Genomic DNA, 57,671 nt, shown 5'->3' with positions numbered 1-57,671 from the left:
TCGTACCAGTATATTTTTTGAATCCAATGTATTGAATTTCGATCGTATAACTTTTTAAAGCTAAGTTTTTAATGGTAAAACCTCCATTGTCGTCTGTATTAACTCCTGTAACTGCTTTTCCGTTGTCTTTGATCGAGACTGTTGCGTAAGAGATAGGTGCGTTATTCGATTTTTCGGTAATTTTTCCGGAAACTGATCCGGTGTTCTGGGCCTGAGCTGTTGCAAATACCCCCAGTAATGCGAACAGAAAAAATTTTAATTTCATAATGTTAGTATCGATTATTTTGATTTGATTGATGATGATTGTTTTTTTTTTTGTTAGTTTCTTTTTTTTCTTCAAACGAATTCAAAGTTCTTATTAAGACTCTTTTATCACCGATATGTTACAGAAAAAAACAAAAAAGATTATGTTTTTTTTAAGAGAGTCTGTTTTTTAATAGATTAGCGTTTTAATTTTTTGATAATTTTAACATTCAAAAGAAAATACTTTTTACAGATATTGAAGAGTTTTGTTGTATTTTATATGTTTTTCATTTTCTGTAATTGCTGAATAAGCAGTATCTTTGCTCACTTTAAAAATAAGTTTACATGTCATTATCACAAATTCTTACTCCTTCTATACAAAAAGCAATACAAGCATTATTTGATGTTACTGTTGATAAAATCGAATTTCAAACTACTCGAAAAGAGTTTGAAGGCGATATTACTATGGTTATTTTTCCTTTACTAAAAGTGATCAAAAGCAATCCCGTAGAATTAGGAAATAAAATAGGAAATTATTTAGTAGAGAATCTTCCTGAGGTATCACGTTTCAATGTTGTTTCGGGTTTTTTGAATATTGTAATTGCCGATAGTTATTATTTGAGTTTCTTTAATGAAATAAGAGAAAATCAAAAATTTGGATATTTTACTCCAAATCCTGATGAGAAAGCTATTATGGTCGAATACTCTTCGCCAAATACCAATAAACCTTTACACTTAGGTCACGTTCGTAACAATTTATTAGGGTATTCTGTTGCTGAGATTATTAAAGCTTCAGGAAAAAAAGTATACAAAACACAGATTATCAACGACCGTGGAATTCATATTTGTAAATCGATGCTGGCTTGGCAGAAATTTGGAAATGGTGAAACTCCGGAAAGCTCAGGTCTAAAAGGAGATAAACTGGTTGGTAAATATTATGTTGAGTTTGATAAAGCTTATAAAGCTGAAATTTCTCAATTGATGGAAGCTGGAAAAACCGAAGAAGAAGCTAAGAAGCAAGCCCCAATTATTATTGAAGCACAAGAAATGCTTAAAAAATGGGAAGCCGGTGATGAAGAAGTTATTTCTCTATGGAAAAAAATGAACCAATGGGTTTACGATGGTTTTGCAATAACATACAAAAATTTAGGAGTTAATTTTGATAAATACTATTACGAAAGTAATACCTACTTATTAGGAAAAGATGTTGTACAGATAGGTCTGGATAGTGGTGTTTTCGAAAAAGATCCTGACGGTTCAGTTTGGATTGATTTAACAGATGAAGGCCTGGATCGTAAAATTGTATTGCGTTCAGACGGAACTGCTGTTTATATGACACAAGATATAGGAACTGCAATTCAGCGTGTAAAAGATATGCCTGATGTTGGCGGAATGGTTTATACAGTAGGTAACGAACAAGATTATCACTTTAAAGTATTGTTCCTGATCCTGAAAAAATTAGGTTTTGACTGGGCTTCAAGTTTGTATCATTTGTCATACGGAATGGTTGATTTACCATCAGGAAAAATGAAAAGCCGTGAAGGTACTGTTGTAGATGCTGATGATTTAATGCAGGATATGACAGATACTGCACAACAAATCTCAGAAGATCTGGGGAAACTAGATAGTTATTCTGCAGAGGAAAAAGCTAAATTGTATAAAACAATTGGTCTGGGAGCTTTAAAATATTACATTTTAAAAGTAGATCCTAAAAAACGTATTTTGTTTAATCCGGAAGAATCTGTTGATTTTGCAGGAAATACAGGTCCGTTTATTCAATATACTTACGCGAGAATTCAGTCAATTATCCGTAAAGCCGATTTCGATTTTTCGGCACAAACCAATACGGAAGAATTGCATGAAAAAGAAAAAGAATTGGTAAAACAAATCGAACTTTTTCCGGAAGTAATTCAAAATGCTGCTCAAAATCATAGTCCTGCGTTAATTGCCAACTATACGTATGATTTGGTAAAAGAATATAACTCTTTCTATCAGTCAGTTCATATATTAGGAGAAGTAGATCAAACAAAGAAAATATTCAGAGTACAGCTTTCTCAAAAAGTGGCTGAGGTAATAAAGAGTGCTTTTACTTTACTAGGAATCGAAGTTCCCGAGAGAATGTAAGTGTAATAAATAAAAAATAAAGTCTTAAAAATTTAGGAGTCGATGATTGTAAAATTATCGGCTCTTTTTTTTTTGAAAAAAGTTTATAATTTACGATTAGTGAGTTCCTGAAAAATGAAATAATTATTATGAAATGGTTAACGATTTTGCTTGAAAATTTTCTTGTAAAAAAAATAAATTAACATTTGCAAATGTCGTTTTTATAGCTAAGTTTACGGTAAGAAAATGATTTATAAAAATAGCCTAAAAAGCCAGTAAATATAGGAGATGAGCTAATTTTTTTTCTCTTTTAAGATAAGCGAGGAAGCTGAAAATCGTAAGAGTAAGCAAAACTAAAAACCCAAAACAATGATTAAAAACCCTTTTTTATTACTAGCACTTCTTCTAGTATGTTGTACAATTAATGCACAAGATTTAATTTCGCCTTCTTATGGATTTTCTCATAGTAAAACGGCTTACATTACTTTAGCTGACGGAACTGAAATCAACGGAACTATCAAAGATATTGATAGAGACAAAGGATTAATTGAGTACATTAAATTACAAGACGGAGCTGGAAAAAAACACAAACTAAAACCAGAAGATATTAAATTTATGTACTTACCTCCAAGTGGACTTGACAACTTAGGTAAGAAGCTTAATTTCCTTGAAGACTTTAAAAAATGGAATGACACTAAGTTAAACCAGGATTTTTTAAATCAAGGTTATGCTTATTTCGAAACAGCTGATGTAAAAATCAAAAAGAAAAACAGCAAATTATTAATGCAATTGCTTAATCCTTCATTCAGTAAAGATTTTAAAGTTTATTGTGATCCTTATGCAAAAGAAACTACTTCATTAGGAGTTGGTGGCGTTAAATTTATTGGTGGAGATGCAAAATCTTACTACGTAGCTAAAAAAGATTCACCAGCATTCTTGTTAAAGAAAAAAGATTACAAAAAAGAGTTTGCTCCATTATGGGGAAGCTGTGAAAAAGTAATTTCTGGAAATCCTGAGCCTAAATGGACAGATTTAACAAAACATATTGTTGCTTATTCTGAGTGTGTAGATCCAAGCTAATACGTAACAAGATAGTCTATATTTGATCTTGATATTCTTTAATAGATTTTCAGCTTAATATAGCAAACAAAAAAAGCCGATAGTTCCAGAACTATCGGCTTTTTTAATAACTAACACAAATATTTTTATTTTACAAATTTGTCTATAATTGCATCTGATTCTGCTTTTGTAGCAGTTGGTTTTAAATCAAATAAAAGAGAATAAAGCGCTTTTCTGTCTACTTTAGCTTCCAGGTTTAAATCTTTGTGTCTGTCGAACAATGTTTGCCATTTGTCACGAACATTTTTCCAAAGAGCATTGTTTTCTTTCCACCATTTTTGCCCGGCGATACATTTAATGTCTGCAACTTTAGTATAAATATCCATACCTTTTTCCTGAGCTAATAATACATCTTTTCCGCTTTCGTCACGAATCAATTTGTCATTGTCTTGTTCATGATTCCATCCTGTAGCAGTAATTTCGTGAATGTTTCTTCTTTTCAAAACATTGTAGTCATTACGTTTAGTTTGCTCTCTTCTTGGTAGAGGAGCATCAGCAATGTTTGCCCAGTAATCTTGTCCGTCTACATGTACCCAGGTTGATGATCCTTCGTATCTTGGACTATCATCTACCTGATATACTTTTTGGGTCCATTGTCCTTTTACGGCTTTTTTGTCTAATTTTTTATATTTCCATGAAGACCCTTTGTCAAATGAATACAAATCAGTGTTTTCGTATAGCCAATCTTGTCTCCAGTGTTTGATGATCATATCGTCACTTACTATTAATAAGTGTTGCATTACAATTTTGTTAGGAGTGTCTTCTAGTAACTCTACCCATTCTAATGCAGATTCGTGTTTCGTTTCAGAAGGTTTGTAAGTAAGAGAATCTTTAGGATACTGAAAAGTTTCAGCAAAATTAAACTTCACTTCATAGCAACCACACATTGATTTGATTGATTTAATGTCTTGTTGCTTTTTATCCTGACTGAAACCAAGGCTACAAGTCAAAGCCATAACGGCTGAAAAATAGAGGCTTTTTGAAATCATAATTTATTATTTTGTTTTTATATTTTTTTGCAAATATATAATTTTATTTAGAACAAATAAAAATAGTTTATATATTTGCGCCATTATTAAGACTTAATAAAAATAATGAAAATAAAATTTATCCTTTTTGCAGCTTTTCTTTTTTGTCAAATTTCTTTTGCACAAGTAAAGGATACTACGGCTGTAAATAAGCTTTCTGAAGTGGTTGTGACGGGACAGTTTGAGCCACAATCTATTAAGAAATCTGTTTTTAATGTTCGTGTGATCTCAAGCGAGGACATTCAAAATTTAGCGGCAAATAATTTGTCCGATGTTTTAAATCAATACTTAAATATTACAGTTCGACCAAGTGGAACAAGTGGGCGATCTACAGTTTCCTTATTTGGATTGGATGCTCAGTATTTCAAAATTTTGGTAGACAATGTCCCTTTAGTTAATGAAGCAGGCTTTGGTAATAATACAGATCTGTCACAAATTAATCTTAATGACGTTGATCACATCGAAATTGTCGAAGGTTCAATGGGAGTTAGTTATGGTGCAAATGCGGTTAGTGGTGTTCTGAATATAATTACAAAAAAATCTTCGCAATATAAATGGGGTATTACGGCATCAGTTCAGGAAGAAACAGTGAATAATGAATATTCACTTTTTGATCAGGGACGCCATATTCAGTCGTTAAAAGTTTCTCATACATTCAATAAAAATTGGTTTGTTTCAATTGGAGCCAATCGCAATGATTTTCAGGGATATTTAAGTGATAAAAATGGGGTCGATTATGCTGAAAATGATGGTACACGTGGTTATCGATGGTTACCAAAAGACCAGTTAAACGGCACGGCTTTAATAGCGTATCACAAGGATAATTTTCGTTTTTTCTATAAATTCGAATATTTAGATGAAAACGTAGATTATTATAATAGTACAGTACAATCAGGATTTAATGATGTTTTAGGGTCGTACCGCTATGCAAGTGACAAAAGATATTTAACCAGCAGGTATTTTCATAACTTAAATGCTACTGGAAAACTATTCTCTCAGTTGAATTATAATATTTCTCTTTCGCACCAGAAGCAGGCGAGAGATGTAGAAGATTTTAGATATTATCTATCTACTAAAACTGAAGCGAACAATGTTACTGTTAAAGATCAGTCTATGGAAGTGCTTTATTCTACAGGGACTTTAAATAACTTTTTCTCAAGTAAAATTGTTGATTTGCAATTAGGTTATGAGTTCGTTAATAATCGAGGATATGCATTAGTTCAGGAAGCTAATAATATCATGGTACCTGTTCGTAAAATACTTGAAAACTATGATTTTTTTGCTTCTTCAGAAATTATGGCGAGTGAGAGATTGTCTATCCGACCAGGAATTAGATTTTCTGCTCAGTCTCAGTTTGACAATCAATATGCATCATCTCTTGGTTTAAGATATTTATTTGATAAAGGAATTGAACTTCGGGGTTCTTATGGGAACTCTTTTAGAACACCAACTTTTGAGGAATTGTATTCAAAACAAATATTTGACGGACACTTTTTTACAGGTAATGAAAATCTTATTCCTGAAACCAGTACGTCTTATGAAGCCAGTCTTAAAAAAGCGACTACATTTTCTTCGGGAGCACAGCTTTCGAACACATTTGCCGGAAGTTACTTAGATGTTAATGATAGGATTGATATGGCACTTGTAAGATTTAATCCGGATACAGGAAATCCGGAGTATCAATATGTGAACATCAGTAAATACAGAATGTGGAATTTCTCTACAATGAACCAATTCAGAAAAGATAATCTAACTTTTAACTTTGGTGCAGCATTAATTGGAGTTTCTCAGGAAATAAAAAATGAGGTATTTGCTTCAGATGATAAGTTTCTTTATTCTTTCAATTTAAATGCTAGTGTTTCATACAAACTTCCAAAATGGAAAACTATTCTTTCAGGTTATTACAAATACAATGGCAGAACACAGCAATTTATAGAAGGAGCTTCATCTTATGTCTTATCGACAATTGATCCAAGTAATTGGCTTGATGCTACTGTTCGACAAAACTTTTTCAAAGATCATTTTGAAGTTACCATTGGGGCAAGAAATATTCTTGATATAAAAAGCGTAAATCAAACAGGAACAAATCCAAATGCTGCACATGCTTCTTCAGGGGATGTAATGCTTGCTTACGGGCGTTCCTACTTTTTAAAATTAACATATAATCTTAATCTTTAATATAAAATAGAAATACAATGAAAAAACTATTATTTTTATCAATAGCCTTATTATCACTAGCAGCATGCTCAAGTAATGACGATAATACGCCTGCACCTGAAGTTCCAACTGTTGGGGCAACATTAAAAGAAACAGTAGGTGGGCCAAATCAGCCAAATCAGGTCTATCTTGATTTAAGTGCTGCAGAATCTAAATCTGTAAACAGAGCTTCTTGGGATTTTGGATTTTCTTCAAATTCAGAGTTTAGAGTAATCCTGAATGGTTCTCTTAAAATGGCTGCAAAAAAATTAGCAACTTCTGATATTACTTTACCTCAAACAATTGATATAAGTGTTTTAGCTGCTGGTGGTGAAAATCTCTCATCAAACGGATATGTTGATAATCCAACAGGTGTTTTGGCTGGTGCCGGAGCGGGAATCGGAACTGCAGTTGCTGAGATTTCAGCTACTGATGCAGATAATAAAGTATATTTAGTGAATTTAGGATTAGCTGTTGGAACTGCAAAAGCAAACATTGGATCAGTGGCGGTTGATGGTGAAGCAAGAGGTTGGAAAAAAGTTAGAATTTTAAGAAGTGGAAATGGATATAAAATTCAATACGCAGATTTAGCTTCATCAACTTTTACAGAAAAAGTGATTACGAAAGATGCAGCATTTAATTTTACATTTTTTAGTTTAACTTCTGGTACTGCTGTCTCAGTGGAACCAGCAAAAATAAAATGGGATTTGAATTTCACTACTTTCACAAATTACATTCCAGGTGAAAAAGGAGAAGTTACTTACGGATATTCAGATTTTGTTACTTCTAATATAAACGCAGGAACACAAGTTTATCAAGTTTTAGTCGCTTCAGGAGGATCTTATGCCGATTTTACAAAAGCTAAAGTTGAGGAATCTAATTTTAGCGTTTCTACAAAAGATCAAAGAATTATAGGGGCAAACTGGAGAAATGGTGGCGGACAAAATGGTTCATTGCCAAGTATTAAAACAGACCGTTTTTATGTAATAAAAGATGCGGCTGGAAATTACTATAAAGTAAAATTTCTTGCAATGACGAATGACGCAGGCGAAAGAGGAAATATTGTTATAGAATATGCGATCTTGAAATAAACAATAATAAAGGAATAATCTAATTGAAAAAAGATTATTCCTTTATTGATTATAAATATGTCCGATTAAAATTCAGTTAATCATTAGCTTTGTTTTTTTATTTTTTTTTTGATAAAGAGGTTAGATTTATCTAGCCTCTTTTTTTGTTTTATTTTTAATGTTAAAAACAATTCATAAATTAATGTTTAGTTCTATCTTTGCGCAACTTTTTATAAGGAATTAATAGGAATTTTGAATAAAAATTTTAACTAAACCTTTCTTCAAATTTATAATTACTAGTGAACACAAAATCTTATTTTTTTCAGTCTTTTGCAATTGTAGCCTTAGCATTCGTAGCTTTCATTGGATTTAAACAAATCTTACCTGATAAAATTTTTCCGGATAGCAAAGTAGATTCTAAAAACGTACTTATTGATAGTTTGCTTTTAGAATCAGTAGCAAACGATTCTTTGGCGCTAAAAGGAGATAGCATTTCTGAAAGTGAAAAAAAGGAAGCGGGAGAGAAAATTACTTTTGGAGCTTCAGAAGGAATTGAATTTCCATCTGAAACTTTTGAGAACTATACAGGATATCAATATCTGATTTCTTTTTATGAAAAATTATATCAGTTAGAGAAGAATCCACAAGCCAAAGTAAGGATTGCTTATTACGGAGATTCAATGACAGATGGCGATTTAATCGTACAGGATGTTCGTTCTAATTATCAGGAACGATTTGGCGGTAGCGGTGTTGGTTTTGTTTCTATTACCTCAGAGTCTGCTGCATCAAGAGCATCAGTGAAATCTACTTATTCTAAAAACTGGAAAACACAGTCCTATTTAAATATAAAAAGCCCGGCGAGTCCTTTTGGGGTAAATGGCCATGTGTTTTTTGCAAATAATAAAGCCAACACAACCTGGGTTCAATATGAAGCAGGACTAAATAAATATGCGACAACATTAGACAACCCTACCTTGTTTTATGGAAAGTCAACAAGAAAAGGAAACGTAAATTTTATTATTGGAAAAGATACATTACGTAAAAGTCTTGTTCCCGGTAACCTCGTTAATACTTTAAAAGTGACTTCGGGAAACATCAAAGCATTTAAGGCAAATTTCATAAATTCAGATTCAATTCCAATTTATGGCTTTAATTTTGATAACGGAAGTGGAGTTCATGTTGATAATTTCTCTCAAAGAGGAAATTCAGGACTGCCAATCTCTATGTTTAACGCAAATGTAATGCAGGGATTTAATAGTAATTTGAAATACGATTTAGTTATTCTGCATTACGGAACCAACGTTTTAAACTACGGAACTAAAAATTATTCGTGGTACGAAAGAGGAATGACAAAAGTGGTTAATAAAATTAAGGAATCTTTTCCCGGAGTTTCTGTCTTGATTATTTCAACAGCAGATAAGTCGACGAAATATAATATGGAAATGAAAAGTGATTCGGCTGTAGTTCCTTTAATGAAATCACAAAAAAGATATGCTTTGGATACTGAATCCGGATTTGTAAATTTATATACCTTAATGGGCGGCGACGGATCAATGGTAAAATGGGTAGATGAGTCTCCGGCAAAAGCCAATAAAGATTATACACATTTTAATCAACGTGGTGCAAAAGCCATAGGTAAGTTATTATACGATCAATTAAATAAAGGATACGAAGAGTACAAAGTATTACGCGAAAAGAGATCAACTGATGTCAATAAACGGAAGACAGTCAGGAAAACAAATACAGATTCCGTATCTGTAACAAAAGATAGTGTAGATGAGTAGACTTATTATTTTCTTTTGTTGTCTTTTTTTTACAACAAATGATACAACAAAAGAAACAGATTCACCGCCAATAACAAAAAACATGATTCATAAAGTCGAGAAAGCAGCAATCGATTCTTTCCCTGAGGATAAAATCTATAATGCAAAAGTCTTAGAACATTTTTTTCTGAAATTAAAGGAAAACGAAAGTCATAGTAATCAGAAGATAAACATTGTGCACATTGGTGATTCTCATATTCAAAGCGATTTAATGACCAATGAAATCAGAAAGAATCTTCAGCAAAAATTCGGAAATGCCGGTCGGGGATTGGTTTTTCCTTATCAATTGGCAAAAACAAATGGTTCTTATAACGAACGTTTTTATTCCAACCGAGGTTGGGAAAGTTATCGAAACATTAATCCTTTCAAGAGTCATCCTGTTGGTTTAAGCGGAATAGCACTTTGGCGGGATACTGGTGGTTTTGCGATTGAACTGAATATAAAAGAACCAGCATATAAATTCAATTCAATAAAGATTATTACACCGCAAAATCAGAATATGTTTGATTTGGCAATATCTTCCCAAACAAAGACGATTCAGTCGACAGAGCGAAAAATAATCACACATAAAATAAAAAAGGGAGAAGCGATTTCGACTATTGCAGATAAATACAAAATTTCAATCGCTGATATCAAAAGAGAAAATCATTTAAAGTCTAATAATATTCGTGCCGGAAGAATATTGAAAATTCTGACGAATGAAACAAGGCCTAAAAATATTACAAGTTCAGAATTTATTGCTCTTGATCTTGAAGCCGATTCATTTTCTCATTACTATCATTCTGAAAAAGAGTTGAGTAAAATATTTTTAGTTCCTAATAAAGAGGCTTCGAAATACGAATTGAACGGATTAGTTTTAGAAAAAGACAGTTCAGGCTTAATTTATAGCAATATTGGAGTAAACGGAGCTAAATTTTCAGATTATAATAAATACCCATTATTCTTTGTCCAGTTAAAAGCATTGCATCCTGATTTGTTGATTTTTGCATTAGGAACAAATGAAAGTTACGACCATATGGAAGCCGGTGCTTATATAGCGGAATTGCGACTGTTTATAAAGAATATAAAAGATCAGAATATCGATGCTCCTATAATTGTTATGACACCGCCGCCTTCACTGCTTAAAGCAAGAAGACCTAATGTTTATATTCGTGATTATGCAAAAAGTATTATTGAAGCAGCAAAAACAGATGGATTTGCAGTTTGGGATTTATATGACGAATTTGGAGGAATGGATGGAATTCAAAATTTAAAGTCCACAGGGTTAATTGGTCCGGATTGGGTTCATTATTCAAAAACAGGATACGAAAAACAAGGGAATTTGTTTACAGAGGCATTTTTAAAAACATACGATAATTTTAAATTAAAAAATTAAGTTGACTACAATTGATAGCATAAATAATTGGTTTGTTCAGAACTTTGGCGAGGTTACTTTAGAACAGGCAAAAAGTTGGTTTGTATACAATCCCGAAGAAAAACTATTATTTAACACGGGATTATTCTTAGGATTATTTCTTGTTTTTTATTTTGTGTACGCTTTTTTACGCAAAACATTTTATTTGAGATTAACATACGTTATTCTCTTTTCTCTTTTCTTTTATTATAAGTCAAGCGGAATTTATTTTTTACTGTTATTACTCTCTTCAGTCGTAGATTACGGTTTAAGTCAGATAATTTACAGAGAAGCAAAAGTCAGCCGAAAGAAAATCTATTTGATTATTAGTGTCATTCTGAATTTAGGATTGCTGGGCTATTTCAAGTATATGAATTTCATGATTGTGACATTCAATGATATGTTTCATGGTAATTACCAGCTTCATGATATTTTTCTGCCTGTTGGAATTTCGTTCTACACGTTTCAGTCGATGAGTTATATCATTGAGATTTATCGTGAGGAAATTAAGCCAACAAAAAACTACATCGAATATTTATTTTTCGTTTCGTTTTTTCCACAGTTAGTTGCAGGGCCAATTGTTAGGGCAAAAGATTTCTTACCACAGATTTATCAAAAGTTAAACCTGACCAAGCAAGACGTAAACAATGCTTTGTTTTTGATCATTGGCGGATTAATCAAGAAAACAGTAATCTCAAATTATATCTCTATAAATTTTGTTGACCGTGTTTTTGACACACCAATGAATTACACGTCCTTCGAAAATTTAATGGCGTCATACGGATATGCAATTCAGATCTATTGTGATTTCTCAGGATATTCAGATATGGCAATCGGAATCGCTTTGCTATTAGGATTCAAATTACCGGCCAATTTTAGAACGCCATATAAATCAACATCAATTACTGATTTCTGGAGAAGATGGCATATTTCGTTATCAACCTGGTTAAAAGATTTCTTGTATATTTCTATAGGAGGAAATAGAGAAGGAACATTCGCAGGGTTTTTATTTCCAAGTTTATTTTTCTTCGGATTGTTGCTTTGGGGAATTTCGAACGTAAACGAAAGTTTTATTCCGTTAGCCATTGCTTTTGGCGCAATTGTTCTTTTTAGTCTGACATTTTTACTTTCAAAAAAGAGACACCAAACGCTTGTAACCAATTTCAACTTATTTACCACAATGCTTTTAGGAGGATTATGGCATGGAGCGGGAGCACAGTTTATTGTTTGGGGAGCATTACACGGATTAGCATTAGCAGTTCATAAGATGTTCATGGAATTTTTTCCTTCCAAAAAAGAAGGTAATGATTCAGGTTTCTTATGGAAATTCTTCTCGATCCTTATAACTTTTCATTTTGTAGTTTTCTGTTGGATCTTTTTCCGCGCCAGAGATTTCGAAACAGCCTTACAGGTGATCAACAATATTGGTCAGTTGACTTTCGAACCTGAAAATTGGAAAACAATCGTATTGGGATATAAAAACGTATTTTTACTAATGCTTTTTGGATACGTTTGGCACTTTTTACCAGAAGTTATTACCTCTAAAATGAAATTTGTTTTCGATAATACGCCACTAATAGGAAAAGCAATAATTCTTGGTTTTGTTTATTGGATTGTTTACGCAACAGCAGTTGCAGGTTCACAGCCTTTTATTTATTTCCAGTTTTAAAAAATATTGCCACAAAGGCACAAAGGCGCAAAGATTTTATTCTTTGTGCCTTTTTTTTGAAATATTGCCAGAATAAAAATAAAAAACTTCGTGTCTTTGCGTCTTCGTGGCAAAAAAATGCCCTTAAATAAAAATTGCCTGAAATGTCTAATTAGATTATCTTTGCACTTCAAATAAAGAAAAAATTATGTTTGATAATTTAAGTGATAAGTTAGATAAAGCCTTCCATATATTAAAAGGGCACGGTAAAATTACAGAAGTAAACGTTGCCGATACCTTAAAAGAAGTTCGTCGTGCCTTATTAGACGCCGATGTTAACTTTAAGATTGCTAAAGATTTTACAACCAAAGTAAAAGAAAAAGCAATTGGTCAGGACGTTTTAACAACACTTCAGCCAGGACAATTATTGGTGAAGTTAGTAAAAGATGAACTAACCGAGTTGATGGGTGGCGATGTTGCAGGAATTAATCTTTCAGGTAATCCAAGTATTATTTTGATGTCAGGACTTCAGGGTTCTGGTAAAACAACTTTCTCTGGTAAACTAGCCAATTTTTTAAAAACAAAGAAAAATAAAAAACCACTTCTTGTAGCGTGTGATATCTACCGTCCTGCGGCGATCAATCAGTTGCATGTTGTTGGGGACCAAATAGGTGTTGAGGTATACTCAGAGCCGGAAAATAAGAACCCCGTTGAGATTGCTCAAAACGCAATCAAATACGCAAAAGAAAACGGTTTCAATGTTGTTATTGTTGATACTGCCGGTCGTTTAGCAGTAGACAAAGAAATGATGGACGAAATTGCTCGTGTTCATAAAGCAATTCAGCCACAGGAAACTTTGTTCGTTGTAGATGCAATGACAGGACAAGATGCTGTAAATACAGCAAAAGCCTTCAACGATATTTTAAATTTTGATGGAGTTATCTTAACCAAATTAGATGGAGATACTCGTGGTGGAGCTGCAATTTCGATTAAAACAGTTGTAAACAAACCAATCAAATTTGTAGGTACAGGCGAGAAGATGGAAGCAATTGATGTTTTCTATCCAGATCGTATGGCGGAGCGTATCTTAGGTATGGGTGACGTTGTGTCGCTTGTAGAGAGAGCACAAGAGCAATTTGATGAAGAAGAAGCAAGAAAACTTCAAAAGAAAATTGCTAAAAACGAATTCGGTTTTGATGACTTCTTAACGCAAATTCAGCAAGTAAAGAAAATGGGTAACATGAAAGACTTAGTCGGAATGATACCTGGTGCTTCAAAAGCCATGAAAGATGTAGAAATAGAAGATGATGCTTTCAAACATATAGAAGCAATCATTCACTCGATGACACCAATCGAAAGAAGCAAACCTGCCATTATCGACGTAAAAAGAAAAGCCAGAATCGCTAAAGGTTCCGGAACGAAAGTCGAGCAAGTAAATCAGTTAATGAAGCAATTCGATCAAATGAGCAAAATGATGAAGATGATGCAAGGTCCGGGCGGAAAAAACCTGATGAAAATGATGGGAGGCATGAAAGGAATGCCAGGCGGAATGCCGAGATAATAAAATAAGAAAAAAGTTTCAAGTTTCAGGTTTCAGGTTTTGAGACTGAAATTTGAAACTTTTTTCATTATAATAAATTTAATAAGTTTCGTTTTAACGTGAACCTGAAACTTGAAATAAAAAAATAAACCTGAAACAAAAAACAATGCAACTACTAGACGGTAAAAAAACAGCTGAAGACATTAAAAACGAAATTGCAGCCGAAGTTCAATCGATAAAAGATGCCGGAGGAAAAGTACCTCATTTGGCAGCCGTAATCGTTGGTACAAACGGGGCAAGTTTAACTTACGTAGGGAGTAAAGTGAAATCTTGCCAGCAAATTGGCTTCGATTCTACTTTAGTAAGTTTACCGGAAGATATTACCGAAGATGAGTTATTAGCCAAAATTAAAGAGCTAAACGAAGATGATGATCTTGACGGTTATATTGTTCAGTTGCCTTTACCAAAGCATATCGACGAACAAAAGATTTTATTGGCAATTGATCCTGATAAAGATGTTGATGGTTTTCATCCAACAAACTTCGGAAAAATGGCTTTAGAGATGGAAAGCTTCATTCCTGCGACACCATTTGGAATCATGCAATTGTTAGAGCGTTATAAAGTTGAAACTGCCGGAAAACATACCGTTGTTATTGGCAGAAGCAATATCGTTGGCCGACCAATGAGTATTTTAATGAGCCGTAAAGGAAATCCTGGGGATTCAACCGTTACTTTGACACATAGCCGAACTAAAAATTTAGCTGAATTTACTAAAAATGCTGATATTATAATTACAGCTTTAGGTGTTCCTGAATTTTTAAAAGCAGATATGGTAAAAGACGGAGTAGTAGTAATCGACGTTGGAATCACAAGAGTTGACGATGCTTCAAACCCAAAAGGCTACGTTATAAAAGGTGATGTTGATTTTAACGAAGTAAGCAAAAAGTCATCATTCATAACTCCGGTTCCTGGTGGAGTAGGACCAATGACAATTGCAATGCTGCTTAAAAATACACTTTTAGCAAGAAAAATGAGAAGCGCGAAAAAATAATTTTTGCATCAAATAATAAACAAAGCCTATTCAATCGAGTAGGCTTTGTTGTTTTATATACTTTGGGCGTGACCGTATTTACAAAAGGCGCTATTTAACTCGCCTTTTATGTGCGCCTTTCGCAAATACGGTCGGGCTATCCATGCTACTTCGGTAGCTTATTCCTATCCCTCACTCGAGCAAAACAGTTTTCATTCTCAGTCTCAGTTTTCAGCACAATCTTGTCATTTCGATTTCTATGATATAACCAAATTTTTTGTCTTTTTCAACGGATTTTAATCTGTTGCTACAACATAACGCATTCCTCTTGAATTTTAGAAAGAGTTCCGGAGGAACAAAATATATTGTAGGGATGTCCCGATAGCTATCGGGATTAATCCATTCTCCGCAAAGTTTAAACACAGTTCATCTCGACGAAGGAGACCCGAGCGATAGCGAACAGACGAAGTAGGTCACACAAGAAACTCGACAAAGATTGGCGAATATCTTAACGGACATAATAGTGAGATCTCTCGTTTCGAGATAACAAACTATGTGGTTACTTCTCTGTCTATTTACACATTCTTTAAATTAATGACATTGCCTTACGGGACAAAAAGAATATCGATAATTTTTTTCTGCCAATATTTAGTCTCTAGTAACTACTCCGTTAGGAGTTACAGATCGGTAGAAAAAATATACAGCCAACCAATGGAATATCCCGTAGGGCAATTTCATTAAGTTAAGCTTTTTTGAATTGGCTCCAGCTTTAGCTGGAGTTTACATAAGATCAATCTAAATGGCTTTAGCCAAAAATGCGTGATTCGGCTAAAGCCATCTTAATTACGCGTATTCAACACCACCAGCTTCAGCTGGTGGCTAGTCAATAAATTAAACACTTAAAAATTTGGTGACTCTTTGTTTGAAAATTGGTTGGTCACAATTGCCTTAAAAAAGCTTAACTTAATGACATTGCCCGTAGGGATTACAGATTCAGACAAAGCAGAATCAATTTATACGTATGAAAAATAATCATCATAAAAAAAATCAGTTTTTCTACTTGTCAATTCAAAATAAAATATAACTTTGCACTACAAAGTACTTTATTTATGAGTCAGAAGCACCAAGAAGATTTAGCACACATTCGTTCCATGATGGAGCGCTCTTCACGATTTATATCCTTAAGCGGGCTCTCAGGAGTTTTTGCAGGTCTGTCAGCATTAATTGGTGGATTGTATGTTTACCAGTTGTTTAAAGCAAACGGAATTGAATATTTTGGCGGACAACAAATTATTATTCCTTTTAGTTTAGTATCTCAATTGTTTTATACTGGTTTGATCATTTTGGCTTTTGCTTTTGTATTTGGACTTACTTTTACCATCAGGAAGAGCAAAAAATATGATTTACCAATTTGGACTTCTGCAACAAAAAATATGCTATTCAATTTGGCTGTTCCCCTAGTGGCGGGAGGTATATTTTGTCTGGCACTTTTACATCATGAAATTTATGGTTTAATTGCTCCGGCAACTTTGATTTTTTACGGTTTAGCACTTATTAACGCTGAGAAATATACGTTTTCAGATATTAAATACTTAGGCTTCTGTGAGTTAGTTTTAGGGTTTGTTTCTCTTTTTTTTATTGGATATGGTTTAGTTTTTTGGATCATTGGATTTGGTATTTTGCATATCTTGTACGGGCTAATAATGTTCAAAAAATATAAATAAATCCACGCAATGGGAATCATTGATAAACTAAATAAAGATTTTGAAAGCCGCGTCAGATTGGGTATTATGTCCGTTCTGATGGTCAATGAATGGGTTGATTTTACTGAGATGAAAAATCTTCTGAATATTACAGATGGCAATCTTGCCAGTCATTCCTCAGCACTTGAAAAATCAGAATATATCGAAGTCAAAAAAGAGTTCGTGGGCAAAAAGCCTAAAACCTCTTATCAGGTTACTCCCAGAGGACGTGCGGCCTTTAAGGAACACCTTTCTTACCTTGAAAAATTAATGAAATCGTAATAACTATATTTTTTTACCTAAATACTTTGAAATGCAAAGTACTTTTAAAATTTAAAATCATGAAGAAACACCAAATTATCCTAGCTTGCAGTATAGTATTTACACTGCTTTTTTACAACGAGTCAATAGGAGTAAACCTCGCTATTTTTGGACTATTATTAACCGGTTCCATCTGTTATTTCTTTCAGGATCGGTTCACAAACAGATCACATTTAATTTTGGTTGTTACTTCCGTTTTATCTTGTTTGGCTTTTGCCTGGTACGGCGACTTTGTTTCTTTTCTGGCTTTGGCACTATCAATTTTGTTTTTGCAATTTAAAACCCAGGATTCAAAACTTAAAATAATACTAGTTTTACCGCTTGTATTTCTAAATGCATTTGCTTCGATAGGTCGTATTTTTATGTTTAGCCAATGGCTGCCTGAAAGAAAAATTCATAATAACTTCGCCAACAAATTGGTCGCTTATTTCGTTATTCCTGCGATTTTTTTAATAGTCTTTTTTACAGCCTATTCTTTCGGAAGTACTCATTTCTCTTCCTTACTTACAGATTATACTTTAGATCTCGATATTGTTGAAGTAATCTTAATTGGAGTTTTAGGATTTTATATTTCATTCAGTTTCTGGAATTATTGGGTACCGGAAGTTTGCTATGAGAAGAATGAATTACTGGACAATGATTTTAAAAATATACCCGAAATTAAAAATCAGAATACATTTTCGTTTTTAGATATTGACTTCGAGCGAAAAAGTGGTGAGATAACTTTACTATTGCTGAATTTTATGCTTTTGATTTTTATTATTACTTACAATTACGAGCAGTTTTTTGAAGTGATAGAAAAATCAAACCTGAGTGCTGATACACATGAGAGAGTTAATTCAGTAATCTTTTCTATAATCATGGCGGTGGGAGTAATTATGTTTTATTTTAAAGGCGGTTTCAATTTTGATAAAAAAGCAGTTTGGCTAAAGAAACTGGCTAAAATTTGGATTATCTTAAATGGTTTGTTGATCGTAAGTACAGTCATCAAAAATTCAGAATATATTTCAGTTTTCGGATTAACCTATAAACGATTAGGAGTTTATGCTTTTTTGATCTTAGCTATTATCGGTTTGGTCTTTGTGTTTTTTAAAATTACAAAGCAAAAAACAAATGCTTATCTGGCCAACCAAATGGTGTGGTATTTTTATGGAACCGTTTTATTGTGCAGTTTTTTCAATTGGGGAAATCTAATAACGAACTATAATATCTCAGTCAATAAATGTGTAGAGCCTATGTTTTTGAGTGGTTTGAATTTTAATGATGACGCCCGAAGAGAGTATTTTTCCAAGCTTCATTTAGAAGGGCAAAAAAATGAAATTAATAAAGAAGAACAAATTGATAAATATCAAAATAAAACATTTTTATCAAAAGCTTTGTATTATGAGTTTCTAAAAAAAAAATAATAATCTTAAAAACCGTCTTACTCTGATTGTTTAGACGGTTTTTTTAATGTCTAAATATTGCTTTAAAGTTTTGGGTTTTAAAAATATAAGGATACTTTTGCAGCACTTAAAAAAAACTACTTCTTCAATGGACGATTATTATTCGTTAGTATTAAATTAAAATAGCTTTTTGAATTTTTCAAATTGCTAGATAAAACCCTGCAATTTTAAAATGAAAGCTTTTTACAATAACAACAACGGATTAATCGAGACAAAAGAATGGACTCCAAATTGCTGGATCAATATTGAATCTCCGTCAGAAACAGAAAAGAAATATTTACTTGAAGAACTTCAGATTCCTGAAGCTTTTTATAATGATATTGAAGATATTGACGAAAGACCTCGTGTAGAATTGGAAGATGGATGGACACTTATTATCATGCGTGTTCCTATAAAAAGTAATGATATAAAGCTCCCTTTTCAGACTATTCCGCTTGGTGTAATTTTTAAGGATGATATCTGTGTTACAATCACTTTTTACAGAACAGAAATCATACATGATTTTATGTTGTATTCGCGACGTAAAAATATTGTAGTTAAGGATAATTTTGATTGGGTTTTGAGATTGCTCTTGTCATCAAGTGTTTGGTATTTGAAGTATCTGAAACAAGTGAATCAAAAAATAAAATTAGCAGAGGATAATTTAGAGAAATCGATTAAAAATGAAGAATTACAGGCGCTTTTACAAATAGAGAAATGTTTGGTATTTTTTATTACATCGTTAAAAGCAAATCATGTTTTGTTTCACAGAATTAAGAATTTAAAAGCCCACCGAGAACATTTTGATCCGGATTTGTTAGAAGATGTTGATATCGAATTAGGTCAGGCACAGGATACGGCTAATATTTACAGTAATATTTTGACCGGAATGATGGATGCGTATGCTTCTGTAATTTCTAATAATATGAATAATATAATGAAGCAAATGACTTCTATTTCTATTATTTTAATGATTCCCACTTTGATTGCCAGTTTGTACGGAATGAATGTCCCAAATGGTTTAGAAGAAAGTAAATATGGTTTTTGGATTCTTCTTTTTGTATCCGTTATATTGTCTTCTTTTGGCGCATTTTTATTTAAAAGAAGAAGATGGTTTTGATGAAATATAAATATCAAATGAATAATACAAATCAAGAATTGAAATGTGCCGTTAGGGACTAAATATTGGTAGTTATTATAGATTCGAGATATCTTGGCGTGCCGTAGGTACGCAACAAAATGATAACTACCAATATTTAGTGCCTAACGGCACTAATCGGATAGTTTTAATTATTGACTGGAATGAATAACAAAATACCCTTTCGTTTTTAGCGAAAGGGCATTTTTATAAGATCAATTTATTTAATAGTCTCCTTTTTTCTTAAATCTCGGATCATCCTTTGAGATAAAATCGGTTCTTCGTTTAGGAACATCGTCTTTCGATAGAAAATCCGTTCTTCGTCTGGGAGCTTCAGGTTTTGGTAAGCTTGCTTCTTCGGTTTTGCTTGATGGTTCAATTAAATGATTTAATTCTTTAATTTCGTCATCAGTCAAATCGCGATAGCGTCCAACCGGAATATCTAGTGAAATATTGATGATTCTGATGCGTTTAAGCGCTGTAACGTCATAACCCAGGTATTCTGTCATTCTACGAATTTGGCGATTTAAACCCTGTGTTAAAATGATTTTAAAAGTAAATTGACTAATCTGTTCTACTTTACATTTTTTGGTCACAGTATCTAAAATCGGAATTCCATTTCCCATACGTTGTATAAAACGTTCTGTGATAGGTTTGTTTACCGTAACGGTATATTCTTTTTCGTGATTGTTTCTGGCGCGTAAAATTTTGTTTACGATATCACCATCATTGGTCATGAAAATTAATCCTTCACTCGCTTTATCCAATCGCCCAATTGGGAAAATACGTTTTGGGTAATTAATATAATCGACAATATTATTTCGAACTTCAAGATTCGTTGTGCATTCAATTCCAACAGGCTTGTTGAAAGCCAGGTATACTAATTTTTCGTGCTTCTCAACAATCAATTTTCCGTCAATACGTACTTCATCGTTTTGTGAAACTTTAGTTCCCATTTCAGGTACAACACCATTTATTGTCACGCGTCCTTCTTCAATAAGTTTATCAGCTTCACGGCGGGAACAATATCCTGTTTCACCAATAAATTTATTCAGACGTTTTAAATTCTCTTCCATAGTGCAAAAGTAAGCAAAATTTAGATTTGTTAGATCTTTAGATTGTTAGACTTCTTAGATCGTTGGATCATTTTGAATGCGACAAGTACTTCACTAAAAAAAAACTTAGCAACTTAGCAACTCAGAACCTCAGAAGCTAGAAAAAACCTTTATCCCTTTGAACCTTTATTCATGATAAGAAGAGCTGTCTTCCGGGGTTTCTTTCCGCTCAAACATTCCATAATCGCGAACAACTGTTGCGATTCTTAAATGATAATCTTTAAAAACTTCATTTTTTCCTTTTGCTTGTGCGTGACGGTGCATTTCCAGATTTCGCCATTGCTGGATACTTTCTTCATCTTTCCAGAACGACAATGACAAAACTTTTTCAGGATCACTAAAACTCTGAAAACGTTCTATCGAAATAAAACCTTCGATATGGTCTAATTCTGGTCGCAGGCTTGCAGCAATATTCAGATATTCTTCTTTTTTTCCTTCGTTAGGTATGACTTCAAAAATTACTGCTATCATATTATATTTTTTATTTTATCGAAATCCAGATAGTTTTAGGCAATCGGGTATTAATCAAGGGTTCATATTCTATATTATTATCTAAAAGTGTAATTATTTTATGTTCATTAAATAAAAACCATAAAACTTCAGTTGCGAGGTTAATCGAAAAATGTTTGGCTAAGCACATATGACCACCAATCCCAAAAGTCAAATTCTCATTATTATTAAAACGTTCGATATCGAAATTGGATTCATTTTCGAATTTTTGCAAATCGCGATTGGCTGCAGCAAGAACTACCATTATTTTTTCGCCTTTTTTAATTGTTGTTTTTCCCAAAGTTATATCAGCATTTGCAATTCGTCTCGTATTATGAATTGGCGGATCAAAACGCAAAGTCTCTATAACTGATTTTTGTATTGTGGCTTTGTTCGAAAAAGTTTTGTGTTTGATAATTTGTAATAACGAATTACTCAAAATTCCGCGACCTGCATCATAACTCTGAATCAATAGACCTATTAAATTACTAATAGTTATTTTTTTAATTTCGTCAAGCGGAAGAACTTCTAATTCTGATATTTTGTTTAATAAAGGTTTATAGAAATCGAATAACAAAAGTTGTTTTTCGACAATAGAAAATATTCTCTCAGAAACTTGATTGATCAATTTTACTTCTTCTTTACTTTTATTCGGAAGCATTATTTTAACCAAAATTTCAATTTTATCTAAAATAAAAGCACAATCATTTGCTGTAAAACCAAAACTTTTTAAAACAACCAAAAGCGGTAATTTTTTGCAAACCGAATTTACCCAATCAACTTCATTTTCGATTAAATCATCTTTTATCAATTTATAAAGGATTGTATTGATGTCGACAGATTTTAAGTTCGAAAATAGCAAATTGGCAATTTCACGATTTATGGTATGTTGAATTTCATTAGACAATCTAGCCAAATTGTTCAAAATATCCAAAGCATGTTCGTTTAGCTTCTGTTCGTTATTTAGGTTTATAACGGGAATTAGAGCATCTGGATTTTTTAGAATTTCAATACAAGATTCATAGGAGTAAATTACCCAGATTTTGTTTTCTTCATCCCAGTATATTGGGTTTTTGTCCAACATCAATTGATAGATTGAATAAGGATCTTGCACATCAGACTGAAAGAATAAAGTAGTCATGTAGATTGTTTTTAGCAAAGTTATTTAACTTTACAAAAGAATACTTCATTCTATATTTAACTATGAAAGCCTAAATGGAAGATCAATTTATAAAAGCAGCAGGATTAATAGGAGACGCAACTCGCGCAGCAATAATGTGGACTCTATTAGACGGAAGAGCTTTTACAGCCACTGAACTTTCGATTGCTGCAAATACATCTCCGCAAAACATCAGCATGCATTTGGCCAAACTTCTTGAAGCAAATTTGCTTTGTGTAGAGAAACAAGGCCGTCATAAATATTATAGATTTTCAAGTAGAGAAGTGGCTTACGTTGTTGAGGCAATGGCGAACCTAATTCCCAAGCCTGAGATTTTTTCGCAAAAGAAAAACGAAAATTATCCTCCCGTAAAATATTGCAGGACTTGTTATGATCATTTGGCAGGAAAAATTGGTGTTGCTTTAGCCGACAGTTTATTAAAACAAAAAATAATAATCGAAAATGGTAATACTTTCGAAATTAGTACTGAAGGAGAAAAATGGTTTTCTGATTTTGGAATTAATTTAGAAGAAGCCCAAAAGCAAAAACGAATATTCTTAAAACCTTGCCTGGACTGGAGCGAAAGACGATATCATATTTCGGGCTCTATAGGAACTTTGTTATTGAATAAAATGCTGGAGCAGGACTGGATCAGAAGAACGGCCAATTCAAGAGCAATAATAATTACAGGAAAAGGAGAAAAAGAAATGTTGAAGTCTTTTAAAATAGTTGTTTAGATTTTTAAGCACAATCTTGTCATCCTGAGCGAAGTCGAAGGAATATCCAGAAAGTCGTCAATCTTTGTCGAGCTGCTTTCCTTCGACTTCGCTCAGGATGACAAAGAAAAGTAGATTTCTAAGAGAAAAAACTTAGTGCCTTAGCGACTTAGTGGCTCAGAACCTCAAAACATCAGAACCTTCCGAAAACAAAAACTCAATCACTTTATCATACAATTCATCATCGTGCATTCCGTGACCTAGACCTTTGGTTTCAATAAACTGACTATTTTTCCAATTGCTGGCAATTTTTTCACCTTCTGCAAAAGCTACAATTTTATCTGAGGTATCATGTGCGATTAGCCCCGCAACATTAAATTCAGATGCAAATTTTTGTCCGGAAAAATCGTCCAGCTTAAAATTGAAATGCGTTAAAAATCGACTTTCTAAAAGAGAATATACTTTAGTATTTAAACTCAGCATCGAAACGTAATTATTGATCAGCGTTTTTAAATCTGATGGAGCGCCAAGAATCACCATTTTATTAATGCTGGTGTTTGGGAATAAATATTGATGATAAACACAGGCTGCACCGCCAATAGAGTGACCAATAATTATTGTAGGCTGATATTTTTCAACCGCTTTATTGATAAATTCAGCATATAGCGGAACATTAAATTCTTTACCACTGCTTTGTCCGTGAGCCGGAGCATCAATAGCAATAATAGTGCTTCCTGATTTTTGAAGATGCGGTAAGGTTTTTTTCCAGCGGGCGGCATTACTTTCCCACCCGTGAACAAGCAGAATTTTAGTTTCATTGCCTTTCCAGATATAAGTCTGAAAATGATGTTCGTTATGATGAAACGTTTCAGTTTCGGTATTTTTTAATATTTTGGGTAAACTTTCTTTTTGTAATCTTCCAATTCTGGGTTGGCTGAAAAGTGCGTAAGAAAGTTCAACAGCTTTTTGCGGACGAACATAACTTAGAAAGTTAATATATGATCCAACCGATTTTAATGTAATGAAACGGATTCCTTTTTTAATTCCCAAAACTTAAATTTTTTATAAAGGTAAAAATATGATTTTAAACTTACTGAAAAAAAGTTTTGCCACAGATTAAAAAGATTAGCACAGATTGAAAATCCTATTAATCTTTTAATTGATCAATTCTAACACCTATGGAAAGAGAAAAAAAATTATCGCAGAGAACGCTAAGTTTTTTTATTCTTAGCTTTATAAAAAGGGAAAGTTCGCAAAGCTTTGTATTGATTTAGCTTTGCGAACTTTGTGCTTTCAAAAGCATTCTTAGATAAAAATCTTTGTGTTCTTTGCGGTAAAATTCTCCACAACATTTAGCGTTGATCTTAATCTGTGACAAAAAAAATTAAGTACAAAAAAAAATCCCGATTTAATCGGGATTTTAAATATTTAGAATTTCGAGAACAATTGTTCCATTTTTTCTTTTTCTTCTTCAGCTAATGCGCTGTCAACTAAAATTCTTCCAGAGTGCTCATCAGTAATGATCTTCTTTCTAGAAGCAATCTCTACCTGAGTTTGTGGGGGAATAGTGAAGAATGATCCTGCAGATGCTCCTCTTTCGATAGATACAACAGCTAAACCATTACGAACACTAGTTCTGATTCTAGTATAAGCAGCTAATAGTCTTTCTTCAATTTGACCTGAAAACTCAGCTGATTTCTCAGATAAGAAGATTTCTTCTTTTTGAGTTTCAGCCATGATAGCGTCAAGTTCAGATTTTTTATGTTTTAAGTGCGAACTTTTAGCGTCAAGTTTTTCTTTTAGATTAGAAGTAACTTCTTTCTTATGCTCGATAGAAGCTTTCATTTCTTTGATTTGCTTTTCAGCCAATTGAATTTCTAATTCCTGAAATTCAACCTCTTTAGTCAAAGAATTAAATTCTCTGTTATTACGAACTGATTCTTGTTGTTTTGTGTATTTTTTGATAACCTCTTTATGCTCATCAATCGCATTTTTCTTCGATTTGATAAGATCTTCAATAACCTCAAGTTCACTTTTCAGTTTCTCTGAACGCGTGCTTAAACCTGCAACTTCATCTTCAAGATCTTCCACTTCTAAAGGAAGTTCACCTCTCACGTTTCTGATTTCGTCAATTCTAGAGTCAATAAGCTGTAAATCGTATATTGCTCTTAACTTGTCCTCAACACTTAATTCTTTCGTATTCGCCATATTCTATAAGTACTTAACTGGATTTGTATTTTCTTCTGATAAAATGATGGCAAAATTAAGGATTTTTTTTCGAAGATAATCAACAATATAGTTTTTTGTATAGCGTTCGCTCTCAAAATGACCAATATCGGCTAAAAGTAGTCGGTTTTCTGCTTCGTAAAATTGATGATATTTTAAATCGGCTGTCAAAAAAGCATCGGCTCCGGACATGATTGCATTTTTTATCGCAAAACTTCCTGATCCGCCCAAAACAGCAACTTTCTTTATTTTTTTGCCTAAAAACGAAGAATGACGAATTCCATCGGCAATCATTTTATCTTTAACAAAATGTAAAAAATCTTTTTCATCCATTTCAGTTTCAAATTCCCCAATCATTCCCAAGCCAATATTCTGATGTGAATTCTCAAGATTATAAACTTCATAAGCGACTTCTTCATAAATATGATTGGCAAAAAGTGCTTTTAGAATTTTTGATTGCAAGTGTTTTTCGAAAACAACCTCAATCTTTATTTCGGTTCCGGTATGTAGTTTCCCTCGTTCTCCAATTACAGGATTACTGTCTTCATTTCCCTGAAAAGTAAAAAAACCTTCGGTGTTAAAACTGCAATTGTCGTAATTTCCAATTGTTCCTGCGCCAGCCTGAAACATGGCATTTCTAACTTTTTCTGAATTGTCAGCAGTAGTATAAGTTACTAATTTTTGAATGAAATTTTGTTTCGGAATCAAAACCTTAGTATTGGTTAAGCCCAAAGCATCACAAAATATCTTGTTCACGCCTGCTGAATGATTGTCTAACGCCGTATGAACAGCATAAATAGCGATGTCGTTTTTAATGGCTTTCAAAATCGCACGCTCTACATAGTTTTTACCAGTTATTTTTTTAATTCCGGAGAATAAAATAGGGTGGAAGCAAACTACCAGATTGCAGTTTTTAGTAATGGCTTCGTCGATTACGGTTTCCAAAGCATCATGACAAACTAAAACTCCCGTACTTTCAGTTTCGCTATTGCCAACTAATAGTCCAACATTGTCAAAATCTTCGGCGTATGCCAAAGGTGCCATTTCCTCAAGAATTACTAATATTTCTTTGATTTTCATTATTGCTTTTTGTTTCAGGTTTCAAGTTTAAATTGTGGTTTAAAAACTTTGAACAAATTAACGAAAAATATTATACTTTCGTAAAATGAATATGCTTCGTGAGTTTTTTCTTGTTTTTGTGTTGTAGAAATATTGGAGGTATTGTTTTTTAAAATAGAAATATAATTTATGGCAAAATTGAATAAAATGGAGGTGAATGGTAATTCAATTTCATTGCTCTCGAACTTAGAGCAAGATTATATTTGTATAACTGATATTGCACGTTATAAAGATCCTGATCATATAGATGATATTATAAAAAATTGGCTGCGAAACAGAAACACGATTGAACTTTTAGGCTTTTGGGAAGTTTTAAATAATCCTGATTTTAACCCCGTCGAATTCGACGGGTTTAAAAAACAAGCTGGTTTAAATAGTTTTACTATGACTGCTAAAAAATGGATCGAAGCAACTAATGCCATCGGTATAATATCAAAAGCGGGAAGATATGGAGGAACTTATGCACATAAAGATATCGCATTCGAATTTGCTTCTTGGATTTCCATTGAGTTTAAACTCTATATTATTAAAGAGTTTCAGCGTTTAAAAGAGGATGAGAATAAAACTAAAAATTTAGATTGGAATTTACAAAGGACAATTTCTAAAATTAATTACAAAATACATACTGATGCAATAAAGGAAAATTTAATTCCGGTAATCTTAGCAGGAAATCAAAAGAATTTTATTTATGCAGATGAAGCTGATACGTTAAATCTTGCGCTATTTGGAAGAACTGCAAAACAATGGCGCATTGAAAATCCAAATCAAAAAGGTAATATCAGGGATATTGCATCAATAGAGCAATTAGTTGTATTGTCAAATCTTGAGAGTATTAATGCTATGTTGATACAACAAGAAATAGACCAAGCTGATAGATTATTTAAATTGAATGAAATTGCTATTATTCAAATGAAATCGCTTATAAATAATAAAACATTTGATAAATTGAAGTAACTAATAATTTTGTCGCAGAAAATTAAATATTATACTTTCGTAAAATGAACTTACTTCGAAAAATACTTTTCCCTTTCGCCGTTTTATACGGATTCATTACAAGCATTCGTAATTTTCTTTTTGATAAAGGAATTTTAAAATCAACTTCATTTGATATTCCGGTTATTGCAGTCGGAAATTTAAGCGTTGGCGGAACTGGAAAAACGCCTCAAATAGAATATCTTATTCGGTTATTATCTAATCGTTATAAAGTAGCAACTTTAAGTCGTGGTTATAAACGAAAATCGGAAGGTTTTGTTTTAGCCAGTGCAAGTTCAAATGCTGAGATTTTAGGAGACGAGCCTTTTCAGTTTTATCAAAAATTCCCAAATATTCAGGTTGCAGTCGATGCTAATCGAACAAACGGAATTACACAGTTGCTTTCTCAGAATGAAAAACCGCAAGTTGTTTTATTAGATGACGCTTATCAACACCGAAAAGTAAAAGCAGGATTTTATATTTTGTTAAGTTCTTATGGTGACTTGTATGCAGATGATTTTATGCTGCCAACAGGAAATCTTCGTGAAAGCAGAAGCGGTGCCAATCGTGCAAATATTGTGATTGTAACTAAATGTCCAAAGGATTTATCAGATGAAGAACAAGAACAAATTCGCCTGAAATTAAAACTTATCTGCTCACAGCAAATCTATTTTACTTTTATAGATTATGATGATTTTATATGTAATAGCAAAGAGGAAAAAATCGCTGTGAATGAAATTAAAAATGAATCGAAATTGCTTTTGGCAGGGATTGCAAAACCAACGCCGTTTTTTGATTATTTAAAAAATGAAAATGACGAATGCCTGACTTTTCCGGATCACCACCATTTTTCTGATTCAGATTTAGAAGCAATCCTAAATAAAGCACAAGGTAAAAAGATTATTACAACAGAGAAAGATTATGTACGTTTAAAGGATTCTAAACTTATTTCGCAATTGTATTATTTGCCAATAAAAAGTACGTTTATCAATTACCAGCAAAATTTTGATGCAACAATTTTGGAGTATGTCAAAGTTAAATTAGGATCTTAGGACCTAATCAAAAAATTTCGCAATGGTACTGTAAAATTCCTCCGGAACAAATGGTTTTGTAATCACATCGTTCATTCCATAAGATAAAAGCATATCTCTGTTTTCGTCAAGCGAAATAGCTGTTAACGCAATAATTGGAGTTGTTTTATCGAATTCCCTGATTAATTTTGTAGCAGTGGTTCCATTAATTCCAGGTAAATGAACATCCATTAAAATCATATCAAAGCGTTTTATTTTTAAAAGCTCAACAGCATCTTCTCCATTATCTATGATTTCGCAGGAAATTGCCTTGTTTTCAAGCATCTTTCGAGTAATCATTTGATTGATTTTATTGTCTTCAATCAATAAAATTGATTTATTCTTTAGTTGATTGTCATTGTATGGTTTTTTTTCTTCCACTGCTTCAAGAGGTTCTTTGTTAATTTTAAAATCTAATTTAAAGGTAAAAGTAGATCCTTTACCAACTTCGCTTTTTAGTTTTATTTCTCCACCTAAAAGTTCAATTAATTTTTTTACAATTGTAAGTCCTAAGCCTGTTCCGCCATATTTTCGGTTTACTTCTATTGACCCTTGAGAAAAGCTTTCAAAAACAGTTTGCAGTTTATCTTCCGGGATGCCAATTCCTGTGTCTACGATTTCAAAATAAACTGTCGCCTGCTCTTCAGTTATTCCATATAGTTTTGCAATCACATTTACGTTTCCGTTTTGTGTAAATTTTAAGGCGTTATTGATTAAATTAAGGATGATCTGCGATATTTTAGTAGGGTCTCCAATTAAATTATCCGGAATTGCTTCGTCGATTTCAAGGTTAAAATAATTTTTATTGGCCGTAGCAAGTTCCTTTAAAGAACTTTGAATGTTGAATAATAACTCTTTTAAGTTAAAGGTAATGTTCTCTATTTCTACTTTAGTGGAGTCAATTTTATTGATTTCAAGAATCTCGTTAATGAAAGTAGTAAGATAGTTTCCTGAGAATTTTAAAGATTCTAAGTATTTTAATTGTGTTTTCTTGGGATTGTCTTCCAGTAATAAATGAGTAATTCCGTTAATAGCGTTTAATGGAGTTCGAAGTTCATGACTTACAGTAGAGAGAAACTCTGATCTGGCTTTTGATGCTTTTTCGGCTTTATTTTTGGCTAAAATAAGTTCTTTGTTCTTTTCTCTTAGAAGTAAATTATTTTGATTTCGAATAATATTATTTTTATACAATGCCAGGCTCAAAAGCGATAAAATTGAAATAAGGGCAATAGCAAGAATGCTTACCAACTTAGAGTATCGATAGGTTTTTAATTGAATTTTCTCTTCGCTTTCTCTTTTAATTGTATTGTTTAAAGATTGATTTTTTTTAAATTTTTCAAATTCATTTAGATCTAGCTTGGCATTCTTTAATTTCAGGATGTAATTTTCGATCTGATAATGTTCGTCCAGATAAGAGTAGGCGAGATCAAAATTTTTATTTTGCTTGTAATACTTACTTATTGCTAATATAATTTTTGATTTTTGCTTTAAGTCATTGCTTTTTTCGTTGTAGTCTAAAGCATTGTCAAAATAAATGATGGCAGAATCATTTCGCTTAAGCTGAGTTTCAATTAACCCAAGTTGGTAGTAAGAATTAGTTTTTGTTTTTAAAATCGCAGGATTATCCGGCTTTTTTGTTATTTCACGAAAGGTGTAGGCAGCAAGAGGTAAATTTTTATTTGTTTTTAAAGCCACTGCTTTCTGGTATTTAAGAACTTCAGCCTGATCAACGATTTTTAACTGTTTCAAAAGATCATCTGCTTTCTTGTAGTAAATCTCAGCAGTTTTATAATCGCCTTTAGCGGTATTCGTTACGCCTATATAATGCAATGCTAAAACTTTGGTGCAAGTTGGCTTTAAGGTTTCAAACAAAGAAACACTTTTGTGAAAGTTTTTTAATGCCTCATCATACTTTTGTTTGTTGTAATAGATTTTACCAAGCTTGAAGGTTTGATTGGCCAAGCTTTCGGATTTTTGGTTTGCTTCGCAAAAGTTGATTGATTTTTTAGTGTAAAATACTGCCTGATCGTATTTTTTATTGTTAAGATTACTTTTTACCAGCTTATTGTAATAGATAACACTATCCGTATTCTTTTTAGTTTGAGAATACAAAAATGAATTTAAAAAACAAAAAAGAATAAAATAGTGGTATTTCATGTATTGCAGCGCTTTTACAATGAATTTTTTATGTTTTTCTTATAAGTAAAATCAAATCGATTAATCTTGATGAATAGCCAATTTCGTTGTCATACCAACCCACAACTTTTACCATTTTATCAATAACGGAAGTTAATTGTGCATCAAATAAACACGAATGTGTATTGCCAATTACATCAACAGAAACAATAGGATCTTCTGTATAATCTAATATTCCTTTTAAATTTGTTTTTGAGGCTTTTTGAAATGCTTTGTTTATTTCTTCAATTGTAACAGCACGTTTTACATTAAACGTGATATCTGTCAGTGAACCATCAGGAACAGGAACGCGAATTCCGCAACCCCCGATTTTTTCATGCAATTTAGGAAAAATTTTTGTTAATGCCTTAGCTGCGCCTGTAGTTGTTGGAACAATTGACTGACTTGCGCCTCTGGCACGTCGCAAGTCCTTATGTGGCTGGTCGTGAAGGCTTTGGTCAGTAGTGTAAGAATGTATCGTTGTGATGTATGCTTGCTCAATTCCGCACAATTCGTCGATGATTTTTATCATCGGAGCAGCATTATTTGTCGTGCAACTTGCATTGGAAACTATATCTTCGCTGCCATCCAGAATATTTTCGTTAACGCCTAAAACTACCGTTTTAATACTATCAACTTCTGATGGCGCCGAGAGGATTACTTTTTTTGCTCCGGCTTCAATATGCGCGTTAAGTTCTTCGTGCGTTTTATATTTTCCTGTAGATTCTATAACAAAATCTATATTATGGCTTTTCCAGTCTAATTTTGAAATGCTTTTTTCGTGAAAAAACAGATAATGCTGCTCATTCACAATTATTCCTTTCTCGTCATGACTTACGATAAAGGGCAGGACACCATGGATGCTATCGTATTTTATCAAATGCGCCATGGTTTTGTTATCGGCGATGTCGTTGATGGCAACAACTTCAATGTCAGGATGGTTTAAAAGTAAACGGAATAAATTTCTCCCAATTCTTCCAAAACCATTAATAGCAATTCTTGTTTTCAAGTGCTTTATTTATTTGTTTAAATTGTTCAATCGTTTGTTTGTTTAATCGCATTGGCGGCTAAACAAACAAACGATTGAACGAATAACTTTTTTATAAAATATGTTTTTGTGCTTTGTATGAAGAACGAACCAATGGTCCGCTTTCGACATGACGGAACCCTAACTCAAGACCAAATTTTTCATATATAGCAAATTGATCAGGCGTTATGAACTCTTTTACAGGTAAATGTTTTTTACTTGGCTGCAGGTATTGGCCAATAGTAACAACATCAACATTTGCATTGCGTAAATCTGTCATAGTCTGAAAAACTTCCTCTTCAGTTTCGCCAAGTCCTAACATGATTCCCGATTTTGTTCTGTTGATTCCCTTTTCTTTCAGGTAACGCAACACTTCTAAGCTACGGTCATATTTAGCCTGAATGCGTACTTCACGAGTTAAACGGCGAACCGTCTCTACATTGTGTGACACCACTTCAGGATTCGCTTCTATAATTCGGTCCAGATTTCTTTCGATTCCCTGAAAATCAGGAATTAAAGTTTCAAGAGTAGTATTAGGATTCATTCTTCGAATTGCCTTTACAGTTTCAATCCAGATAATAGATCCGCCATCCTTCAAATCATCTCTATCAACACTTGTAATTACAGCGTGTTTAATGTTCATGATTTTTATAGAGCGTGCTACTTTTTCAGGTTCATCCCAATCTACCGTTTCAGGTCTTCCGGTTTTTACACCGCAAAATCCGCAGGAACGTGTACAAACATTTCCTAAAATCATAAAAGTCGCCGTTCCTTCGCCCCAGCATTCACCCATATTTGGGCAGCTTCCTGAGGTACAAATGGTGTTCAGGCTATATTTATCGACTAAACCACGCAGTTCAGTATATTTTTGTCCAATAGGTAATTTAACCTTTAACCATTTAGGTTTTCCGGTTGGTATATTTTCAATGACTGTTTCCATATATCAAAATTCAAAGTACAAAGATACGGAATGTAGTTTATTTGGAGATGCTAATTTAATTTTCGTTTCTTTTAATCTTATTTTTTAAAATTATGAAGTTGAAATATTAATTATTTAAATTTATATACGCTATATGGTTTGTTTTCTTATTCTTTTTTAAGATTTAGACATTTTAATTTGATTTTTTAAATTCTGTCTTATTCTGTTATAAATTTATCGTCTTAAGGCAATTAAAAATTTATTGCGTAGTATTTTTGCTGTTAATTTTAAGTTTAAGAAATATGAGAAAAAGATTTATTGTATTGGGGATTTTATTGACAGTTTTTAGTTTTAGTGAAATGAATGCGCAAAAACTTTCATATAAAACTATGGGAGCTTTAGGCAAAGGTGTTTCAGGGTTTACTTTTAGCGATGCAGATGCTGCAGCTTTGGCTAAGGAATCGGTTGCTGAATTGGATGCAAACAACCCTGTCGCCGGACCTGAGGATGGTTATTCAATTCGATTAAATCGTTTATTTGGAAAACATATTTCTAGTGAAGGGGTTAATTTAAATTATAAAGTTTACGTAGTAAAAGACATCAATGCTTTTGCTTGTGCAGATGGAAGTGTGCGTGTATTTGCAGGTTTAATGAATATTATGGATGATAACGAATTACTTGCAGTTATTGGACATGAAATTGGGCATGTAGTCAATCACGATACCAGAGATGCTATTAAAGCAGCTTACAAAAAAGAGGCTTTATTAGATGCTGCTTCGTCACAATCAGGAAATATAGAGACTCTAACAGGATCTCAATTAGGAAAAATAGGAAGCGCAATGATCGACAGCAAGCACAGTAGAAAACAAGAGTCGCAAGCTGATACGTTTTCGTATGATTTTATGAAAAAAAATGGTTATGATGTGAATGCAGTGGAATCAGCTTTTAGGATTCTTCAAAATTTAAGTGAAGGAGCTGAATCTTCTTTTATGACTAAAATGATGAGCTCACATCCAGATTCTGGTAAAAGAGCAGATGATGCTAAAAAAAGAGCAACAAAAGAGGGTTTGTATAAAGCTTATGTACAGCAGAAAATTGATAATACTGCACCTGTAAAAGCGAAAACAGCAACAAAAACAACCGCTAAAAAAGCAACCGCAAAAAAGAAGTAATTTTTAAATAAAGTAAAAAAAACGGCAGATTCTCCAAAGAATTTGTCGTTTTTTTTTGTTGTAGTGGCAAGTGCTATTAATAATAGTTACATATCGTTATACAGCTCATTTAAAATTTATACCTTTATTTGTTAAAAAACAGATTTAATTGAAATAGAAATACACTAACATTGTAATACATTTGTTGTTAAATTGTAATAATATAAAACATGAAAAAGAAATTTATTGTATTGGGAGTTTTGTTTGCCACTTTTGGTTTTACTAAAATGAATGCGCAGATTAATTTTGGAGATAAAGCTATTGGAGCTGTTCAGAAGGGTGTAACCGGTTTTACATTTAGTAATGCTGATGCGGCAGCATTGTCTAAAGCTGCAGTGGATAAAATGGATGCTGAGCACGAAGTTGCAGCAGCAACAGATCCTTATGCTATAAGATTAAACAGGGTATTTGGAAAATATACTGCTGGTGACGGATATACTTTAAATTATAAAGTTTATAAATTAAAAGAAGTAAATGCTTTTGCAACTGCAGACGGAAGTGTACGTGTATATTCAGGGTTAATGGATATCATGGATGATAATGAGTTACTTGCAGTAATTGGTCACGAAATTGGTCACGTTGCTAATAATGATTCGAGAGATGCTATAAAAGCGGCTTATAAAAAAGAAGCTTTAATGGATGCGGCGGCTTCACAATCTACAAAGTTAGCTGCAGTTACAGATAGTCAATTAGGGAAAATAGGAAGTTCTATTATTGATAGTAAATTTAGCCGTAAACAAGAAGCTGAGGCAGATTTGTATTCGTATAATTTTCTAAAAAAGAATGGTTATGATGTGAATGCCGAAGAATCTGCTTTCCGAATTTTGGCTAAGATGAGTGAAGGAACCGAAGCATCATTTATTGATCAGATGATGAGCTCGCACCCGGATTCAAAACAAAGAGCTGAAGATGCTAAGAAAAGAGCTGAGAAAGACGGTTTGTATAAGCCTTATGTACAGCAAAAAATTGTAAATACTGCGCCGGTTGCGACTAAAGCTACAACAACTAAAAAAGCGACGGCTACGAAAAAAACAACTGCTAAGAAGAAATAATAATTTCTGTTAGAAAAATAAATTCCGATGAGTTTCTTAGAAATTCATCGGAATTTTTATTTTAAGATTAACCTAAAACGTGAAAAGCCAATACTTTTTGTACGTCGTACACATTTACAGATTTGTTGAATTGCTTAACAATACTAGGATGTAATTCGCTGGAAACCCAAATTTTCAATTCGGCATCAAGATCAAAAGTTCCGGCAGTTTCCACACTAAAACGAGTAATGCTTTTGTATGCAATTGATTTGTACTCGGTTTTACTGCCTGTGATTCCTTGTACGTCAACCAGAATTAATCTTTTGTTAGTAAAGATAAAGGTATCGCGGATTAGTTTAAAACCCATTTCGATTTCTTCATTATCCGTTAAAAGTTGTCCGTATTTTTTAAGTAAATCGTCCTGACTTACTGAACCAGCGTTGCCTAGAATAGCTGAAAATATTCCCATGTTTGAGTTTTTAGTTTAATAGCTTTTATTTCCCTTTTTAAGGTGTTGCAAAAGTAATTAAAATAAAAAATAATATCGATTTTCTAAAGCATTAAGAGATAAAAAGATTAAGGGTTTCCTTTCTGAAAAACAAATTAAGTGAAGTCGCAAAGTTTTCTTTTTTTAAGTTTTAAAGTTTGCTCTTTTGCATGAAATTAATTGACTAGATCAAAAAAGCTTTCTGATTTTCTTAATCTCTTATTCATTGCAGTTAAGGCATAAAAAAAGCAGAACCTAAATTCTGCTTTTTTAATATTTATTATTGTGCTTCCGTTTTTATTGTAATCGGAAGGTTGTATGCCGTTCTAACCGGTTTCCCGTCTAATACTCCCGGAATCCATTTTGTTTTTAATGATTTTAGTACTCTTATTGCTTCTTTTCCAAGTCCGTAACCAGGATCATTTTTTACCATAATATCAGTGATAGAACCATCTCTTTCGATTACGAATGAAACGTATACTTTTAATGTTCTGTCGGCATCAAGTTCTGGTCTGTTAAAATTGTTTCCTACATAAGTATAAAACTTTGCCATTCCTCCTGGGAATTCAGGCATTTTGTCTAAAAGTGCTGGAATTAAAGGTTCATTTGTTGAAGGTGTAACAGCTTCACCGCCAGTTCCGCCAGTAGATGGTATTGCATTAGTAACAGGTCCTGTTCCTGCTCCTGGATTTTCTACTACGGCGACATTGTTTGTGTTAGTCGCAATTTCAGGAGCTGCCTGATCTACCGCAGCAACAATAGGATGTGACAACTGAACACCAACTACAGGAGCTGCAGGAGTACTTTGTTGTGGGGGAGCAATTGGCTCTGTTTGTTGTGGCTGAACAATAGTTCGGTCGATAATAACAGGTGTCATTGGATCTGTAAAAACAGTTGGTACCTCTACGGGAACTACCGTCCTAAATTTGTTGATTAAAATTGATACACTTCCCAAAGCTGCTAATAATAGCAAACCCATAAATAGAGCAGTAATGGTGGTTTTTGAATTCTCCTGGCGTAATTGATACGCGCCGTACTCCTGATTTTTGTTTTCGAAAACAAGATTGGTCCAGCTTGCTTCGTAGATACTTGATTTAGACATAGTTTATGGATTTTAAGGTTAAGTAACATTTAAATCATACGCAGTAAGGTTTTGGGTTTAGCTAACAACAGGATTGTTGTAGTTTTAAGGTGTGGATAATTTATCTTTTTAAGAATAAATCGAATAATATTTTATTCTTTAACTAAAGATAATAAATTATCTATTACGTTCGATAATTTCTGCTAATAATTTTTTAGCCCTAAGTAGTTTTACTTTTACATTGCTCAAAGGTTCATCGATTTTAAGTGCGATTTCCTGATACGTCATTTCCTGAAAATAACGCAGCTGAATTACTTCCTGATAATGTGGTTTTAGTTCTTTGATGCATTGCAGTAAGCGTGAAAGATTTTGCTCTTTAATCAAGGCATCTTCTGCAGATGGAGTAGGGTCGGCAATGTTGTAAGCCTGCTGATCTTCAGAATCAGTAATTTCTATAAAAAGATTGGTTTTCTTTTTACGTAATAAATCAATATATACGTTTTTTGCAATAGCAATTAACCAGGTGTTGAATTGGAATTCAGGGTTGTAAGATGCTATTTTATCAAAAGCTTTTGAGAAAGTTTCAATGGTAATATCTTCGGCAGTAGTTTCATTTTCGGTACGCTTTAACATAAAGCCATACACTTCATTCCAGAAATAATCTAATAAAAAAGTAAAGGCAATTTGATCGCCTTTTTTTGCTTTTTCTATTTTAGAATTTATTTCCAATATACAGGTTTTGAAAAGATATTAGTTATAAAGATATTAATTTGCGTGAATATAAGCGCTATCTCTACAATAGGAAACCAAATTTTAAGGTCATTTTCTTTTAATTTTCCTGCAGAACACCCAATTATAGTCCAGACAACTGTATAGCGTGTTGCTAAAATTGCCAGTACAGCAATCCATTGAAATTGGAATGCCAGTAAAAGGATTACTAATATGAAGAAAAATAATTGTGAAATAAAGAATAAACCTAATTGTATTTTATCGAATGATTTATAATATTGCGTAGTAGAAACACGTCTTCTTTTTTGCGTAAACCATTCTTTGTAGGTTTCTTTTGGTTTAGAGTACGTGAAACTTTCCGGTGTATATGATATTGTCGTATTGTTTTTGTTTGCAGCCTGATTGATAAACAAATCATCGTCGCCCGAGCGAATTTGGATATGTTCAATAAATCCGTTTACATTGAAAAACTCTTCTTTTTTGTACGCCAAATTTCGTCCAACTCCCATGTACGGAAATCCTAGTTTTGTCCACGAGAAATATTGTACAGCTGTTAAAACAGTTTCAAAACGAATAATTTTATTCAATAAAGAACGCTCTATTTTCTCGTAGCCACTATATCCCAGAACAATTGTTTTATTCATTGTAAATTGAGAAGTCATTGATGTAATCCATTCTTTTGACGTTGGATAGCAATTTGCGTCTGTAAATAGTAGATAGTCTTTTTTTGATGCTTTGATTCCTAGTGTTAAAGCATATTTTTTATTACCCCAGAAAGCCTCATTGTTTTTTACTTTTACCAAACGAATGTTTGGGTATTGTTGTTCAAATTGCTCAAAAACCTCTAATGTTTCGTCGCTTGAAGCATCATCAATCAAAACAATTTCAAAATCAGGATAATTTTGTTCTGCTAATATTGGAATATATTTTTTTACATTTTCTTCTTCGTTTTTCGCACAAACTATTACTGATACCGGAATTCTCTTTGGAGTAATATTTTGAGGTTTGCTAAAAGCAAACTTTCCAAAAACACCTAGATAATAAGAAAGTTGTACGACAACAATAGCAATAAAAAAGTAAAAAATGAATGTAAGCATCTGATTTTAATGTCTTTTAATTTTTGAATCTTGCGAGTGCAAATGTACTTATGAAATCCTAAATTTCAATGGCTAAAGCTGATTTACTTTTGGCATTTCATCATTTCTTTCGCAACAGCAATAGCCTGAGGGTTTTCGGTTTTTTCTAATTCCGAAATAATGTTTTTATAATTATTCTCGTCCCGGTTTTGCGATAGTTTTTTAGTAGCCTGAATTTCATCAATTTCAATTTCAAAGCCAAAAATCCCTCTGGCTTCGCGCATCGTTTTTGTAGACAAATCTTCGACGCGAACAGGGTTTGCTGAACTGGCCTCGTACTTATCAACTAATTTTTTAAGCTGTTCAATTGAAGTGGCTTCATCAACAATTTTTATTCGCCCATAAACGTGTACGGCTATGTAATTCCAGGTTGGTACATTTTCATGATCGTACCAGGAAGACGAAATATAACTATGCGGACCAGTAAATACTGCCAATACCTGATCGTTTTCTGCAAAACCTTCTGCTTGTGGATTTAGTTTTGAAAGATGCCCTTGCAGAATTTCTTTTCCGTCTGCATTAACTTCTAGTTCTATTGGAATATGTGTTGCACATAATTTTCCGTGAGTTTGATTGATCAGGATTCCAAAACTATTTTCTTTCAAAAAAGTTCTGATTGATTCCGGGTCTTCGTCTTTGTATATTTTTGGAGTATACATTTTTATGAATTTTGATTTAAAGATTTTCCCAGACAAATAGCCTCTGGTAGATCTGTATATTTTCCGTAATTCGGAATTACTTTATAACCTTGTTTTTGATAAAATTCAATAGCATTGCCATTTTTTACCCGTGTTTCTAAAACCAAATCTGTATAATCCAGTGTTATGGCTTTGTCTTCTAAAAAGGTTAAAATCGTTTGTCCGATTTTCTTTCCCGGGTATTTCGAATACATTCTTTTTACTTCTCCGGTATTTTGATCGATTGGTCTAATGGCACCGCAACCCACAATCTCATTCTCAATTTCGGCTATAACAAATACGAATTTTGAATTGTCGTTTTGCCAATCCTGAAAAGAATTCTTTCCGTCACTTCCAAAACGAAGATAAAGATTTTCGGATAATTCTTCTGTAATTGCCAGAACTTTTTCATCATCAGGATTTGCGATTTTTATAGAGGGAGTTTCGATCATTACGCTTAAAAAAAAATAATTGTTCTCGGGTTTTGATACATCGGGTTCCGAAACTTCGAGAGAGGTGTTTTAGTGTTTTAAAAGGCTTCAACTCTGCTCAGTCTGACAATAGCGGTAATTAGTAAAAATTAGTAAAATTTGTATTTTTAAATCACATTCACTTCAGCTTCAATATGAATTCCGAATTTTTCGAAAACAGTTTTTTGAACCTCTCTCGAAACTGCCAGAATTTCTTGCCCTGTTGCGTTTCCGTAATTTACTAAAACCAAAGCCTGATTTTTATGAACTCCAGCATCACCAAAACGTTTTCCTTTAAAACCGGCTTGTTCAATTAGCCAGCCCGCGGGAACTTTTACTTCAGTTTCGGACACTTCGTAGTATTTCATTTCCGGAAACTTCTGATGGATTTTTTCGAAATTAGATTTCAAGAGAATCGGATTTTTAAAGAAACTTCCGCTATTTCCCAATTCTTTAGGATCCGGTAATTTACTTTGTCTGATTGAGATTACAGCATTACTAACGTCCTTCAACGTTGGATTTGTAATATTGTTTTTAGCCAATTCAGCTGAAATGTCTCCGTATGAAATATTGATTTTGTGATTGCGTTTCGTTAGTTTGTACACTACCGATGTAATGATATATTGATCTTTTGCTTCATTTTTGAAGATGCTTTCTCTGTATCCAAAGTTACATTCAGCATTTATAAAAGTTTTTATTTTCTGAGTTTCAATATTCATGGCTTCGCAGGAAACAAAAGTGTCTTTGATCTCCGTTCCGTAAGCTCCAATGTTCTGAACCGGAGTTGTGCCGACATTGCCTGGAATTAAAGACATGTTTTCTAAACCACCAAAATTGTTGTCAATTGTCCACAGTACAAATTCGTGCCAGGTTTCGCCGGCCTGACTTTCGACCCAGACAAAATCATCGTCTTCTTTAATGATTTTTTTTCCTTTTAAGTCAATATGTATTACCAAAGCCTCAATGTCTTTCGTTAATAACATATTGCTTCCGCCTCCTAAAATGAATTTTTTCTCGCTTTTGTATTCTTCTAAAATGGTTTTTAATTCATTAACTGAATGAACGGCAACAAATTGTTTGGCTTTTGCTTCGATGCCAAAAGTATTATGTTTTTTTAAAGAAAAATTGGATTGGATTTCCATAAATAAAAGGCTTTTTGAATCCCAAAATGTCGGGATAATTCTGAGGTCAAAAGTAACGATTATAATTTATTTGAGTAGATTTTCCGGAAAATAACAATTAATAAAAAGATTGAAAATAAGTGTCAAAATGAGAGAGTGGCTTTTTGTGAAAAAAAAAAGCCTTATTAAAAAGTTGCAATTATAATGTTTGTCTCTTTCGTCGTGAATTTGCTTTGCCTTTTCGTTATCGCTCGGGTTTTGGCGGAACAAGCATGCTAAAATTCATCAGTGTCTAAAGCTCGATTAATAAACTCGTTCAAAGGTTTTAAAGCGATGAGTTTTTTGCTCATTTTAGCAACAAAGTCTTTTTGGGTCACTTCAGAAATATCATATTTTTGAGTAGCTGTGAAACTTTTTAGTTTTAAGAACTCAATTGCAGGATGATCTTTTTCATAGCCTCTTGGCGGGTTTTTAAGTGAATTGGTTTCGTTTACATCTAAACTTCCAAATTCTTTCTTGAAGTTTTTATCCGCAATAATAGCTTCCAGGTCATCGTGAAAAAAAGCAATTTCTTTTCGGACTTTTTTCAAATCATCAGATTCGGGAGAGTAAAATCCGCCAGCAATAAAACTGGCGCCTTTTTCTATGTGTACATAATATCCTGAACGGTTTAGACCTTTGGTTCCTCCCGACATCCAAACGCCTAAATGTGCTTTATATGGCGATTTGTCTTTAGAGAATCGAATATCGCGATTGATTCTGAAGGTACAGTTTTTAACTTCTAACAATTCTAATGAAGGATCAAGAGGTTTCATTACATCCAGAAAATCACTTACTAACTGCTGATAGTTTTTCTTGAAAATCTCGTATCGTTTTTTATTGTCGTGAAACCAATCTCTATTGTTGTTCTTTTTTAAATCGTCTAAAAATTGCAATGATTCTTTCGTTAGCATATTCTTTGTGTTATTGCAGTTGTTTTTTTAAGTCTTTTTCGCTGATAAAGCCTGTGTTTTTCCATTGTACAGCCTTATTGTTGTATAAAAGAATCGTTGGGAGCTGGTCAATCTTCATTTGAGTAGTTAATGTTTTGTTCTTGTCAACATCAATACGAATGATAACTACTTTATCGCTCATTTCTTTTTGCATTTTCAAAAGATAGGGTTCCATTTGTTTGCAAGGCCCGCACCATTCTGCGTAAAAATCAATTAAAACTTTTTTATCTGTATTTAGTAAATCATTAAAATCATTCATTGTCATTCCAACTTGTCCGGTCGAAGGTTTGCCAAATCCTTCTTCATTCCAATTCAGGAAGCCGCCTTCTAATTCATAGACAGTACTAAAACCTAATTCTTTTAGTTTTGTGGCTGCTTTTTTGCTTCTTCCTCCGCTTAGGCAATAAACAAAAACCGGTTTAGATTTGTCAAAAGATTCTGCTTTTGCAGCAAAATCATCGCTATTCCAATTTACATTTTTAGCATTATCGATATGGTCGGATTCAAATTCATCAGGAGTTCGAACGTCCAGGATTTGAGGATTTTCGGTGGTTTTAATCTTTTCTGCAAATTCTTTTGGATGAAGTGGTTCAAAAGAATTGGTTTTCTTTTCATTACAGGAAATTAGTAGAACTGAAACTATTAGTAATAAGATTTTTGGGAATTTCATTAGGCTTAATTTTAAAAATAATAATGCTAAAGTAATGATTTTTCAATTTTTAAATCTTAACAGAAAGTGAAATAAAAAAGTTTGCCACGAATTTCACGAATGAGCACGAATTTTTAAATAGGACATCGTGTTTTGCTTTGATTTATTTATGTCAAAGTTCTGTATCATAAAAGGCCGAAAAAAAGTTCGCCACGAATCTCGCGAATGAGCATGAATTAACTAGTTTGAAATTGAATTTTAAGAATTTTTATTTTTTGATAATGGCTGGCTAATGAAAATATTTCTCAAGTTTAAAGATGAAAAAAAACTACCCTAAATTGAAGATTTTATAACTCTGATGTGTCGATTTTACAATCGCTTCGGTTCGTTCCGGATGCGTGTCAGAAATAAAAAGCTGACCAAAAGTTTCACTGTTTACCATTTCGATAATTTTAGAAACACGGGTTTCGTCCAGTTTATCAAAAATATCATCAAATAATAAAAGAGGTTTTACACCGCTTTGTTTTTTCAAAAACTCAAATTGAGCCAATTTCAAGGCAATCAAAAAAGATTTTTGCTGACCTTGTGATCCGAATTTTTTTATTGGATGTGCGTCAATCTCAAAAGATAAATCGTCTTTATGGATTCCAACGCTTGTATAATGCAATGCACGATCTTTGCCGATATTTTCCTGTAAAAGTGTTAGTAAGTCTTTCTCGTACAGATGACTTTCATAAACTAATTGCACCGTTTCTTCAGATCCGGTTATCGTTTTATGGTGTTCATTAAATATAGGTATAAAATGTTCGAGAAAGTCTTTTCTCTTTTCAAAAATCGATTGTCCAAAACTATTTAGTTGCTCATTATATATAGATATGGTGTCATTGTCGAAAGTATGGTTCAGGGCAAAATACTTTAGTAAAGCATTTCGTTGTACGATTACTTTTTGATATTGTATAAGCTGATGCAAATAGGTAGAGTCTAATTGCGAGATTACACTGTCCATGAATTTACGGCGTGTTTCGCTTCCTTCTACAATTAAATCACGATCTGCGGGTGAAATAATTACTAACGGAATAAATCCAATATGGTCTGAGAACTTATCGTAGGCTTTTCCGTTTCTTTTTAGAATCTTCTTTTGTCCCTTTTTTAAACTGCAGACAATTTGTTCTGTTCTGTCATTTTTTTCTAATTCGGCATCAATTACAAAAAACTCTTCTCCATGTTTGATATTTTGAACTGCTAACGGATTAAAATAACTTTTTCCGTAAGCTAAATGATAAATTGCATCAAGCACATTGGTTTTTCCAATGCCGTTTTTACCCACAAAACAATTGATTTTGAGGTCGAAGTCAAAACTGGCTTCAGAGAAATTTTTATAATTGAATAAAGAAATTTTGTTTAAATGCATTTTTCAGGGACTGTAATGATAAAATTTGATGTTCCGGTATGTAACTTTTCTCGTTAGATTGTGTTTTTATGTCGCAGATTGAATGATTTTAAAAGGGTTTCTTGTAAAATATATCTCTAATCAGCGAGAATTCGTGAAATCTTAGGCGAAAATTATGTTCTTAGCCCGGGAAAAGTCGTGTTTTGGATAACAAAAATTTGAGGGTGCAAATTATCGAAAATTATCGATATAATAGGCTTTTGGGCTCTTTCAAGATGAATTATTTTGTAGAAATGAGTGAAGAAGTTGCCGTTTAGTAAATTATTTTTTTAAAATAGATATAAAATTGATTTTTTTTACGTTGGTTTCAATAAAAATTTTATTTTTGCCGTTCACTAAATTAAATTTTAAATGGCTACTTACAATAAAAGAGGATATAAGGCACCAAAGGAAAAGGAAGTTAAAGAAGAGGTTGTGAATGAAGAACAACAAGTAATTCTTGATGGAAAAAACAGCAAAACAGCTGAGGTTTTTTCTAAACTAGATGAAACTGCTTCAAAAACGGAGGATTGGGTTGCTAAAAATCAAAAAATCATTATTGGTTTAGTTGCCGGTATTGCAGTTGCTACTATTGGATATTTGGCTTACCAAAAATTTGTAGAAGCTCCTAAGCAAGATGAAGCTGCAAGCGAAATGTTTGTTGCTCAACAAAATTTTGATAAAGCGACTAATGGTGTGGCAAGTGATTCACTATACAAATTAGCATTGAATGGTTCTGAAGGTAAATTTGGATTCGTAAAAATTGCTGATGAATATTCTGGAACTGATGCAGGAAATTTAGCTAACTATTATGCTGGTATTGCTTCTTTGAATATTGGTAAATTTGATGATGCAATCAAATATTTAGGAAAATTCAAATCAAAAGAAGCTATCGTTAATGCTTTGGCAATTGGTGCAATTGGAGATGCTTATTCTCAAAAAAACCAACAAAAAGAAGCTTTGGACTACTATGTAAAAGCTGCTGAATCTAATAAAAATGATTTCACAACTCCTCGTTTCTTATTAAAAGCTGGTAAAACAGCATTGGCTCTAGGTCAAAAAGAAGATGCGTTGAAATATTTAACAGATATCAAAGAAAACTACGATGCAACACCAGAAGCTGCTTCTGTAGATGTATTGATTGGATTAGCACAATAAAAATATTTGATTTTAGATTTAAAATTTTAGATTTAAGATTGTAGATTTGTATTTCAGAATCTGAAATTTAAAAATCTAAAATATAAAGATGGCTACCGAAAATAAAAATTTATCAGAATACGATAAAAACACGATCCCAAATGCGAAAGATTTTCGATTTGGGATTGTTGTTTCTGAGTGGAACGAAATTATAACTGAAGGACTTTATAATGGGGCTTTTGATGCCTTAATTGATAATGAAGTTCCTGCTCAACAAATTATCCGTTGGAATGTTCCGGGGAGTTTTGAGTTAATTTATGGTGCAAAAAAAATGTTGCAGACACAAAATGTTGATGCGGTAATTGTAATTGGATGTGTAATTCAGGGACAGACCAAACATTTTGATTTTGTGTGCGAAGGCGTAACGCAGGGAATTAAAGATTTGAATGTTCAAACTGACATCCCGGTTATTTTTTGCGTTCTGACAGATAATAATATACAACAGTCAATTGACAGAAGTGGAGGAATTCACGGAAACAAAGGAACTGAAGCTGCAATCGCTGCTATCAAAATGGCGTATATCCGTCAGCAAGCTTCGATGTCGCATCCTTTTAATCAGCCTTTGTTGTCTTCGGGAGCGATTCAAATCGAAGAAACTCCAATAAAAATTGATAAAGAATAAAACACATTTGTTTTAAAATTACTAAAACCTATACTGTGTATAAATAGTATAGGTTTTTTGTTTTTTTTATGATGACACTTATTCTGAAAGCCAAGAGAAATTCATTAAATTTGTACTTCTTGGTTTGAAAATTTAAACCTTAACCTTTTAATTATTTTTTCTTAATGTCGAGTATAATTCAATTACTTCCTGATCATGTTGCTAACCAAATTGCCGCTGGAGAAGTGGTACAAAGACCTGCTTCAGTCGTAAAAGAACTGTTAGAAAACGCTGTTGATGCTAAAGCAACAGATATTAAATTGATCATTAAAGATGCTGGGAAATCATTAGTTCAGGTTATTGACAATGGTTTAGGAATGAGTGTAACTGATGCTCGTTTGTGTTTCGAACGTCATGCGACTTCTAAAATTCGTAAGGCCGAGGATTTATTTTCATTGCATACCAAAGGTTTTCGTGGTGAGGCATTGGCTTCTATAGCTGCAATTGCGCACATGGAAATGAAAACCAAGCAAGATCAGGAAGAATTGGGAACCCATATTATAATCGAAGGAAGTAAATTCATCTCGCAGGAAGTGGCGGTTTTGCCAAAAGGAACGTCATTTGCCGTTAAAAATCTATTTTTTAATATTCCGGCGCGTCGTAATTTCTTAAAGTCAGATACCGTCGAATTTCGCCATGTTATGGATGAATTTCAACGTGTAGCTTTGGCGCATCCAAACATTCATTTTACGTTTTATCACAATGGCAGCGAAATGTATAATTTGCCAGCGGCAGGTTCCCGTCAGCGTATTGTTGGGATTATGTCCGGTAAAACCAATGAAAAATTAGTGCCTGTTAACGAAGATACTGAGATTATAAATGTTCAGGGATTTGTTTGTAAGCCTGAATTTGCGAAGAAAAGCAGGGGAGAGCAGTTCTTTTTTGTAAACGATCGTTTCATAAAAAGTGGTTATCTGCATCACGCAGTAATGGCTGCTTATGACGGACTTTTGAAAGACGGTTCACAGCCAAGCTATTTCTTGTATTTGCAAGTTCCGCCAAATACGATAGATATCAATATTCATCCTACTAAAACTGAAATTAAGTTTGATGATGAACAGGCTTTGTATGCTATTTTAAGAGCTTCTATCAAACACAGTTTAGGGCAGTTTAATGTAGCTCCTGTTCTTGATTTTGACAGGGATGCTAATTTAGATACGCCATATCACTATAAAGATTTGGAGGGAGAAACACCAACAATTCAGGTTGATGGAACTTTTAATCCGTTTACGGATGATAAAACCAATCAGCATTATTCTAAATCGTCTTCGGGGTCAAGTTCTGGAGGAGGCTCAGGTTTTAGTTCCGGATCGGGTTCGGGTTCAGGCTCCTATCCAGGATATAATAAAAGAGTTGAACCTACAGCAACCTGGGAAAGTTTATATGTAGGTTTAGAAACCGATACCATAGAAAGTTCGCCTTTTACATTCGAAAATGAAGAAGTAACTTCGTCATTGTTCAATGATAATGAGATTGAGCAGGCGAGTCAGGGAATATATCAAATTCATAAAAAATATATTGTTTCGCCTATAAAATCAGGAATGGTAATCGTTGATCAGCAACGAGCGCATCAGCGTATTTTGTACGAGCAGTTTTTATTGAATATGACCGTGAATCAGGCTTCAAGTCAACAATTGTTGTTTCCGTTGAATTTGTTTTATTCATCTGATGAAATGACATTAATAGAAGAATTGAAACCGTCTCTGGAAACAACAGGTTTTGTTTTTGAAAAAGCACAAACAGATCACGTAGTTATTTCTGGAATTCCGGTAAATATTACAGAGAGTGAAGTTTCTCTGGTAATTGAACAATTATTAAGTGATTTGCAGGACGGAATTCCGGCAAGCAGTTACAGTCAGAATGATACTATCGCAAAATCGATGGCAAAAAGCTTAGCGGTTAAAACAGGATCTTATTTAACCGAGAAGGAACAAGATAATTTAGTAAACGGTTTGTTTGCTTGTAAAGATCCAAATATTTCACCTTTTCAAAAACCTACTTTCATCACGATGCGTGTTGAAGATATAGATAAAAAGTTTGCCTTATGATGAATATGACTCCCGTTGTAAAACAATTATTGATAATCAATATCATCTTTTTTATTGGTTCGCAATTAGTGCCAGTATCGTATGAGTATTTTGCTATGTTTTTTCCTGAAAATCCAAGTTTCAGGGCATGGCAGCCAATCACGCATATGTTTATGCATGGTGGTATTATGCATATTGCTTTCAATATGTTTGCAATGGTTTCTTTTGGATCAGCATTAGAACATTTCTGGGGAGGTAAAAAATTCTTGTTTTTTTATATTTCTTGTGGTTTGGGTTCTGCATTATTACATACTGCTGTAAATTATTATTCTTTTCAGGATACATTAAGTACTCTGATGGCAAATGGATATCAGAAAGACGAGATAATGAAATTATTGAGTCAGGGAAAAATAGATACGAGATGGCAGGATTTAGTTTCGGTTTCTCAATTTAATAGTTTTACAAGTGCTTACATCGGGACAGTTGTTGGTGCGTCAGGTGCTATTTACGGTTTGTTAACAGCCTTTGCTTTTATGTTTCCTAATGCTGAGCTGGCATTAATGTTTATTCCAATTCCAATTAAGGCTAAATATTTTGTTCCGGCTATTTTGGCGGTAGATTTGTTTTTAGGATTTCAAGGGAATTCTTTATTTGGAAACGGCGGTACCGGAATTGCTCATTTTGCACATGTTGGTGGAGCTTTGACTGGATTTTTGATTATGTGGTACTGGAAAAAGAATCAGTTTAATAGTAATCGTTGGAATTAATTTTTAATTTTAATATCCAAAAATAAAAACCAAAAGAAACTATTATGAATATTCTTGATGATTTAAAGCTACAGTACAAATTAGGCGGTATAGCAATGCGTGTTATTTACTGGAACGTTGCCTGTTTTGCGATCTCATTAGTGTTCTTTTATCAGTATTCCGGTGGTGGTTTTGCCTATCCAAATTGGTTGGCATTATCGTCAGATCCAAATGTGTTTATGTTTAAGCCATGGACATTTTTGACATACGCATTTTTTCATTCGTCATTTTTTCATTTGTTGTTTAATATGATGGTTTTGAATTTTGCAAGCAATTTATTCCTGACCTTTTTTACTCAGAAGCAATATTTAGGTTTGTATATTTTAGGTGCTATTTTCTCTGGTGTTATCTTCTCTTTAAGTTTTTACTTTTTAGGCATGCCGGGTATTATTGTTGGGGCTTCGGCTGCGATAATGGCAATTTTAGTTGCTGTAACAACTTATCAGCCCTTGATGGGCGTACGTTTATTACTTATTGGTAATGTTAAGCTTTGGCATATTACAGCTGTAATTCTTGTTCTTGATTTAATGCAGTTTCGTTTAGATAATACTGGCGGACATATATCGCATTTGGCTGGAGCTCTTTTTGGTTTTGTATTTATTAAATTGCTTCAAAATGGTACAGATCTAAGTGTAATAGTTTCGAGAACTTTAGATTTTTTTACCAATCTATTCAAAAAATCCCCTACGACCCCTTTTACAAAAGTTCATAAGAATTATAAAAAACCTACTGAAAAAGTTACATCGAGAATTGTTACAAAAGATAAAACGCAACAACAAATTGATGAAATTTTAGACAAGATTAGCCAATCCGGTTACGATTGTCTTACAAAAGAAGAAAAAGAGTTTTTATTTAAAGCTGGAAAATAATCCTTTTAGCAAAAAAATATGAAAAACCTTTCGTGGTTTAATAAAATAATGTTCTTTTTGAATATAGTACTAACTGTAGTGACTTTTAGTATTTATATTTTACCTTTTCTGGCGCCTAAGAGTTTTCCGCTTTTATCGGTGCTAACGCTCTTTATGCCTGTTTTTTTTGTGCTGAATGGGTTGTTCTTTATTTATTGGGCGATTCAGTTTAAAAAGCGTCTTATATTGTCTGGTTTGGTTCTGTTGACCGGAATAACATTTATAAGTAAGTTTTATAAATTTTCTGCCAAAGAATATGTCAAAGACGAAAAAGATTTCTCTGTAATGAGTTATAATGTGCGTCTTTTTAATGTTTTTAAATGGTTGGACCGGGACGATATTCCGTCTAATATAAAAGCTTTTATCGACGAAAAAGATCCGGACATTCTCTGTATTCAGGAATATTCAAATTCAGCTCATATAGATCTGAAAGTCTATCCTCATCGATATATTTTTATTGATGGTAACCAGATTAAAACCGGACAAGCCATTTTTTCTAAATTTCCAATTATAAATGAGGGGAATATTATTTTTCCTAAATCTGATAATAATGTCGTTTATGCAGATATAAAACGTGGCAAAGATGTAATCAGGGTTTACAATATGCATTTGCAATCGATTAAAATCTCACCGGATGTGAGTGATATCTCAAATGATATTGATAATGTAAATCAGGAAAAATCACAGCTTATTTATACCCGAATTAGCAAGGGGTTTAGGCAGCAACAAGAACAGGCGGAGATTTTTAAAGAAAATATTAAAAAATGCACAACGCCGTTTATTATTTGTGGAGACATGAATAACAGCCCTTTCTCATACGTTTATCGAAGTATAAAAGGGAAGCAAAAGGATGCTTTTGAGGAAGCAGGCGAAGGTTTTGGGGCGACTTATAAGTTCCGCTACTATCCTGCAAGAATTGACTATATTTTTACAGACAGTAAAATGAAAGTGAAGCAATTTGAAAGTTTTCCGGATTTCGAAAATTCAGATCATTATCCTATAATGGCAAGGCTTTCTATGGAATAAAGTTTTTTTAAAAATCCAAATTCCAAAAGTTAGTTTATAATATTTTTTGCGTCTTTAAATAATCCATCGCAAATTTACCTTCATTAAAAAGCAAGTCCAGAACGCTTAAGTTATTAATAAATCCGTGTTTGTCATCAAAAACCTGAGTGTATTTCTCGAATGTATTAGGGTCTTTTTTTCCGTTTGCTAAAAATCTGAAATCAGTTATGTTTTCCGCTTCATGAAAATATTCTGTCGATTTCGAAAATTCTAGTTTCATTCGTAAACATTTGGTTACGACATCTAAAACTTCCATATTTAAATCCATTAGAAAATTATGTTGTTTTTCGAAAATTGGACGAATGTCATCCTCAAAAAACTCAAAAAATGGAGAACTTCTATAGCCGGCTTCTAATGATTTAAAATGTTGTTTCTGCCAGTCGAATTCATTCTCAATCAAAACATCTTTTGTTTTTTGATGTAATGTTTTTGAATGCTTAACGGGGATATTCAGTAGCTGAATTCCGTTTGGACTGTAGATATAAGTTCGGTTTCTGTTGGTTTGTTTCTGAAAATTATCTTCCATCTCAAAAGTGACATTTTCAGATTGAGCCATAACTGCAAAGTGGCTAATTGACGGAAAATAGGTAGGAAGTAATAAGGAGTTCATTTTTTTCTAATTTTGCTTTAAAAGTTTCAGGTTTCAAGTTTCATGTTCGCAAAGAACCTGAAACTTGAAACCTGAAACAAAAATAACTATTTTTTTTATGCTTTGTTTTCTTTTCTTTTTCTCCAGAAATAGTCACCAATAAAATAAGCGGCAAGAATAATAAGGAAGTATTTAAAGTAAGATTGTGGTTGTCCTTCGCCGTCAACAGTGGTAAAAACCCTGTCCCAGCGAACTTTGTTTATTCCTTTTCCGTTCGTGTCCCAGCTCATCCAGATAAAAACTGGTTTCCCTACAATATGATCTGCAGGAACATATCCCCAATAACGGCTGTCTTCAGAGTTATGACGGTTGTCTCCCATCATCCAGTAATAATCTTGTTTAAAGGTGTATGTAGTAGCCTGTTTTCCGTTTATTAAAAAATGTGAACCGTCTAACTGCAAAGTGTTTCCTTCGTATTTTGTAATGATCTCTTTGTAAAATGGCAAAGATTCATTTGTTAATGCAACTGTTTTTCCAGCTTGAGGGATGTAAATTGGTCCAAAATTATCCTGGCTCCATTTGTTGATATGAGGGAATATCGCATTATCATTTCCTCTGTCAATTTGTCTAATTACGCCGCTCACACCAGGAGTGTTTTTAAAGCGTTCTGCACTTGCTTCTGTTAAAGCCGTGAAGTAAATTGTATCTCTTGTTTGCTCATTTTTAAAATAACCTCCATCAGTGATGTCTAATTCTTTTACTAGAGATTGTAAGTCAACAGCTGTTTTTCCGTCAAATGCAACAATATAAGAGTATTGAGGTTTAGCACGTTCCGGTAAAACTAATTTTTTTCCGTTGATAAAAACAAAACCGTCTACAATTGATAAACTGTCACCAGGAATACCAACACATCTTTTTACGTAATTTGATTTTTTATCAATAGGTTTTATAATTCCCGGTCTTCCCTTTGGCTCATAAAAATAATGAACGGTATCAACTGGCCAGTTAAAAACAACAATGTCTGATCTTTTTATCTTTTCTATCGCAGGTAATCTGAAATAAGGTAATTGTGGCCAGCTTAAGTATGATTTTCTTTTTAAGAATGGTATTGTGTCGTGAACCATAGGTAATGCTACGGTAGTCATAGGTACACGAGGACCATAATTGACTTTGCTTACAAACAAAAAGTCACCAACTAATAATGATTTTTCTAATGATGAAGTCGGAATTGTATAAGGTTGTACTACATACGTGTGTACTAATGTTGCTACGATAATAGCAAAAAGTAATGAACTTATAGTATCTGCAGTTTTGTTTTGAGGTCTTAATTCTCTATTGGCATTATACTCTAATTTTTGGGTATAATTGACATAATAGATATAAAAACCAAAAGTAAAAATTCCTAATAATGTATCTAACGTAGATTTTTTGCCAAAGGTTCTTAATGTTTCTACCCAAATTACAGGAAACATAATCAAGTTAATAATAGGAATAAAAAGTAATATAGTCCACCAGGTTGGTCGACTGATTATTTTCATTAAAATTATGGAGTTGTAAACCGGAATCGCAGCTTCCCAACTTTTTCTTCCGGCTGCCTGATATAATTTCCAGGTTCCCAGAAAGTGAATTACCTGTACAGCTAAGAAAAATACAAACCAAAGATATAGAGTCATAATATTTTGTTTAAAGTTTCGAGTTTTAAGGCTTTTTAGTTTCGGCCTTAAAATTTCAATCTGTTATTTTAAGTTTAATACATCTTTCATGCTGTAGATACCTTTTTTACCGGCAAGCCATTCAGCGGCAATTACAGCGCCCAGAGCAAAACCTTCGCGGTTATGTGCAGTATGTTTTAATTCGATGCTGTCTACAATTGAGTCATAAGTTACGGTGTGAGTTCCCGGAACATCACCAATTCTTTTAGCTTCGATATGAATTTCATTTGATTGAGCCTGGTCTAAAGTCCAATTTGCATAGTTACTATTTTCGATAACACCTTTTGCCAAAGAAATAGCTGTTCCGCTTGGGGCATCTAATTTTTGAGTATGATGAATTTCTTCCATAGTCACTTTATAAGAATCAAATTGTGACATGATTTTAGCCAGATATTCATTTAGTTCAAAGAAAATATTAACTCCTAAACTAAAATTTGAACTTGATATAAAACCACCTTGTTTTTCATTGCAAAGTGCAGTCATTTCGTCAAAATGCTCTAACCACCCTGTTGTTCCTGAAACTACAGGTACATTGTTGTTAAAACAGCTTGAGATGTTGCTTACTGCAGCAGTTGGAACACTAAAGTCGATTGCAACGTCAGCCAAAGAAAGTCCGTCGTATGTGTTGAATTCATCTTTCTTTAAAACAATTTCATGACCTCTTTCTAAAGCAATTCGTTCGATTACTTTACCCATTTTTCCGTATCCTAAAAGCGCAATTTTCATTTTATATATTTTTTGAGTTTAAATAACACAAGCTATTTAAAAGTGGTAATTAAAAGTTAATCCAACGTTTGGTCTGAAAGTTATATCGTTGGGGTATACCTCCGGAGTCATTGATAGTCGCTCGCTTACGTTGAACTGAATCAGAGCAGCATCAACATTGGCATCTATAATGTTTAAGGCATAAAAAGCTACAACAAATAAAGCTGATAAGTCTCTGTTTCGCTGATAGAATTTTTGACCTGCAACAAGCCTGCTTTCATCCAGAAACTGATAGTTATCGTCGTTATAACCTTCTAATCTTCGTTTATAGGCATCGCGATAATCGTGGTATTTTTTATTGTTATCAAGATAAAAATATAAACTGGTACCAATTGCTCCGTAAACTAAAGGAATTTTCCAGTATTTTTTGTTGTACGCCTGACCTAAACCGGGTAATATAGCCGAGTAAAAGGCTGCTTTTGCCGGTGTAAGCGGGTCTATTTCTTGTAACTTGCTAGTGTCTTTAACAGCTAAAACCGTTTCTTTTTTTACCTGGGCAAAAAGAGAAACGGTTCCTATGAAAAAGAACAATAGACTTATGGGGACAATCTTATTCACTATCCGTTTATTAATTTTATAATTCTATTAAAGTCGGCTTCAGAATTAAAAGGAATTGTAATTTTTCCTTTTCCGTTGCCGGCAACTTTTACATCAACTTTCGCACCAAAATAATCATTAAAGACACTTTTTTTCTCTTCGAGAATTTCAAAAGTCGATTCTGCCCTGGCTTTTCCTTCCGGTTTTGGTTTCAGGCTTTCATGATAATTTTTTACCAGACTTTCTGTTTCACGAACAGATAAGTTTTGGCTGACTATTTTTTGATAGATATCAGTCTGAATGTCTAAATCTTCAATGTTGATAATTGCTCTACCGTGTCCCATGCTGATAAAACCATCACGAATACCCGTTTGAATAATTGGGTCAAGTTTTAAAAGACGTAAATAATTGGCAATTGTAGAACGTTTTTTTCCAACACGCTCGCTCATTTGTTCCTGTGTTAATTGAATTTCATCAATCAAACGTTGGTACGAAAGTGCGATCTCAATTGGGTCTAAGTCATGGCGCTGAATATTTTCAACCAAAGCCATAACTAATGATTCGTTGTCATTTGCAATACGAATATATGCAGGAACATGAGTCAGGCCTACTAATGTTGAAGCGCGTAAACGACGCTCTCCAGAAATTAATTGGTATTTGTTGAAGTCTAATTTTCGAACAGTAATAGGTTGAATCACACCAAGTTCTTTAATAGAAGTCGCTAATTCTCGTAACGACTCTTCATTAAAATTACTTCTTGGCTGAAACGGATTTATTTCGATAGCACTTATTTCAAGCTCAATGATGTTTCCAACAACTTTGTCAGCATTTTTGTCTTCTACTGATGTAATGTCGTTTTCCGGATCTTTTAATAATGCTGATAATCCTCGTCCTAAGGCTTGTTTTTTAATTGCTTTTGTCATAAAAACTATTTGCTGTTTTTCTTTATAATTTCTTGCGCTAAATTAATATAATTAACCGCTCCTTTGCTTGTTGCGTCATAGTTTATGATGCTTTCGCCAAAACTTGGAGCCTCGCTTAATTTTACATTTCGCTGGATAACGGTATCAAAAACCATATCGTTGAAGTGTTTTTGAACCTCTTCTACAACCTGATTTGATAAACGTAATCTTGAATCGTACATCGTTAGTAACAATCCTTCGATATCAAGGTCCGGGTTGTGTATTTTTTGAATACTTTTTATGGTATTCAATAATTTTCCTAATCCTTCAAGTGCAAAATATTCACATTGAATTGGAATTACTACTGAGTCAGCTGCTGTTAAGGCATTCAAAGTTAGTAAACCCAATGAAGGTGCACAGTCGATAATGATATAATCATATTCGTCTTTTACACTTTCTAACGCTTTTTTAAGCATATATTCTCTGTTTTCTTTGTCAACCAATTCGATTTCGATGGCAACAAGATCAATGTGAGCCGGGATCACATCAACATTTACAGCTGAACATTTTATAATGGTTTCTTTTGGGGTGTTGCTGTGTTCAAGTATCTGGTAGGTACCAATCTCAACAGATTCTACATCAATCCCAAGGCCAGATGTAGCATTGGCTTGAGGATCAGCATCAATCAATAATACTTTTTTTTCTAAAACACCCAATGAGGCCGCAAGATTTACTGATGTAGTAGTTTTTCCAACGCCTCCTTTTTGATTAGCAATCGCAATGATTTTGCCCATTTATTTTCTGAATTTTGAACCGTAAAAATACAATTATTTATGGTTTCTGAAAATCTATTTTGTTAACATTTAAGAAACTTCGATTAATCGTGGTATGGTACGTGTTTTGTTGAATTTTATTTCTTCTTGTTACGAAAATTAGTGCCGAAATTTCTTTCTGTTTTATTATTGTTTTTCATTTAAAAGGGTTGATATGACGTTTAGGTTCAGAAAATAAATTTTTTGGTGTTAAATTTTGATTTACTTATTGATTTTTTGGATTTTTGCGAAATTGTCTAGTTTTCAATCTATTATTTTTTGAAATGTTTTTTAACTTGTCTGTTTTTTAGTTTCACTAGGATTATATCCAAAATGACTTTTATACAAACGAGAAAAATGAGAAACGTTCTCGTAACCCACTTCGTAACATACATCTGCAATTGTCAATTGCGTAGTAAGAAATAGTTCCTTTGCTTTATATAATCGTTTTTCCTGAATCCATTTTGCAGGAGTTATATGAAACAAAGACTCAAATTCCCGACGAAAAGTTGATAAGCTTCTTCCGGATATGTAGGCCAGTTCCTGTAGAGAATAAGGCTGTAGATAATGTTGTTCTATCGTTTTTAACAAATCTCTGGTTTCATTGCGATCGATATTTATTAACTGATTTAAAAACGTTGGATTAGCTTGTGAAAGATCATAAAGTAATTCTAAAATTTTTAGTTTAAACAATCCTGTTTTTATAGTTTCGTTGTCATCAAAATAGGGTTTCAATGAAGTCAGGAATGATTTTAAACGTTCTCCATACGGATGAATTATTGCTTTGTCATAATTTTCTACTTCTGAATAATGATCCATTTCTATCAATTTAATAAAATCAATAATGATATCTTTCTTTAAGGAAAAAGACACACTTTCGTACATGAAATCATTTAATGCATCTCCAGTTTTTAGAATTTCAACATAAGTGGCCTTTTTTATTAGTAACATTTCACCTTTTTTCACTGAATAAAGTTGATTGCCAATCTGCAATTCATTTGATCCTTCTATTGCAAATAACAAAAAATGATCTTTCAATAAATTCTGTTTATGAAATGGTGTCTTATGCTGTGGTCGACAAATTTCTGTTTTACCAATTTTATCTGATGTTATAATAATATGTGTTCCCGGATATGAATCTTGGTCTCCTGTTTGTTTTATAACGTTCATAATATTTTTTTTGTGAATGTATAAATATTCTTACTATTAATTTTTGTAAATACAAATAACTTAGATTGACACGAATAGTCATGTAGTAAGGCGTTTTAAGAAAAATCGAAATAAAGAATGTAATAGATCTTTGTAAAAACTAATTTATAAAAAATGTCAAAATTTAAAAATTCAGAAAAAGTATTTGAGATTAAAGGATTATCTCAGGCAGTTGTAATTCCATTTGAAAACCAGAAAATGATTATCCTTTCCGGGCAAATTCCACTTAACAAGCAAGGCGAATTAGTTGGTAATGATGTAGCGACACAATCAATTCAAATTTTTGAAAATATCAAAAGCATTTTAGAAACATGCGGAGCTACTCTAAATGATATTGTAAAACTGGGAATTTTTATAACCGATATTTCGCAAATCGCAGGATACAGAGAGGCAAGAGACCAGTTTATTAATCTTGATATGCCGCCAACAAGTACACTTGTAGAGGTTAAAGGATTGTTTAGAAACGATGTTTTTGTTGAAATAGAAGCTGTTGCAATGTTGTGAAATTAACAAAAAGTCTTTTCAAAATAATATTGTTGAGCCGCAGGATTTTTACCTGCGGCTCTTCTTGTTGTGTGCCCAGCATGGGCGATAACTCTAGGGTGTAAGTCCCGAACACGCCTTTACAGTGGGAAGTGTTAGCTGAATGCAAGGGTGTCCATC

General features: G+C 33.1%; 53 protein-coding genes (1 of these 53 running past the window's edge). 25 read left to right on the top strand and 28 right to left on the bottom strand.

Translation table 11 applies throughout. The features are described 5' to 3' along the window. Window positions 1-265 carry the beginning of a TonB-dependent receptor domain-containing protein gene (locus ACQKCJ_RS19825; RefSeq protein ID WP_427402763.1) on the bottom strand. 2,150 nt of this gene lie to the left of the window's left edge, so the window shows 265 of its 2,415 coding nt (coding positions 1-265); its start codon is at window positions 263-265; its stop codon lies beyond the left edge, outside the window. A 323-nt stretch (window positions 266-588) separates the two neighbouring features. On the opposite strand from ACQKCJ_RS19825, the gene argS reads away from it, so the two are divergent. Next, complete coding sequence (gene argS, locus ACQKCJ_RS19820) at window positions 589-2,367, top strand: arginine--tRNA ligase (protein WP_427402762.1); 1,779 nt, start codon at window positions 589-591, stop codon at window positions 2,365-2,367. 348 nt (window positions 2,368-2,715) lie between these two features. Then, a complete protein-coding gene (locus ACQKCJ_RS19815; RefSeq protein WP_271334686.1) occupies window positions 2,716-3,426 on the top strand; it encodes a hypothetical protein in 711 nt (236 codons plus the stop codon). Window positions 3,427-3,551: 125 nt separating this feature from the next. Here the strand turns inward: ACQKCJ_RS19815 and ACQKCJ_RS19810 are convergent, their stop codons facing one another. After that, window positions 3,552-4,454 carry a DUF6607 family protein gene (locus ACQKCJ_RS19810; protein WP_427402761.1) on the bottom strand — a complete coding sequence of 301 codons (903 nt, stop codon included), beginning with the start codon at window positions 4,452-4,454 and terminating at the stop codon, window positions 3,552-3,554. Window positions 4,455-4,559: 105 nt separating this feature from the next. Here ACQKCJ_RS19810 and ACQKCJ_RS19805 point away from each other — a divergent pair, with 105 nt between their 5' ends. From ACQKCJ_RS19805 to ACQKCJ_RS19755, 11 genes are all read left to right on the top strand, one after another. Continuing rightward, window positions 4,560-6,671 carry a TonB-dependent receptor plug domain-containing protein gene (locus ACQKCJ_RS19805; protein WP_427402760.1) on the top strand — a complete coding sequence of 704 codons (2,112 nt, stop codon included), beginning with the start codon at window positions 4,560-4,562 and terminating at the stop codon, window positions 6,669-6,671. A 17-nt stretch (window positions 6,672-6,688) separates the two neighbouring features. After that, window positions 6,689-7,780, top strand: a complete 1,092-nt coding sequence (locus ACQKCJ_RS19800; protein WP_427402759.1) for an HmuY family protein — start codon at window positions 6,689-6,691, stop codon at window positions 7,778-7,780. Between the two features lie 278 nt (window positions 7,781-8,058). Continuing rightward, window positions 8,059-9,543 (top strand): SGNH/GDSL hydrolase family protein, encoded by a 1,485-nt coding sequence (locus ACQKCJ_RS19795; protein WP_427402758.1) that lies wholly within the window; start codon window positions 8,059-8,061, stop codon window positions 9,541-9,543. After that, window positions 9,536-10,957, top strand: coding sequence for a GDSL-type esterase/lipase family protein (locus tag ACQKCJ_RS19790; RefSeq protein WP_271337405.1), 1,422 nt, complete (start codon window positions 9,536-9,538; stop codon window positions 10,955-10,957). Before ACQKCJ_RS19795 ends, ACQKCJ_RS19790 begins: the two co-directional genes overlap by 8 nt. Before the next feature lies 1 nt (window position 10,958). Then, window positions 10,959-12,644, top strand: a complete 1,686-nt coding sequence (locus tag ACQKCJ_RS19785) for an MBOAT family O-acyltransferase (protein ID WP_271337406.1) — start codon at window positions 10,959-10,961, stop codon at window positions 12,642-12,644. A 187-nt stretch (window positions 12,645-12,831) separates the two neighbouring features. Further along, complete coding sequence (gene ffh / locus ACQKCJ_RS19780; protein ID WP_271337407.1) at window positions 12,832-14,184, top strand: signal recognition particle protein; 1,353 nt, start codon at window positions 12,832-12,834, stop codon at window positions 14,182-14,184. A 145-nt stretch (window positions 14,185-14,329) separates the two neighbouring features. Beyond that, window positions 14,330-15,214, top strand: a complete 885-nt coding sequence (locus ACQKCJ_RS19775; RefSeq protein WP_271337408.1) for a bifunctional 5,10-methylenetetrahydrofolate dehydrogenase/5,10-methenyltetrahydrofolate cyclohydrolase — start codon at window positions 14,330-14,332, stop codon at window positions 15,212-15,214. Window positions 15,215-16,302: 1,088 nt separating this feature from the next. Beyond that, window positions 16,303-16,917 carry a hypothetical protein gene (locus ACQKCJ_RS19770; protein WP_271337409.1) on the top strand — a complete coding sequence of 205 codons (615 nt, stop codon included), beginning with the start codon at window positions 16,303-16,305 and terminating at the stop codon, window positions 16,915-16,917. A 9-nt stretch (window positions 16,918-16,926) separates the two neighbouring features. Beyond that, window positions 16,927-17,217, top strand: coding sequence for a winged helix-turn-helix domain-containing protein (locus ACQKCJ_RS19765; protein WP_055093284.1), 291 nt, complete (start codon window positions 16,927-16,929; stop codon window positions 17,215-17,217). A 59-nt stretch (window positions 17,218-17,276) separates the two neighbouring features. Further along, on the top strand, window positions 17,277-18,662 hold the full coding sequence (locus ACQKCJ_RS19760; RefSeq protein WP_427402757.1) for a DUF4153 domain-containing protein: 1,386 nt from the start codon (window positions 17,277-17,279) through the stop codon (window positions 18,660-18,662). A gap of 211 nt (window positions 18,663-18,873) precedes the next feature. Further along, window positions 18,874-19,800 carry a magnesium transporter CorA family protein gene (locus tag ACQKCJ_RS19755; protein WP_271337411.1) on the top strand — a complete coding sequence of 309 codons (927 nt, stop codon included), beginning with the start codon at window positions 18,874-18,876 and terminating at the stop codon, window positions 19,798-19,800. Between the two features lie 242 nt (window positions 19,801-20,042). On the opposite strand, the gene rluF is transcribed toward ACQKCJ_RS19755, so the two are convergent. The 3 genes from rluF to ACQKCJ_RS19740 all read right to left on the bottom strand — a co-directional run bounded on the left by rluF (window position 20,043) and on the right by ACQKCJ_RS19740 (window position 22,563). Beyond that, a complete protein-coding gene (gene rluF, locus ACQKCJ_RS19750; protein WP_271337412.1) occupies window positions 20,043-20,894 on the bottom strand; it encodes a 23S rRNA pseudouridine(2604) synthase RluF in 852 nt (283 codons plus the stop codon). Between the two features lie 165 nt (window positions 20,895-21,059). Then, window positions 21,060-21,404 (bottom strand): antibiotic biosynthesis monooxygenase family protein, encoded by a 345-nt coding sequence (locus ACQKCJ_RS19745; RefSeq protein WP_271337413.1) that lies wholly within the window; start codon window positions 21,402-21,404, stop codon window positions 21,060-21,062. 10 nt (window positions 21,405-21,414) lie between these two features. Beyond that, the gene (locus ACQKCJ_RS19740) at window positions 21,415-22,563 is read right to left on the bottom strand and encodes a cytochrome P450 (protein WP_427402756.1); all 1,149 of its coding nucleotides are present in this window, start codon (window positions 22,561-22,563) and stop codon (window positions 21,415-21,417) included. Window positions 22,564-22,637: 74 nt separating this feature from the next. Between ACQKCJ_RS19740 and ACQKCJ_RS19735 the strand changes: the two genes are divergently transcribed. After that, window positions 22,638-23,318 carry an ArsR/SmtB family transcription factor gene (locus tag ACQKCJ_RS19735; RefSeq protein ID WP_271337415.1) on the top strand — a complete coding sequence of 227 codons (681 nt, stop codon included), beginning with the start codon at window positions 22,638-22,640 and terminating at the stop codon, window positions 23,316-23,318. A gap of 156 nt (window positions 23,319-23,474) precedes the next feature. Here the strand turns inward: ACQKCJ_RS19735 and ACQKCJ_RS19730 are convergent, their stop codons facing one another. From ACQKCJ_RS19730 to ACQKCJ_RS19720, 3 genes are all read right to left on the bottom strand, one after another. Continuing rightward, window positions 23,475-24,347 (bottom strand): alpha/beta fold hydrolase, encoded by an 873-nt coding sequence (locus ACQKCJ_RS19730; protein ID WP_271337416.1) that lies wholly within the window; start codon window positions 24,345-24,347, stop codon window positions 23,475-23,477. A 378-nt stretch (window positions 24,348-24,725) separates the two neighbouring features. After that, window positions 24,726-25,505 (bottom strand): zinc ribbon domain-containing protein, encoded by a 780-nt coding sequence (locus ACQKCJ_RS19725; protein WP_271337417.1) that lies wholly within the window; start codon window positions 25,503-25,505, stop codon window positions 24,726-24,728. 3 nt (window positions 25,506-25,508) lie between these two features. Continuing rightward, the gene (locus ACQKCJ_RS19720; RefSeq protein WP_271337418.1) at window positions 25,509-26,603 is read right to left on the bottom strand and encodes a Nif3-like dinuclear metal center hexameric protein; all 1,095 of its coding nucleotides are present in this window, start codon (window positions 26,601-26,603) and stop codon (window positions 25,509-25,511) included. Window positions 26,604-26,771: 168 nt separating this feature from the next. On the opposite strand from ACQKCJ_RS19720, the gene ACQKCJ_RS19715 reads away from it, so the two are divergent. Both ACQKCJ_RS19715 and lpxK read left to right on the top strand, forming a co-directional pair. Further along, the gene (locus tag ACQKCJ_RS19715; protein ID WP_349769756.1) at window positions 26,772-27,596 is read left to right on the top strand and encodes a KilA-N domain-containing protein; all 825 of its coding nucleotides are present in this window, start codon (window positions 26,772-26,774) and stop codon (window positions 27,594-27,596) included. A gap of 44 nt (window positions 27,597-27,640) precedes the next feature. Next, on the top strand, window positions 27,641-28,666 hold the full coding sequence (gene lpxK, locus ACQKCJ_RS19710; protein WP_271337419.1) for a tetraacyldisaccharide 4'-kinase: 1,026 nt from the start codon (window positions 27,641-27,643) through the stop codon (window positions 28,664-28,666). 3 nt (window positions 28,667-28,669) lie between these two features. On the opposite strand, the gene ACQKCJ_RS19705 is transcribed toward lpxK, so the two are convergent. From ACQKCJ_RS19705 to lipA, 3 genes are all read right to left on the bottom strand, one after another. Beyond that, a complete protein-coding gene (locus tag ACQKCJ_RS19705; RefSeq protein WP_271337420.1) occupies window positions 28,670-30,841 on the bottom strand; it encodes a tetratricopeptide repeat-containing hybrid sensor histidine kinase/response regulator in 2,172 nt (723 codons plus the stop codon). Window positions 30,842-30,869: 28 nt separating this feature from the next. Next, entirely contained in the window at window positions 30,870-31,868 is a 999-nt protein-coding gene (gene gap / locus ACQKCJ_RS19700; RefSeq protein WP_271337421.1) for a type I glyceraldehyde-3-phosphate dehydrogenase, read from the bottom strand. A 91-nt stretch (window positions 31,869-31,959) separates the two neighbouring features. Next, window positions 31,960-32,826: a lipoyl synthase gene (gene lipA, locus ACQKCJ_RS19695; RefSeq protein ID WP_271337422.1), complete on the bottom strand. Its 867-nt coding sequence runs from the start codon at window positions 32,824-32,826 to the stop codon at window positions 31,960-31,962. A gap of 281 nt (window positions 32,827-33,107) precedes the next feature. On the opposite strand from lipA, the gene ACQKCJ_RS19690 reads away from it, so the two are divergent. Then, the gene (locus ACQKCJ_RS19690; protein WP_427402755.1) at window positions 33,108-33,977 is read left to right on the top strand and encodes a M48 family metalloprotease; all 870 of its coding nucleotides are present in this window, start codon (window positions 33,108-33,110) and stop codon (window positions 33,975-33,977) included. Between the two features lie 209 nt (window positions 33,978-34,186). After that, complete coding sequence (locus ACQKCJ_RS19685) at window positions 34,187-35,068, top strand: M48 family metalloprotease (RefSeq protein WP_271337424.1); 882 nt, start codon at window positions 34,187-34,189, stop codon at window positions 35,066-35,068. Window positions 35,069-35,135: 67 nt separating this feature from the next. Here the strand turns inward: ACQKCJ_RS19685 and ACQKCJ_RS19680 are convergent, their stop codons facing one another. The 10 genes from ACQKCJ_RS19680 to recF all read right to left on the bottom strand — a co-directional run bounded on the left by ACQKCJ_RS19680 (window position 35,136) and on the right by recF (window position 43,800). Next, the gene (locus ACQKCJ_RS19680) at window positions 35,136-35,516 is read right to left on the bottom strand and encodes a PH domain-containing protein (RefSeq protein WP_271337425.1); all 381 of its coding nucleotides are present in this window, start codon (window positions 35,514-35,516) and stop codon (window positions 35,136-35,138) included. 298 nt (window positions 35,517-35,814) lie between these two features. Next, the gene (locus ACQKCJ_RS19675) at window positions 35,815-36,636 is read right to left on the bottom strand and encodes an energy transducer TonB (protein WP_271337426.1); all 822 of its coding nucleotides are present in this window, start codon (window positions 36,634-36,636) and stop codon (window positions 35,815-35,817) included. A gap of 156 nt (window positions 36,637-36,792) precedes the next feature. Continuing rightward, window positions 36,793-37,344, bottom strand: coding sequence for an RNA polymerase sigma factor (locus ACQKCJ_RS19670; protein WP_271337427.1), 552 nt, complete (start codon window positions 37,342-37,344; stop codon window positions 36,793-36,795). Beyond that, complete coding sequence (locus ACQKCJ_RS19665) at window positions 37,335-38,441, bottom strand: glycosyltransferase (protein WP_271337428.1); 1,107 nt, start codon at window positions 38,439-38,441, stop codon at window positions 37,335-37,337. The genes ACQKCJ_RS19670 and ACQKCJ_RS19665 overlap by 10 nt, the downstream gene beginning before the upstream one ends. A gap of 83 nt (window positions 38,442-38,524) precedes the next feature. Further along, window positions 38,525-39,139 (bottom strand): FMN-binding negative transcriptional regulator, encoded by a 615-nt coding sequence (locus ACQKCJ_RS19660; protein WP_271337429.1) that lies wholly within the window; start codon window positions 39,137-39,139, stop codon window positions 38,525-38,527. A gap of 2 nt (window positions 39,140-39,141) precedes the next feature. Next, window positions 39,142-39,609, bottom strand: coding sequence for a GNAT family N-acetyltransferase (locus tag ACQKCJ_RS19655; protein ID WP_271337430.1), 468 nt, complete (start codon window positions 39,607-39,609; stop codon window positions 39,142-39,144). A 146-nt stretch (window positions 39,610-39,755) separates the two neighbouring features. After that, on the bottom strand, window positions 39,756-40,769 hold the full coding sequence (murB, locus tag ACQKCJ_RS19650) for a UDP-N-acetylmuramate dehydrogenase (RefSeq protein ID WP_271337431.1): 1,014 nt from the start codon (window positions 40,767-40,769) through the stop codon (window positions 39,756-39,758). Window positions 40,770-41,023: 254 nt separating this feature from the next. Then, window positions 41,024-41,701, bottom strand: a complete 678-nt coding sequence (locus ACQKCJ_RS19645; protein WP_427402754.1) for a DUF2461 domain-containing protein — start codon at window positions 41,699-41,701, stop codon at window positions 41,024-41,026. Between the two features lie 10 nt (window positions 41,702-41,711). After that, the gene (locus tag ACQKCJ_RS19640; protein WP_427402753.1) at window positions 41,712-42,410 is read right to left on the bottom strand and encodes a thioredoxin domain-containing protein; all 699 of its coding nucleotides are present in this window, start codon (window positions 42,408-42,410) and stop codon (window positions 41,712-41,714) included. 307 nt (window positions 42,411-42,717) lie between these two features. Continuing rightward, the gene (gene recF, locus ACQKCJ_RS19635) at window positions 42,718-43,800 is read right to left on the bottom strand and encodes a DNA replication/repair protein RecF (protein WP_271337434.1); all 1,083 of its coding nucleotides are present in this window, start codon (window positions 43,798-43,800) and stop codon (window positions 42,718-42,720) included. A gap of 390 nt (window positions 43,801-44,190) precedes the next feature. Between recF and ACQKCJ_RS19630 the strand changes: the two genes are divergently transcribed. The 6 genes from ACQKCJ_RS19630 to ACQKCJ_RS19605 all read left to right on the top strand — a co-directional run bounded on the left by ACQKCJ_RS19630 (window position 44,191) and on the right by ACQKCJ_RS19605 (window position 50,443). Then, a complete protein-coding gene (locus ACQKCJ_RS19630) occupies window positions 44,191-44,976 on the top strand; it encodes a tetratricopeptide repeat protein (RefSeq protein WP_271337435.1) in 786 nt (261 codons plus the stop codon). Between the two features lie 88 nt (window positions 44,977-45,064). After that, window positions 45,065-45,637 carry a 6,7-dimethyl-8-ribityllumazine synthase gene (gene ribH / locus ACQKCJ_RS19625; protein ID WP_427402752.1) on the top strand — a complete coding sequence of 191 codons (573 nt, stop codon included), beginning with the start codon at window positions 45,065-45,067 and terminating at the stop codon, window positions 45,635-45,637. A gap of 164 nt (window positions 45,638-45,801) precedes the next feature. Next, window positions 45,802-47,724: a DNA mismatch repair endonuclease MutL gene (gene mutL / locus ACQKCJ_RS19620; protein ID WP_271337437.1), complete on the top strand. Its 1,923-nt coding sequence runs from the start codon at window positions 45,802-45,804 to the stop codon at window positions 47,722-47,724. Next, complete coding sequence (locus ACQKCJ_RS19615; protein WP_427402751.1) at window positions 47,721-48,470, top strand: rhomboid family intramembrane serine protease; 750 nt, start codon at window positions 47,721-47,723, stop codon at window positions 48,468-48,470. Before mutL ends, ACQKCJ_RS19615 begins: the two co-directional genes overlap by 4 nt. Before the next feature lie 44 nt (window positions 48,471-48,514). Then, on the top strand, window positions 48,515-49,378 hold the full coding sequence (locus ACQKCJ_RS19610) for a rhomboid family intramembrane serine protease (protein ID WP_271337439.1): 864 nt from the start codon (window positions 48,515-48,517) through the stop codon (window positions 49,376-49,378). An 18-nt stretch (window positions 49,379-49,396) separates the two neighbouring features. Continuing rightward, window positions 49,397-50,443 (top strand): endonuclease/exonuclease/phosphatase family protein, encoded by a 1,047-nt coding sequence (locus ACQKCJ_RS19605; RefSeq protein WP_427402750.1) that lies wholly within the window; start codon window positions 49,397-49,399, stop codon window positions 50,441-50,443. A gap of 34 nt (window positions 50,444-50,477) precedes the next feature. Here ACQKCJ_RS19605 and ACQKCJ_RS19600 read toward each other — a convergent pair whose 3' ends face one another. The 7 genes from ACQKCJ_RS19600 to ACQKCJ_RS19570 all read right to left on the bottom strand — a co-directional run bounded on the left by ACQKCJ_RS19600 (window position 50,478) and on the right by ACQKCJ_RS19570 (window position 56,969). Beyond that, the gene (locus ACQKCJ_RS19600) at window positions 50,478-51,092 is read right to left on the bottom strand and encodes a WbqC family protein (protein WP_271337440.1); all 615 of its coding nucleotides are present in this window, start codon (window positions 51,090-51,092) and stop codon (window positions 50,478-50,480) included. A gap of 95 nt (window positions 51,093-51,187) precedes the next feature. Continuing rightward, the gene (gene lepB / locus ACQKCJ_RS19595) at window positions 51,188-52,744 is read right to left on the bottom strand and encodes a signal peptidase I (RefSeq protein ID WP_427402749.1); all 1,557 of its coding nucleotides are present in this window, start codon (window positions 52,742-52,744) and stop codon (window positions 51,188-51,190) included. Window positions 52,745-52,807: 63 nt separating this feature from the next. After that, window positions 52,808-53,509 carry a 4-hydroxy-tetrahydrodipicolinate reductase gene (dapB, locus tag ACQKCJ_RS19590; RefSeq protein ID WP_427402748.1) on the bottom strand — a complete coding sequence of 234 codons (702 nt, stop codon included), beginning with the start codon at window positions 53,507-53,509 and terminating at the stop codon, window positions 52,808-52,810. A 36-nt stretch (window positions 53,510-53,545) separates the two neighbouring features. Continuing rightward, entirely contained in the window at window positions 53,546-54,106 is a 561-nt protein-coding gene (locus ACQKCJ_RS19585) for a DUF5683 domain-containing protein (protein ID WP_271337443.1), read from the bottom strand. Next, the gene (locus tag ACQKCJ_RS19580; protein ID WP_271337444.1) at window positions 54,106-55,008 is read right to left on the bottom strand and encodes a ParB/RepB/Spo0J family partition protein; all 903 of its coding nucleotides are present in this window, start codon (window positions 55,006-55,008) and stop codon (window positions 54,106-54,108) included. The genes ACQKCJ_RS19585 and ACQKCJ_RS19580 overlap by 1 nt, the downstream gene beginning before the upstream one ends. Window positions 55,009-55,013: 5 nt before the next feature. Next, window positions 55,014-55,781 (bottom strand): ParA family protein, encoded by a 768-nt coding sequence (locus ACQKCJ_RS19575; RefSeq protein WP_213306802.1) that lies wholly within the window; start codon window positions 55,779-55,781, stop codon window positions 55,014-55,016. 309 nt (window positions 55,782-56,090) lie between these two features. Continuing rightward, window positions 56,091-56,969 carry a helix-turn-helix domain-containing protein gene (locus ACQKCJ_RS19570; RefSeq protein ID WP_427402747.1) on the bottom strand — a complete coding sequence of 293 codons (879 nt, stop codon included), beginning with the start codon at window positions 56,967-56,969 and terminating at the stop codon, window positions 56,091-56,093. A gap of 153 nt (window positions 56,970-57,122) precedes the next feature. Between ACQKCJ_RS19570 and ACQKCJ_RS19565 the strand changes: the two genes are divergently transcribed. Beyond that, window positions 57,123-57,512 (top strand): RidA family protein, encoded by a 390-nt coding sequence (locus ACQKCJ_RS19565; RefSeq protein ID WP_271337446.1) that lies wholly within the window; start codon window positions 57,123-57,125, stop codon window positions 57,510-57,512. Window positions 57,513-57,671: the final 159 nt, after the last annotated feature.

It is taken from the genome of Flavobacterium sp. NPDC079362 (genome assembly GCF_050267765.1).
Classification (GTDB): Bacteria; Bacteroidota; Bacteroidia; order Flavobacteriales; family Flavobacteriaceae; genus Flavobacterium; species Flavobacterium azizsancarii.
This window is presented reverse-complemented; position numbering and strand designations above follow the sequence as displayed.

Bases quoted from the DNA above. Each gene is read 5' to 3' on its own strand.
- ACQKCJ_RS19760 (WP_427402757.1), top strand. From the start codon at position 17,277: ATGAAGAAACACCAAATTATCCTAGCTTGCAGTATAGTATTTACACTG.
- ACQKCJ_RS19575 (WP_213306802.1), bottom strand. From the start codon at position 55,781: ATGGGCAAAATCATTGCGATTGCTAATCAAAAAGGAGGCGTTGGAAAA.
- ACQKCJ_RS19755 (WP_271337411.1), top strand. From the start codon at position 18,874: ATGAAAGCTTTTTACAATAACAACAACGGATTAATCGAGACAAAAGAA.
- ACQKCJ_RS19800 (WP_427402759.1), top strand. From the start codon at position 6,689: ATGAAAAAACTATTATTTTTATCAATAGCCTTATTATCACTAGCAGCA.
- lipA (WP_271337422.1), bottom strand. From the start codon at position 32,826: ATGGAAACAGTCATTGAAAATATACCAACCGGAAAACCTAAATGGTTA.
- lepB (WP_427402749.1), bottom strand. From the start codon at position 52,744: ATGACTCTATATCTTTGGTTTGTATTTTTCTTAGCTGTACAGGTAATT.
- ACQKCJ_RS19660 (WP_271337429.1), bottom strand. From the start codon at position 39,139: ATGTATACTCCAAAAATATACAAAGACGAAGACCCGGAATCAATCAGA.
- ACQKCJ_RS19740 (WP_427402756.1), bottom strand. From the start codon at position 22,563: ATGACTACTTTATTCTTTCAGTCTGATGTGCAAGATCCTTATTCAATC.
- lpxK (WP_271337419.1), top strand. From the start codon at position 27,641: ATGAACTTACTTCGAAAAATACTTTTCCCTTTCGCCGTTTTATACGGA.
- ffh (WP_271337407.1), top strand. From the start codon at position 12,832: ATGTTTGATAATTTAAGTGATAAGTTAGATAAAGCCTTCCATATATTA.
- ACQKCJ_RS19610 (WP_271337439.1), top strand. From the start codon at position 48,515: ATGAATATTCTTGATGATTTAAAGCTACAGTACAAATTAGGCGGTATA.
- ACQKCJ_RS19565 (WP_271337446.1), top strand. From the start codon at position 57,123: ATGTCAAAATTTAAAAATTCAGAAAAAGTATTTGAGATTAAAGGATTA.
- ACQKCJ_RS19720 (WP_271337418.1), bottom strand. From the start codon at position 26,603: ATGAAAATCAAAGAAATATTAGTAATTCTTGAGGAAATGGCACCTTTG.
- ACQKCJ_RS19810 (WP_427402761.1), bottom strand. From the start codon at position 4,454: ATGATTTCAAAAAGCCTCTATTTTTCAGCCGTTATGGCTTTGACTTGT.
- ACQKCJ_RS19770 (WP_271337409.1), top strand. From the start codon at position 16,303: ATGAGTCAGAAGCACCAAGAAGATTTAGCACACATTCGTTCCATGATG.
- ACQKCJ_RS19640 (WP_427402753.1), bottom strand. From the start codon at position 42,410: ATGAAATTCCCAAAAATCTTATTACTAATAGTTTCAGTTCTACTAATT.
- ACQKCJ_RS19665 (WP_271337428.1), bottom strand. From the start codon at position 38,441: ATGCTTACATTCATTTTTTACTTTTTTATTGCTATTGTTGTCGTACAA.
- ribH (WP_427402752.1), top strand. From the start codon at position 45,065: ATGGCTACCGAAAATAAAAATTTATCAGAATACGATAAAAACACGATC.
- ACQKCJ_RS19645 (WP_427402754.1), bottom strand. From the start codon at position 41,701: ATGCTAACGAAAGAATCATTGCAATTTTTAGACGATTTAAAAAAGAAC.
- ACQKCJ_RS19765 (WP_055093284.1), top strand. From the start codon at position 16,927: ATGGGAATCATTGATAAACTAAATAAAGATTTTGAAAGCCGCGTCAGA.
- murB (WP_271337431.1), bottom strand. From the start codon at position 40,769: ATGGAAATCCAATCCAATTTTTCTTTAAAAAAACATAATACTTTTGGC.
- ACQKCJ_RS19580 (WP_271337444.1), bottom strand. From the start codon at position 55,008: ATGACAAAAGCAATTAAAAAACAAGCCTTAGGACGAGGATTATCAGCA.
- ACQKCJ_RS19790 (WP_271337405.1), top strand. From the start codon at position 9,536: ATGAGTAGACTTATTATTTTCTTTTGTTGTCTTTTTTTTACAACAAAT.
- ACQKCJ_RS19815 (WP_271334686.1), top strand. From the start codon at position 2,716: ATGATTAAAAACCCTTTTTTATTACTAGCACTTCTTCTAGTATGTTGT.
- recF (WP_271337434.1), bottom strand. From the start codon at position 43,800: ATGCATTTAAACAAAATTTCTTTATTCAATTATAAAAATTTCTCTGAA.
- ACQKCJ_RS19600 (WP_271337440.1), bottom strand. From the start codon at position 51,092: ATGAACTCCTTATTACTTCCTACCTATTTTCCGTCAATTAGCCACTTT.
- ACQKCJ_RS19735 (WP_271337415.1), top strand. From the start codon at position 22,638: ATGGAAGATCAATTTATAAAAGCAGCAGGATTAATAGGAGACGCAACT.
- dapB (WP_427402748.1), bottom strand. From the start codon at position 53,509: ATGAAAATTGCGCTTTTAGGATACGGAAAAATGGGTAAAGTAATCGAA.
- ACQKCJ_RS19775 (WP_271337408.1), top strand. From the start codon at position 14,330: ATGCAACTACTAGACGGTAAAAAAACAGCTGAAGACATTAAAAACGAA.
- ACQKCJ_RS19725 (WP_271337417.1), bottom strand. From the start codon at position 25,505: ATGGCGAATACGAAAGAATTAAGTGTTGAGGACAAGTTAAGAGCAATA.
- ACQKCJ_RS19705 (WP_271337420.1), bottom strand. From the start codon at position 30,841: ATGAAATACCACTATTTTATTCTTTTTTGTTTTTTAAATTCATTTTTG.
- rluF (WP_271337412.1), bottom strand. From the start codon at position 20,894: ATGGAAGAGAATTTAAAACGTCTGAATAAATTTATTGGTGAAACAGGA.
- argS (WP_427402762.1), top strand. From the start codon at position 589: ATGTCATTATCACAAATTCTTACTCCTTCTATACAAAAAGCAATACAA.
- ACQKCJ_RS19630 (WP_271337435.1), top strand. From the start codon at position 44,191: ATGGCTACTTACAATAAAAGAGGATATAAGGCACCAAAGGAAAAGGAA.
- ACQKCJ_RS19685 (WP_271337424.1), top strand. From the start codon at position 34,187: ATGAAAAAGAAATTTATTGTATTGGGAGTTTTGTTTGCCACTTTTGGT.
- mutL (WP_271337437.1), top strand. From the start codon at position 45,802: ATGTCGAGTATAATTCAATTACTTCCTGATCATGTTGCTAACCAAATT.
- ACQKCJ_RS19690 (WP_427402755.1), top strand. From the start codon at position 33,108: ATGAGAAAAAGATTTATTGTATTGGGGATTTTATTGACAGTTTTTAGT.
- ACQKCJ_RS19605 (WP_427402750.1), top strand. From the start codon at position 49,397: ATGAAAAACCTTTCGTGGTTTAATAAAATAATGTTCTTTTTGAATATA.
- ACQKCJ_RS19655 (WP_271337430.1), bottom strand. From the start codon at position 39,609: ATGATCGAAACTCCCTCTATAAAAATCGCAAATCCTGATGATGAAAAA.
- ACQKCJ_RS19680 (WP_271337425.1), bottom strand. From the start codon at position 35,516: ATGGGAATATTTTCAGCTATTCTAGGCAACGCTGGTTCAGTAAGTCAG.
- ACQKCJ_RS19570 (WP_427402747.1), bottom strand. From the start codon at position 56,969: ATGAACGTTATAAAACAAACAGGAGACCAAGATTCATATCCGGGAACA.
- ACQKCJ_RS19715 (WP_349769756.1), top strand. From the start codon at position 26,772: ATGGCAAAATTGAATAAAATGGAGGTGAATGGTAATTCAATTTCATTG.
- ACQKCJ_RS19745 (WP_271337413.1), bottom strand. From the start codon at position 21,404: ATGATAGCAGTAATTTTTGAAGTCATACCTAACGAAGGAAAAAAAGAA.
- ACQKCJ_RS19615 (WP_427402751.1), top strand. From the start codon at position 47,721: ATGATGAATATGACTCCCGTTGTAAAACAATTATTGATAATCAATATC.
- ACQKCJ_RS19805 (WP_427402760.1), top strand. From the start codon at position 4,560: ATGAAAATAAAATTTATCCTTTTTGCAGCTTTTCTTTTTTGTCAAATT.
- ACQKCJ_RS19675 (WP_271337426.1), bottom strand. From the start codon at position 36,636: ATGTCTAAATCAAGTATCTACGAAGCAAGCTGGACCAATCTTGTTTTC.